Below are 57038 nucleotides of genomic sequence, written 5' to 3' on the forward strand. Positions count from 1 at the left end.
GCGGCTTGGCCGCGTGGGCGGCGACGCCGCTGACCGTGATGTCGAAGCTGTCGGCGGCGAGCGTGAACGGGCCCTCGCCGACCGCGACCTTGCCGGTCTCCATATAGGGATCGACATGGATGCCGATGGCGGCCTCGACGCCGTTCAGCCAGCCTTCCTCGACGATGCGCCGCCCGCCCAGCGGCTCGGCCTCCTCGGCCGGCTGGAACACGAACCGCACCGTGCCGGAGAAGCTGTCGCGCAGGCGATGGAGCGAGCGCATGGCGGCGAAGGCCATCGCCGTGTGGGCGTCGTGGCCGCAGGCATGCATGACGCCCGGCGTGCGCGAGGCGAAATCGAGCCCGGTATCCTCGTGGAGCGGCAGCGCGTCGATGTCGGCCCGCACCAGCACGCAGCGGTTGGACGGCCGCTGCCGTCCCTCGATGTCGACGACGACTCCGGTGCCGGCGGCGGGCTTCGCGCCCTCTATGCCGGCAAGGCCGATGCGCTCGAGGATATAGGCCTGCGTGGCGCGCTCCTCGTTGGAAAGTTCCGGGTTGGCGTGGAGGTGACGCCGCATCGCGACGAGGTCGGCGGCGACGTCGGGCGCGAGGGCCGTCGGGCGGTCGTTCGGCATGGTTCCTCCCCGCGCCGGCCTATTTGACGAAGATGGCGCGCGGGAAGTCGGTCAGCGTCTCCGAGCCCGTCCCTGTGACAAGGATGGTCTCGCTGACCTCGATGCCCCAGCCGTCCATCCACATGCCGAGGATGGAATGGACGACGTTGCCCGGTTGCAGCACCGTTTTGTCGCCGGCGCGCAGGCTGATCGTGTGCTCGCCCCAGTCGGGCGGATAGGCGACGCCGATCGAATAGCCGATGCGCGATTCCTTCTTCAGCCCGTAGCGGCCGATGACCGCGCGCCACGCCGCCTCGACCGCCTCGGCGGGGGCGCCCGGGCGGACGGCGTCGAGCACCGCCTCCATGCCTTCAAGGACCGCCTTGCTTGTGTCCTCGACCTTCTTCGGCATCGCGCCGAGCTGCATGGTGCGGGCGAGGCCCGCCGCATAGCGCCGGCACACGCCGGCGAGCTCCAGCGCGACGGTCTCGTCGGCGCCGAAGCGCCGCTCGCTCCACATCATATGCGGCGCCGAGGCGTTCTCGCCGCCGAGGATGGTCGGCGGCAGCGCGGTGATGTCGCCGGCGAAGTCGGGATGGCCGGCGACCTGCGCCGCCTGGATGCGGGCGATGGCGTCGCATTCGCGCACGCCGGGCGCGATGGCCTCGTAGGCCGCCTCGACGGCGCGGCCGGCGATCAGCGCCGCGTGGCGCAGATAGGCGATCTCGGCCGGCGACTTGACCGCCCGGACCCAGTTGACCAGCAGGTCGGCGTCGACGAAGGTCGCGTTCGGCATCCCCGCGGTCAGCCGCGCATGCGCCTTCGGCGAATAGTAGTAGGCTTCCAGCTCGATGCCGATGCGGCGCTTGCCCCAGCCCCTCGCGACCAGCCATTGCGCGATCCAGTCCATCGGATGGCGGTCAGTCTGCTGGACGTGGTCCTCGGGGAACCCGACCACGTTTTCCGGCTTCATCCATGCCGTCAGCCTGCCGCCGGCCGCATCCATCATCCGCCCGATCCAGACCGGCTCCTCCTCCGCCTCGACCGGCACGGCGACGATCTGCGGCGTATAGAACGACCAGCCGTCATAGGCGGTGAGGTAGTGCTGGTTGGCGACGTCGTTGACGATCAGCAGCTCGAGGCCGCGCCGCGCCATCTCCGCGCGCACGAGCGCAAGACGGCGGGCATATTCGGCGCGGTCGAAGGGCAGAGGGATCATGCTTTGCACTTTTCCTTGTATCGGGTCGAGGCGATCCTTGCAGATCGCCCGGCGATTGGCCAGCGACGGCCCTACCCCGCCTGGCGCGGCGGGGCGCGGTCCTCGTCGATGCGCGGCAGCAGCCAGGCCAGCAGGCCGGCGAGCGGCAGGAAGGAGCAGATGCGGTAGACCTCCTCGATGCCGATGCTGTCGGCGAGGCCGCCGAGGATGGCGGCGGCGATGCCGCCGAGGCCGAAATTCAGGCCGTAGAACAGCCCGCCGATCAGCCCGATGCGGTTGGGAACCAGCTCCATCGCGTAGATCATGATCGAGGCGAAGGCGCTCGCCATGATCAGGTTGATGAGGATCGTCAGCACGCCCGTCCAGAAGAAATCGGCATAGGGCAGGATGAGCGTCAGCGGCAGCGGGCCGAGAACGGAAATCCAGATGATGCGGTAGCGCCCGATCCTGTCGCCGACGATGCCGCCGATCAGCGCGCCTGCGGCCGCGGCGACCAGGAAGACGAACAGCATCACCTGCGAGGTCTGGATCGAGACGCCGAAGCGGTCGATCAGGTAGAAGGTGTAGAACGAGCGGAAGCTCTCGCCATAGGCGTTCTTGGAGAACATCAGCAGCGTGAGCACGGTCAGGCCGAGCGCGATGGTCGCGCCCGAATGGCGCGCATGCGTCTTCGCCGCGCCCGACAGCGCCGCGCGCGCCGCCTCGATCTCCCTGCGGATCTCAGTATGCTTGCCCGCGGTCCAGACCATCAGCGTCATCGCCAGCAGCGCGAGGACCGAGAACCAGGCGAGGCTTTCCTGCCCGCGCGGCACGATGATGATCGCCGCCAGCAGCGGGCCGATCGCGCCGCCGGCCTGGCCGCCGACCTGGAACAGCCCCTGCGCCAGACCCTGCCGGCCGCCCGAGGCGTAGCGCGCCATGCGCGTCGCTTCCGGATGGAAGATCGACGAGCCCACGCCGATGCACGCCACCGAGACGAGGATGAGCGTGTAGCTCGACGCGTAGGCGAGGCCGACGAGCCCGGCGAGCGTGAACATCATCCCCACCACGGTGGAATAGGGCATGGGATGCTTGTCGGTGACGTAGCCGACGACGGGCTGCAGCAGCGAGCCGGCGATCTGGAACGTCAGCGTGATCATGCCGATCTGCACGAAATCGAGCGCGTAGCTGTCCTTGATGATCGGATAGATCGCCGGGATCAGCGACTGCATCAGGTCGTTGAGCAGATGCGTCGCGCTCAGGATCAGGAGGACGGCGAGATGGGTCTTGGGGCGGGCGGCAGTGGAGGCGGGCGCGTTCATGTCTGGCTCTTCAGGGGATTACGACCCCCTATACAGCCAGACACGGCGCAGCGCGAGCTTCCAGAACGGGCGGCTGATTGTGTCAGCCGCCCGGCCGGCCCGGTTTACTGGAGCCGGCTCTCGCGCCGCAGCGCGACGAAGGCGGAGACCGTCATCAGAAGCAGCAGCAGCGCGAAGGGGAAGCCGGTGGCGATGGCCCCGGCCTGCAGCGCGGCCAGCCCGCCGCCGAGCAGCAGCACGATGGCCACCAGCCCCTCGAAGACCGCCCAGAACACGCGCTGCGCCACCGGCGCGTCGATCTTGCCGCCGGCGGTGATCGTGTCGATCACCAGCGAGCCGGAATCCGACGAGGTGACGAAGAACATCACCACCAGCACGATGCCGAGTGGGGCGAGCACGCTCGACAGAGGCAGCGGCTCCAGCATGCGGAACAGCGACATCTCCGGGACGTAGGCGACGACGGTTTCCTGCACGCCGGTATAGCCGTCGGCGAGGAACTGCTCGATGGCGCCGCCGCCGAAGGCCGACATCCAGATCACCGAGACGATGGTCGGGATGATCAGCACACAGGTCACGAACTCGCGCACCGTGCGGCCGCGCGAGATGCGGGCGATGAACATGCCGACGAAGGGCGACCAGGAGATCCACCACGCCCAGTAGAAAGTCGTCCAGCCGTGGATGAAGTCGGTGTCCTCGCGGCCGATCCAGTTCGACAGCGCCGGCAGGGCCGCGACATAGTCGACGGCGCTGGCGGCGGCGGTCGACAGGATCGCCAGCGTCGGCCCGAGCACGATCACCGCCAGCAGCAGCAGGACCGCGAGCAGCATGTTCAGCTCCGACAGCCGCCGCACGCCCTTGTCCATCCCCGAGACCACCGAGCCGAGCGCGACGGCGGTGATGCCGACGATCAGCAGCACGGCCATGTTGACCGTGTTGGGCACGCCGTAGAGATGGTTGAGACCCGCCAGCGCCTGCGACGCGCCAAAGCCCAGCGAGGTGGCCAGCCCGAACAGCGTCGCGAACACGGCGAGGATGTCGATGATGTGGCCGGTCCAGCCGCGGATGCGCTCGCCGAAGATCGGGTAGAAGGCCGAGCGGATCGACAGCGGCAGGCCGAGATTGTAGGCGGCCAGCGCCAGCGACAGCGACACGACCGCATAGATCGCCCACGGATGCAGGCCCCAATGGTAGATCGTCGCCGCCATGCCCATGGCGCGCGCGGCCTCGACCGCCTCCGGCACCAGCGCGCCGTCGACCACCGGCGGCGCGAGGCCGAGCGGCGGATGGTTGAAGTGGTACATCGGCTCCAGCACGCCGAAGAACATCAGGCCGATGCCCATGCCGGCGGCGAACAGCATGGCGAACCACGTCGCGTAGGAATAGTCGGGCCGGGCCGCCGCGCCGCCGATCCGCACCTTGCCGAGCGGGGTGACGATGAGCACGAGGCAGAACAGCACGAAGATATTGGCCGCGGCCATGAACACCCAGTCGAAGGTGGTGGTCAGCCACACGCGCAGACCGCCCAGCACCTCGCCCGCGCTCTCGCGGAAGATCAGCGTGACGACGACGAAGACCACCGCGCCGAGGCCGGAGATGGCGAAGACCGGATTGTGGATGTCGAGCCCATGAACAGGATGTTGTCCTGTCCAGGCTCGATTCCGTGCTCCTCCTGCTTCGGTGCCTGCACGTCGCTCATGGGTGTCCTCCTCGGTGTTCCTGCCTGCCCTCCAGCCGGGTCAGGTCGCCTCTCCTCATGCGTTCCCCCACGAAAAGGATACAGGCGGCCGGGACGGCGCGGGAGGCCTGATAGCGACGCGCAAGCGACGCAAAGGAAGCGAATGCCGGCTTGCGCCGCCGCATTCCGCCCTCGACGGGACTCGGGCATGGAAATCGGCGTCCCGCCTACGGCTGCCGCAAAACCGATGGAATCGCCCGGTTGAAATCGGCGAGGCGGTCGCGCACGATGCGATCGGGTTTGGACGACCGGGTTTCCGGGCGACCGGGTTTCGGGCGGGTTGGCGATGGCGGCACGGTTTTCTTTCACGGCGGGCGTGTTGCTCGCGCGTTCCCTCGGGGCGGCGATGCTGGCGGCCGGCGCGGCGATCCTGCCGGCGCAGGCGCAGGACGGCTTCCGCTGGGTGGCCGAGCCCCGCTTCGAGGACGCCGGCGCGGCCTTCGGCGGCGTGGTGCCGCTGCGCGAGGGCGAGCGCTGGGGCCTGATGGGCGCGGACGGCGCATGGGCGGCGCAGCCGATGTTCGAGGCGGTGGGCCGCAGCGGAGGCGAGCGCATCGCCGTGCGCCTCGCCGGCAAGTGGGGCGTCGCCGACGCCGCCGGCCGGCTGGTCGTGCCGCCGCTCTACGACGAGATCGGCACGCCCTCCGAGGTGACGCCCGTGCGGCTGGACGGGCGCTGGATCGCGCTCGACGGCGCCGGCGCGCAGCTTCAGGGCGACATCCCCATCGACACGCTCGCCGGCAATGACGGCACCTGCATCGCCGGCCTGAAGGACGGCGTGCCGGTGGTGGACGAGCGCGGCGGCACGCCGCGCGTCACCGTCGGCGACAGGCCGGCCGCCATCCGCCGCCCGTCCGAGGGGCGCGTCGCGGTCGAGCAGGGCGACGGCTGGGGTGACGTCTATTGCGGCGCGCCGAGCCTTCAGGCCCATCCGACCTTCGAGGAATTGCGGCCGTTCTCCAACGATTTCGCCGCCGCGCGGCGCGACGGCGTCTGGGGCTACATCTCGCGCTACAGCACCTCGTGGGAGTTCACGCCGCGCTTCACCGCCGCGCGGGAGTTCGCCGACGGCCTCGCCCCCGTCCAGATCGAGGGCGGCCTGTGGGGCTACGTCAACCCGTTCGGCGACATGGCGATCGAGGCGCGCTTCACCGAGGCCTACAGCTTCTCCGACGGGCTCGCCGGCATCCGCGACGGCGAGCTGCGCGGCTTCGTCGCTACCGACGGCACGGTCGCGGTCGCGCCGCAGTTCGAGGATTTCTGGCGTCACGCGCGGGGCCTCGCCCCGGTCAAGCTCGGCGGCCTGTGGGGCGTCATCGCGCCGGACGCCACCGCCGCGCCCGGCCATCTCGACCTGCCGCTGGCCGCCCTGCGCGCCGAGGGGCCGGCGCAGGCGGAATTCTCCGTCCTCCCCTCGGTGCCGCATCTTTACTTCACGCAGGACTACGCCTCGTTCCACAGCCTGTGGGCCGACCCGGCGGGCGAGTTGCTCGTCACCACGCTGAACGAGCCGCAGGGCGAGATCGAGGTTGGCGTCTGGGACCTGCGCAGCGGCCGGCTGGTGCGCAAGGTCGCCGCGCCCGAGGCGAGCCAGTCGCTGATGCTGCCCGGCAACGACCTCCTCGCCATCGGCCTGCGCACCGGGCATCTGGCGCTCACCGACCCGGTGAGCGGGCGCGAGCGCCACCGGCTGAAGCCGTTCGACGGCGCCGTCATCGCGCTCGCCTCGTCGGCCGACGGCAGGCTCCTTGCCGGCACGGACGGCGCCCGCATCGCGATCTGGTCGCAGGAAAGCGGCGCGCTCCTTCACCGCTTCGACGGCAAGGCCGTGGCGCTCAGTTTCTCCGCCGACGGCAGCCAGCTCTTCGGCGGCACCCGCTATGGCGGCATGACGATATGGCAGACCGATACCGGCGCGCCGTTCCTCGCCTTGCCCGACCAGCCGCTGGAGGGCGAGACCGTCTGGGATTCCGAGGGTCTCAGCGCGGCGGTCCCCACCGTCGCCGTCTCGCAGGACGGCGCGGTCGCCGCGCTGCGCACCGTCTCGCTTCAGGGCGCGGACGGCTTCTTCGCCACCTCCCACTCGGTCACGCTGACGCGGCCGACCGCGCGGCGGACGATCCCGATCGACCCGCCGCTGCGCGACATTCTCGGCCTTTCCCTCTCCGGCGACGGCGCGCTGCTCGCCTTGTCGGGCCTCACCCCCGACGGCGACGAGACCACGGTGCTCGATCTCTACGACGCGGCAAGCGGCGAGCGGATCGCCCGCCATTCGCTGTGGGAGGCGGCGGACGCCGAGGGCCGCGCCATCGACAGACTGATTGTCTCGGCCGACCGGCTGGGCTTCCTGCCCGACGGCGACCTGATGATCGTCGGCGAGGGCGGGCAGGACATCCTGCGCATCGAGCCGCGCTCCGGCCGCGTCGAGGCGGTGATCGGCGAGCCGCTCGCCTTCCTCGCCACGCCCCAGAACGGCGGCGGGCAGAAGCTCTTCCTGTTCGAGGGGGACGAAGGCACGGTCGCGCTGTTCGACCTCGCCACCGGTGAGCTGCGCCGTCTTGCGCAATTCGGCGGCTTTTCCACTGAGACCCTGTTCTACGAGATCGACGACATGCTGGTCATCCACGACGTCGTCTTCGACAGGCTGGTGGCGCTCGACGCCGCCACCTTCGCGGAGCGCGCCCTGACGCCCGAGGAGCATGCCGCGCTGCTGCCGCGGCTCGACGCGCTATGGAACGTAGAGATCACGCCCGAGCTCACCGCGCGCTTCCAGTCGCCTCCGGGCGTGCGCGAGGCCGGGCACGTCGTCGACGGCGGGCGCATCGGCGTGGTCCGCGACGAGGACAACAGCCTGCGCGTCTTCGACCTCGAGCGGCAGGAGCTGCTGGTGCGGCTGATGATGACCCGCGCCGGCGAATGGGTGGCGCTGACGCCCGAGGGCTTCTTCGCCGGCACGGCCGAGGGCGCGAAGATGGTGTCCGTCGCCCACGGGCTCGGCGCGTTCTCCATCGACCAGGTCTATCAGGCGCTCTACCGGCCCGACCTCGTGCGCGAGAAGCTGGCCGGCGACCCGGACGGCCTCGTCGCCGCGGCGGCGGGGCAGCTCAACCTTGCCGTGGTGCTCGATTCCGGCCCCGCGCCGCGCATCCGCTTCGACGGCCTGCCGCAGCGCGGCGAGGCGGCCGACGAGGTGATCGAGATGCGCGCCTCGCTGTTCGACGCCGGCGGCGGCATCGGCCGCGTCGAGTGGCGCGTCAACGGCCGCACGGTCGACGTGCGCGCCCGCGGGGCGGCGCCGATCGCGCCGTCCGGCGGCCATGAGGTCGCGGCACGGCTGGTGCTCGACCCCGGCGACAACCTGGTCGAGCTCGTCGCCTACAACGCCGCCGACCTGATCGCCTCGCCGCCGGCGACGGCGCTGGTGCGGTGGGACGGCGTCGCCAGCAGCGAGCCGCCGCGGCTGCACGTCCTCACCGTCGGCGTCAACGACTATGCGGACGGGCGGCTGAAGCTCAACTTCGCCGCCGCCGACGCCAGGGCCCTCGCCGCGGCGATGACGCAGACGGGCGAGGCCATCTACGCCTCGGTCGAGGTGACGACGCTGCTCGATAACGAGGTGACGGCGGCGGGGCTGGAGGCCGCGTTCGCGGGCCTGTCGCAGGCCGTGCAGCCGCAGGACGTGTTCGTCTTCTTCCTCGCCGGCCACGGCAAGACGCTGGAGGGCGAGTATTTCTACCTGCCGCAGGATTTCCGCTTCGCCGGCGGCGATCCGGTGCGCGAGTTCGGGCTGGGCCAGGACCGGCTCCAGGAATGGGTGGCGCGGATCGCGGCGCGCAAGTCGGTGCTGATCTTCGACACCTGCGAGAGCGGGTCGCTGACGCTCGCCGGCCTGCGCGGCGTCGACGCGGCGCTGGCGCAGTCGGCGGCGGTGGCGCGGCTGACCCGGGCGACCGGCCGCACCATCCTGTCGGCCGCCACCGACACCGAGCCGGCGCTGGAGGGCTATCGCGGCCACGGCGTGCTCACCTACGCGCTGCTCGACGGCTTCGACGCCGCCGACGCAAACGCCAACGGCACCATCGAGGTGACGGAGCTCGCCGCCTTCGTCGACGCGCAGGTGCCCGACATCAGCACCCGCGCCTTCGGCTTCCGGCAGGTGCCGCAGATGTCGATCCGCGGCAGCGACTTCCCCGTGGTGCGCCAGTCGAGGGTGCTGGCCGGCGGCGAGCCCGCCGCGCCGCGCTATCCCGAGACGATCACCCATGTCGCGACCGGCGGCACGGTCGTCCACGACGCACCGGGCGGCAACCCGGTGATGGAGGTGCCGGCCGGCGTCTTCTTCGGCGTCCACCTGATCGCCGAGGAAGGCGGCTGGGCGCATGTCGCCCGCGAGGGGCTGGCGCTCGGCTATGTCCGCTCCGAGGCGCTGATGCGCCTGCAATACGCGTCCGCCCCGGCGTGGCGGGCTACAGCCTGACGAGCGACTGGTGGGCGCAGCGGAACGAGCCGCCGACGCGATAGACCGCCTCGTAGGGCGTGCGGATCACCTCGATGCCGCGCCGCTTCAATTCGCCGGCCACGAAATCGTGCGGCTCCTCCGAGGGCATCATCACCGTGCGCTCGTCGAGGACGAGGTTGTTGCAGGCGAGATGGCGCTTGGCCGCCTCCTTGCCGACGACGATGCGGTCCCAGTCGCGGATATGCGCCGGCAGTCCCTCGACGAACGCCTCCTCGCAGGCCACGACCAACCCCTCGCGCGGCGTCATCAGCACGCAGTCGAGATGCGGGAACAGCCCGTCGAGCCGCACCATCTCGACGTCGTACTCGCCGCCGAGCGCGTGCTGGAGCCAGCGCGCGCCTTCCGGGTTGGAGCAGTTGCCCGAGTGGCCGACGAGGATCTTCCTGCCGAGGACGAAGATGTCACCGCCCTCGAGATAGCCCCAGCCGGGGCCCTCGGCGCTGTCGTCCGCCCCCGAATCCGGCTGGGCGAAATAGCGCGCCCCGCGCTCCATGGTCGAGGCGAGGATGTGGCGGACGGAAAAGCGCTGGCGGCGGTGGAACAGCGAGCGCGGCGCCAGCTCGATGACGTTGTTGCCGATGGTGACGAACGGGTCGCGCAGCCACGGGGTCATGCAGCCGTGATGCTCGCCGCGGGGGAAGGAAAGGTTCGCCTCGCTGACCATGGCCGGCTGCTGCACGACGACGCCGAGGCTCTTCAGAATATCGACCGCGCCGTCGACCTGCGCCTTGAAGGCGGCGAAGTAGTCGGCGTCGGCCTCGGCGACGTGACGCCCCTGGTTGGCGACCCAGAAGCGCTCGAAGTCGCCATAGGCGCGCGCCTTGGAGTCGGCGAGGAACTTCGGGATGATGAACTGCTCGGCCCAGCCGTAGACGCATTCCTTCAACGCGCCCCACTCGGCGCTGACGCCGACGGGAAGCTGGCCACTCGCGGTGTTGTGCATTCCATTCTCCTGCTTGGGCATCGCGCGCGGCTCACCGCATCTCGCGATCGTAGGGTTTTCCCGCCGCGGCGGGCGGGCGGGCCTGACCGATCAGCCCGACGAGGGCGAGGATGGCGATCAGATAGGGGAGCGCGGCGAAGATCTGGTACGGCACCTCGGGGTGCTGGAACTGCATGCGCAGCTGCAACGCGTCGAGAAGGCCGAACAGCAGGCAGGCGAGCAGCGCCAGCACAGGATTCCAGCGCCCGAGCACGATGGCGGCGAGGCCGATGAAGCCCTTGCCCGCGCTCATGTTGTCGGAGAACAGGAAGATCTGCGACAGGACGAGATAGGCCCCGCCCAGCGCGCAGATCGTCGACCCGGCGATGACGCACAGATAGCGCAGGGTGAAGACCGGCACGCCCGCCGCGTCGGCCGCGCCGGGGTTCTCGCCGATGGCGCGGATGTTCAGCCCGAGCTGGGTGCGGAACAGCACCACCTGCGTCACCACGACGACGGCGAGCATCAGGTAGAACAGGAGGTCCTGGTTGAACAGCACCCGCCCGACGACGGGGATGTCGGCAAGATAAGGAATCGCGACCGGCATGAAGCCTTCGAGCATCAGGCTGTTGCCGCCGCCCTCGAAGGCGATGCGCGACATGAACGAGGTGAAGCCGATCGAGAACAGGATGATGGCGATGCCGACGACGATCTGGTTGACGCGCAGGGTGATCGAGACATAGGCGAGCAGCACGCCCGACGCCGCGCCGACGAACAGGGTCGCGGCGAGGCCGCCGAAGGCGTTGCCGGTCAGGTGGGCGCCGAGCGCGGCGGCGAACGCGCCGAGCAGGAGCTGGCCTTCGAGCGCGATGTTGAAGACGCCGGCGCGCTCGCAGATCAGTCCGCCGATGGCGGCGAAGACGAGCGGCACCGACAGGCGCAGCCCCGTCGCCAGAAACTCGCCGAGCTGGAAGGCGTTGAAGAGGAAATCGAACATCATGCCTTCTCCGCTTGGGCCGCGACGGCGGGCGCCTTGGCCGCGCGCCGGCCGGGCCGGTAGCGGAAGGCGAGTCCGACGGCGACGAACAGGACGATCAGCCCCTGCAGCGCCTCGACCATGGTGGTGTCGACCCCGACCGCGCGCTGCATGATGCCGGCGCCGGATTGCAGGCCGGCGAGGAACAGCGCCGCCAGCACGGCAAAGAGCGGGCTGAGGCCGGCGAGGAAGGCGACGATGATGCCCTGCAGCCCGTAGCCGGGGCTGAAATGGTCGAACAGGCGGTATTTCAGGCCGATGACCTCGAACGTGCCGGCAAGGCCGGCCATCGCCCCGCCGATCAGGAACGAGGTGACGATCAGCCGGCGCACCCCGAGCCCGGAATAGGTGGCGACCGTTGGGTTGTGGCCGACGATCTCGATCGACTGGCCGAGCGTCGAGCGCTTCATGACGAGCGCGAGCACGAGCGCGGCGGCGACGGACAGGAGGATGCCGAGATGGGCCTGCGTCTGCGGCATGAACACCGGCAGCGCCCGCTCGGCCGCGATCTCGCGCGAGTAGGGATAGGGCGCGCCCGGCTCCATCAGCCACGAATGGATGATGACGCCGACGGCGTAGATGGCGACATGAGACATCAGCAGCGAGGTGATGATCTCGTTGACGCCGCGATAGGCGCGCAGCAGCGCCGGGATCAGCGCCCACAGCGCGCCGCCGAGCGCGCCGGCGAGGATGGTGAGGACGATGGCGAGCGGGGCCGGGATGAAGTCAGGCAGATAGAGTGCAGCGACGGTGCCGAACAGCGCGCCGATATAGATCTGGCCCTCGCCGCCGATGTTGAACAGGCCCGCGCGCAACGGCACGATGACCGCGAGTCCGGCGAGCAGAAGCGGCGACATGCGCACCAGCGTGCTGCCGAGGCCGTAATAGTCGAGGAAGGCGCCGGAGAAGAGCGCCGCATAGGTGTCGATCGGGTTGGCGCCCGCCAGCAGCACCAGCCCCGCGCCGACGACGAGCGCGGCGAGGATCGCCCAAACGCTCTTCAGCATGTAGGCCAGCCGCAGGACGGTCCCGGACACGGAATTCCCGGACATGGAGTTCCCGGACGTGGAATTCATTGGGCTACCCCCGCCATCATGAGGCCGAGCCGCTGCGAGGTGGCCTCGCCGCGCGCGATGTTGCCGACCACCTTGCCCTTGGAGATCACCGCGACCCGGTCGGCGACCTGGAGCAGGTCCTCCAGCTCCGTCGAGATGTAGAGGATGGCGCAGCCGCGCTCGCGCTGGGCGAGCAGCGTCTTCTGCACGAACTCTATCGCCCCGATGTCGAGGCCCTTGGTCGGCTGCGAGACGACGAGGACGTCGGGCTCGTCCTCGATCTCGCGCGCGAGGATGATCTTCTGCTGGTTGCCGCCGGAAAGGTCGCGCACGGCCTGCGCGATGCCGCGCATGCGCACGTCGTAGCGCCGGGCGAGGTCCTTCGCATGGCTGTCGATGGCGGCGAAGTTCATCCAGCCCGCGCGCGAGAACGGCCTGGAGCGGAAGCTCCGCAGCACCATGTTCAGCGCGACGCTACTGTCGAGGTCGAGGCCCATGCGCTGCCGGTCCTCCGGCACGAAGCCCATGCGCAGCCTGTTCTTGCGCGCGGCGGGGCCGAAGCCGCGCACGTCGGTGCCGTCGATCTCGATCGAGCCGCCGGCGATCGCGCACACGCCGCCGATGGCCTCGGCGAGCTCCTTCTGGCCGTTACCGTCGACGCCGGCGAGGCCGAGTATCTCACCCTGGCGCACCTCGAGCGAGAGGCCGTCGACGGCGGCAAGGCCGCGCTCGCCCATGACGGTGAGGTCGCTGATCCTCAGCATGGTCCTGCCGGGATTGGCCGGCGACTTGGTCAGCTCCGAGGTGATGTCGCGGCCGACCATCAGCCGCGCCAGCTCGCGCGCGTCGGTGTCGGCGGTCCGCATCGTCGCCACCACCTTGCCGGCGCGCATCACGGTGATGTCGTCCGACATGCTCAGCACCTCGTCGAACTTGTGGGTGATGAGGATGATGGTGCGGCCGCTCTCCTTCAGCCGGCGCAGGAGGGCGAAGAACGGGCCGACCTCGCTCGGCGTCAGCACGCTGGTCGGCTCGTCGAGGATGAGCAGGTCGGCGTTGCGGTAGAGCAGCTTCAGGATCTCGACCCGCTGCTGCATGCCGACCGGCAGCCGCCAGACCGGCTCGTCGGGATCGATCTCGAAGCCCAGCTCGGCGGCGAGCTCGACGATGCGGGCGCGGTGGCGCTGAAGGTCGAGAAAGCCGCTTCCCGGCAGGCCGATGACGATGTTCTCGACCACGGTCATGGTGTCGACCTGCTTGAAATGCTGGTGGACCATGCCGATGCCGAGGGCCAGCGCATGGCGCGGGCTGGCAATCCCGGCCTCCCGGCCGCGGACGAGGATCGTTCCCGCGTCGGGCTGGTAGAGGCCGTAGATGATGTTCATCAGCGTCGACTTGCCGGCGCCGTTCTCGCCGAGGATGGCATGCACCGACCCTTCGGCGACGGAGACGTCGACCGCGTCGTTGGCGCAGAACGTCCCGAAGCGCTTGACGACGCCGCGCAGCGCCAGGCGATAGTGCTTGTCGTTCGGCAGGGTCATGGTCCTTCCTTCACGCGAAGGGCGAGCGAAAGGGCGGCCGTCCTCGCGAAAGGCCGCCCCTTGCGTCTTCCGGCGGTGGCTACTGCGCCGCGCCGGGCTTGAGCGAGCCGTCCTTCATCGCGGCGATGGCCGCCTCGACCTGCGCCTTGACCTCGTCGGACACGCCGGCGTTGAAGCCGCCGAGCTTGCCGGCGTCGGTGCCGATGCCGAAGCGGTAGTCGTGCGCCTCGAGCTCGCCCTTCTTGGCGAGGTCGATCGCCATGTAGAGCGCGCCGCCGAAATCGAGGATGGTCGAGACGAGGTTCTCGTCCGGGTACGGGATCGACAGGTCGGAGACGACGCCGACGACATGGACGGAGCGCTGCTTGGCCGCCTGCACCACGCCGAGGAAGCCGCCGTCGAGATAGGGCAGCATCACGTCCGCGCCCTGCGAGACCATGTTGAGGCTCGCCTCCTTGGCCTTGGCGATGTCGGCCCAGTCGTTGGTGTAGGCGATCAGCACCTTGCCGTCGGGATTGGCCGCCTCGACGCCGGCGCGGTAGCCGGCGACGATCTGGTCGAAGGCCGGCACCTGCTGGGCCGACAGCGCGCCGACGATGCCGCTCTTGCTCATGTGGCCGGCGGTGAGGCCGAGGACGTAGCCGAACTGCTCGTTCTCGAAATTGATGGTCGCGACGCCCTCGGTCGGCGCGCCGTTCAGCACCAGCACCTTGGCGTCCGGGAACTGCGCGGCGACGCGCTTGGCGGCGTCGGTGTACTCGGCGCCGGCGCCGACGATGACGTTGTAGCCGCGCCGGGCGTAGTCGGACATCACCTCGACCTGCGAAGGCTGCGGCACCTTCTCGGTATAGGCGGTCTCGACGCCGAGCTCGCCCTTGATCCGCTCGATGCCCTCGAAGACGTTCTGGTTGAACGCCTTGTCGTTGACGAGGCCCGGCAGGATGACCGCGACCTTGAGGTCGTCGGCCTGGACGGCGGTGGCCATGACGGAGGCAGCGCCCAGGACGAGCCCTGCCAGCATTCCAGCTATCTTTCGAGACATTTCGTTCCTCATTGTTTTGCGTGTGACGCGTTCGATTGGGGCATGATCGTCATCTGAATTCCGCGCTCACCGCGGTGCTGACGAGATCGACGAACTCTTCGACCAGGAGCTTGCCGATCTCGGCGGTGGCCGGCTTGCCCGACGAGAGGCAGCCGGAGGCGGGAACCCAGTCCGGCCTGACCGGGAACAGGTCGTAGGGCGGGAAGTCGGGCAGCGCCTCGTCGGGGATCTTCGAGACGTCGACGAGGTCCGGGTAGCAGTAGAGCATCATCGCGGTCTCGAGGATGCCGCCATGCTCGAGGTCGAGGCCGGGGAAGCTGACGCCGGCATAGGCCTTTTCCATCGTCTCGGGACTGATGCGCTCGGCATAGAGCATCTTGAGGATGCGCAGGTCGCGAACGCCGCGCGCCTCGAGGTCGCGCTGGGCGCGGTAGCAGGCCTCGTCGAGGAAGAAGCGGTTCTCGAAATGCCCGTCGATGACGGCGATCTTGCGCGCGCCGTGGCGGCCGAGCTCGCACAGCACATCGTAGGTCATGGCGATCAGCGTCTCGGCGTTGAGGCTGGTGGTGCCGCAGCGGTGCGGGCCGCCGCCGGTGCGCACCTGCGAGCGCGCCGCATACATCACCGGCGGGGCGACGACGCCGCCGACGCGCTCGGCGGCGCGGCGCGCCATGTAGGTCGCCATCATCCAGTCGGTTCCCAGCGGCAGGTGATAGCCGTGCTGCTCGACCGCGCCGACCGGGACGAAGACGATGGCGTCCTCCTCGGCGATGCGGCGCTGGTACTCGTTCCACGGGATTTCCGACATCATGACGCTGGCGGACATTGCGCTCTCCTTCACGAACGGGCGGCGCGGGCGTCGAGCGCCGCCACCGCTTTCTGGTGATCCTCGATGGCGAGGTCGAAAATGCGCCCGTACCCGCCGACCCGGTCGGGAAGGCCGGCAAGGCGCAGGCAGTCCCATACCATCGCCTGGTTGCTGGCGATGACGGGCTTGCCCAGCTCGTCCTCTATTTCCTGGATCACGTCCACCGCGCGCAACGCGCCGCAGCAGATGACCACCGCGTCCGCGTCGGGCCTGTCGACGGAGCGGGCATAGGATTTGATGAAGGCCGGGTCGACGAGGTCGATGTCGGTGTTGGACCTCAAGTTCATGCCCTGGAACTCGACGATCTCGAAGCCGGCATTGCCGAGGAAGCGGTGAACGACCGTGTTGATCTCGTCGATATAGGGCGTGGCGACCGCGATCCTGCGCGCGCCGAGCGCCTCGACGGCCCGCACGACGCCGGTGATGACGGTGGTGGGCGCGGCCGCCGCGTGCGCATCGCGCAGCATGCGCATGCATTCCTTCTCGCCGATGACCATCGCCCCGCTGTTGCAGGTGTAGCAGAGCACGTCCGGCTTGTCGTAGGGCAGGAGAAGCCGCGCCGTGTCGCCGATGGCCGGCGCCATCGTCACCAGCGTCTCGAGCGTGGCGTCGTTCGACATGGCGATGCGGGCGAAATGGATGCCGACCCCGTCGGGCACCATGCGGAACACGTCGCCCTCGACGGTCTGCTCCATGGCGAGGACGACGAAGCCGAGCTTCGCGCGCCAGTGGCGGCCCCGGTCGAAGCTGACCTCGACAGGGCGTGACCGGACTTGCCCGGCTTGGTTCATCGTCTTCCTCCCAGACTGTCGCCCGTCGCGTCCTCGCGCGGCGGGCGGGAATGCGGCTTGCCCCGTTCGTCAGTTGCGGATCAGGGGCTGGTGAGCGCAGCGGAACGAGCCTCCCGCCATGCTCGGCACCCGGTACGGAATGCGGATCACCTCGAACGTGCGGGCGGTGAGCGCCTGCGCGATCGGGTCGAGCGCCTCCTCGGCCGCGACCACCACGGTCCTGTCGTCGAGGACGAGGTTGTTGCAGGCCATGTGCGCCTTGGCCAGCGCCTTCGGCACGGGGACGACGTCCCAGTCGCGCATGAAGCCGGGCAAGCCCTCGGGCAGCGCCTCGACGCAGGCCACGGCGACGCCCTCGCGCGGGGTCATCAGCACGCAGTCGAGATGCGGGAACATCGGGTCGATCTTGACCGTGCGGACGCGATAGTCGCCGCCGAGCGCATGCTGGAGCCAGCGCGCGCCCTCGGGATTGCTGCACCCGCCCGAATTGCCGACGAGGACGTCGCGGCCGAGCACGAAGACGTCGCCGCCCTCGAGATAGCCCCAGCCCGGCGCGTCGACGTAATCGTCGGCGCCGCTGTCCGGCTGGGCGAAATAGCGCGCGCCGCGCTCCATGGTCGCGGCGAGGATGTGGCGGACGGAAAAGCGCTGGCGGCGATGGAAGAGCGAGCGCGGCGCAAGCTCGATCACGTTGTTGCCGATGGTGGCGAAGGGGTCGCGCAGCCACGGGGTGACGACGCCGTGGTCCTCGCCGCGCGGGAATTTCCGGTTCTGCGCGCTGATCTTGCCGGCGACATGGACACGCACGCCGAGGCTTTCGAGCAGCGCGATCGCGCCGCGGATCTGGCCGCTCATCTCGGCGAACAGCTCCGGCCATGCGTCCTTGAGGTCGCGGCCCTGGTTCTTCGCCCAGAATTGGCCGAACTCGCCCTGCGCGCGCAGCTTGCTGTCGTCGAGGAACACCGGCAGGACGAAGGTGTCGGGCGAGCCGTAGACGCACTCCCTCAGGGTCGCCCATTCCGATTCGACGCAGATCGGCGCGTCATGCGCTGCGAGCGGCGGCCACGCGGCTTCGCCCATAAAGGTCTCCTTCCCGGCTTGACGGACCGGCGGGATGTTAGCCAGCGCCACGAAGGGCAACAGAACAAATCTTGCAATCACATTTGCGCAAACGGGAAAGCTAGGGCCGCCGGCCGGAACCGCCGGGCCGGAAGCCGGTCAGGTCTTGCGCAGCCGCGTCAGCAGGGCGCTGATCACCCGCTTGTCGGCGGCGTCGCGCCGGTAGACCAGGTGGAACTGGGCGATCACCGGCGTGTCGGGGGTGACGATCTCGATCAGGTCGCCCGAGCCGACGCGCTCGACGAAATGCGAGGGAAGCAGCGCGCAGCCCACCCCGGCCAGCACCGAGGCGAGCACCGATTCCAGCGTGCTGCCGCGCGCCGCGACATGCAGCGGGTACTTGTGCTCGAAGGAGCTGAACACGTCCGTCCGATAGGCGCGGGAGATGTAGGGCACCGTCGGCGTTTCCGAGCCCCAGCTGCTGCGCACCATGTCGTGCGCCGCCTCCAGATGCGGCGAGTGCCGCGACATGTAGAGCCGCTGCTCCTCGACGAAGGCGGGCTCGTAGATCAGCGGCTCCAGCTTCTCCGGCTGGCCGGTGATGGCGAAATCGAGCTTGCGCTCGCGCACCTGCACGTCGATCAGCGAGACGGTGTGGACGCTGACATTGATCAGCATGTCGGGAAAGAGCCGGTGCATCTCGGACAGCGCGTCGACGACGCCGGCCTGCGGATTGGTGATCACGTTGTCGATGACGCCGAGGCTGAACGTGCCGCCGAGCGTCTGGCGCGTACTCTGGATGCGCTGCTCGAAGGAATGCAGGTCCGACAGGAGCTGCGTCGCGGCGCTGTGGACGTCCTCGCCCTGCGGCGTCAGCGCAAAGCCCGAGCGGCCGCGCCGGCACAGCTCGATCCCCAGCCGCGTCTCCAGCGCGGAAAGATCGCGGCTGACGCTCGAAAGGCTCGACCCGGTGCGGTAGGCGGCGGCCGAGACGCCGCCATATTCGACCACGGCGAGGAACGTCCGCAATTGCTTGATGTCGAAATTCGAGACGGCGAAACGGCTCATGGCGGCGCTCACTTGCGGGAAATTGCAAGTGAGCTAAGCATCTTCATCCTTCTTCCGCAACCGGGCCGGCCCTATCGTCGCGCAGGACGCAGCGGGCGTCGACGCGGCGGGCCTTCTGGGCCATGAATGGCCGCGCCGGCACCGGAAAGGCGCTCCGGCGGGACGGGGCGGGAGGACGACACTTGCGATTTTCGGCATCTTTTCCACCGGCGACGGCCCTGCCCCGGAACCACTCTGCCCGCTCCATCCTCCCTCCGGCCGGCCGAGGATATGCCCGATGAAGAACGACCAGCGCAGGATCCCCATCCACACCGAACGCATGATGAACGACCTCGACACGATGCGCGGCTTCGGGGCCTGCGGCACCGGCGTCGTGCGCCCGGCCTTCAGCGAGGTCGACATCCGCTCGCGCGGCTGGCTGGTCGAGCGGATGGAGGCCGCCGGCCTCGAGGTCCATGTCGACGAGATCGGCAACGTCTTCGGCCTCCCGCCCGGCGACGGCCCGTGCTTCCTCGTCGGCTCGCATTCCGACACGCAGCCGGAAGGCGGCTGGCTCGACGGCGTCTACGGCGTCGTCGCCGGCCTCGAGATCGCGCGCGCCAGCCTTGAGGCCGGCGGGCCGCGCATCGCCTGCGTGTCGTTCCAGGACGAGGAAGGCCGCTTCACGCCGTTGACCGGCAGCCGGGTGTGGACCGGCCGGCTGGCGCCGGAGACCGCCGACGCCCTCGCCGACAGCGCCGGTGTCACCCTTGCCGAGGCGCGGCGAAACCGGGACGGGTTGCCGCCGGCCTCTGCGGTCTCGCCCGACCGGTTCAGCGGCTTTCTCGAGATCCATATCGAGCAGGGGCCGGTGCTCGACATCGCCGGCGAGCGCATCGGCGTGGTCGAGAGCATCGTCGGCATCCGCAGCCAGCGCATGAGCTTCGTCGGCGAGCAGAATCACGCCGGCACCACGCCGATGGCGATGCGCCGCGACGCCTTCCAGGCGCTGGTCGCGTTCACGGCCGAGATCGGGCGGCGCTTCGCCGGCATGATCGGGCCGGCGACGGTGTGGACTATCGGCCAGGTGGCGCTGCACCCCAACGCCACCTCGATCGTGCCCGGCCGCGCCGATTTCTGGCTGCAATGGCGCGACGGCGACGACGCGCTCCTCGACCGGATGCGCGACGTGATCGACGCGACCGCCGGGGAGGTCGCGCGCGACCGCGGCCTGTCGTGGAGCAAGTCCGACTACTCGCAGATCGCCGCCACGCGCAGCGATCCGGCGCTGGTCGAGGCCCTCGCCGGCGCGGCAGAGCAGCTGGCCCCCGGCGCATGGAGGCGCATGCCCTCGGGCGCGCTGCACGACGCGGCCAACGCCTCGACGCGCATGCCGATGGCGATGCTGTTCCTGCCCTCCATCGGCGGCCGCAGCCACTGCTTCGACGAGGACACGCGCCGCGAGGACCTCGTCCTCGGCGCCGAGGTCCTCGCCGCCGCCATCGGGACCTTCCTCGCCCCGCCGGCGCGGTGATGGAGGAACGGGAGATCGCCCGGCCGGCCGCCGGGCTGCCCGATCATGTGCCGCTGCATCTCGACGAGGCCTTCCTCAGTCGGCCATCGTTCTTTCCACGAGCTGTTCCTTGTAGTGCCGCAGGACCGTCGGCAGGCTCACCATGACATGCTCGTGCATCGTTTGAGCCGCCGCATCGATCTGTCCCGCTTCCAGCTCTTCCGTTATCTGCTCGTGAAACCGCAGGGTCAGATTGTTCGACACGCGGCCGCGAAGCGCGTTGTGCCTGAGCGGCATCGCTATGGTGTTCAGGTGCAGAAGCGTGGACTTGAGCGGCAGGTTGCCCGAGCAATCCAGGATCGCCATGTGGAACGCGATGTTCTGGTTGAGATGCGACCAGGCGTCGTTGTTCTCGATCGCCTCGCGCATGGCCTCGTTGGATTGCTTGAGGCGGGCCACCACGGCGGACAGGTCGCCGACCGAACGCAGGTGCCTCACCGACATGGCCTCGAGCTCGGCCCGCAGCTCGTAAAGGTCGTGAATCTCGCGCGGGGTCATCTCCCTCACGCGAAAGCCGCGCCGCGGAAGGTGGACGACCAGACCTTGCATTTCGAGCAGCCGGAGCGCCTCGCGGATAGGGCTGCGGGACGACGAGAACCGCGCCTCGAGCTCCTGCTCTCCCAGTCTTTCACCCGGCTTGTAGGTGCCGTCCACGATGAGTTCGCGTATCTGCTCCATCATGTGGTACGGAAGGGTCGTTGGCAGGGTCATCCATCAACCTTTTTGCCTGCACGGGGTCCAGTCTGCCGAAGCACTTATCGTATAGCACCGGAGTCGAGAACCCGGCAAAAGGCAGAAAAGGATGTCTTGCGGACGCGGCTCAACGTCCTTTTGCGAAGAACGGCGGCAGATCGCTGGTGAACAGCGCATAATCCGCGCAGAACATGTCCGCATAGTGCAGGATGAATTCTTCGGGATGGACGCCCCTGAAAGGCGCGTTCGCCGCATGCGTCGACACGGCGGCCACGATGGCCTCGTCCGCGCCGAGCTCGGCCAGGAGAAGCGCCCCGAGGACGCCGTGCTGGATCCGGCCATGAACCTCCGACGCGACGATCTCAGTGCCCGTGCGGGTGTAAAGCAGCAGCTTGTCGATGTCGTGGAGAAGCAGGATGGCCAGAAGCCGGTCCATGTCCACCTTCATGCCCCACATCGCCTCCGCCCGGGCGGCAAGGACGAGACCGGCCTCCGCGACCTCGCCGACATGCTTGACCAGCGGATAGGTCGATCCGAGACAGAACGGCGCCTCGGCGAGCCGCGTGTGCGTGGAGGATTTCCACATCGTCGTCCATGCGACGCATACCAGCTCCCCGAGCGCTTCGGAAAGGTCGGCGATGCGGGGAAGAGCTTCGAGAAGCTCTTCCCTTTCGGCCGCGTCCGGCCGGGCGATGGCGTAGCTCTTCATACCGGGTCCTTACAGTCCGGGGATCAGTCCGGGCGCGAACAGCGGCACGTAGGTGACGACGACCAGCACCACGAACATGGCCACCAGATACCAGATCATATAGGGCACGGTATCGCGCATCTTCGTCTTTGTGATGCTGCACACAGCCATCAGCACGGTCGCCACCGGCGGCGTCTGCTGGCCGATCGCCAGGTTGACGCAGGTGACGATGCCGAAATGCACCGGGTCGATCCCGAACGTGGTCACGATCGGCATCAGGATCGGGATGATGACGATGATCGCCGCAGGCGCCTGCAGGAACATGCCGCAGATCAGGAGCAGCACGTTTATGAGCAGGAGCAGCATGGCTTGCGAGCTGGCCGCTTCGCCCAGCAGGGCCGCCAGCTTCTGCGGGATCAGCTCGTTGGCGAGGACCTGTCCCAGTATCGCCGACGCGGCGACGATGAGCAGGACCGCCCCGGTCTGGTGCGTGGTGGCGACGAGCAGCGGATAGAGCTTCCTCAGCGTCATCTCGCGCATGAAGAAACCGAACAGCAGCGCGACGACCACGCCGATGGCGGCCGCCTCGGTCGGGGTGAATATGCCGCCGATCAGCCCGCCGATGACGACGACCGGGATCAGCAACGGCACGAACGCGCGCCGGAACGCGGTCTTGAGCAGGGCGCGCGAAAAGGCCAGATCCCGCGGATGATCCTCCTTCACCGCGAAATAATGGTTGGTGACGATGAACACGAGGCCGAGCGCGATGCCGGGCGCGAACCCCGCCAGGAACAGGTCCCGAATGGAAGTGTTGGTGACGGCGCCGAACAGGACCATGGGGATGGAAGGCGGAATGATGATGCCGATGATCGCCGCGGAGGCGGTGACCGAGGCGGAAAAGGGCAGCGGATAGCCCGCGCGCGTCATCTGCGGCACGAACACCTTGCTGGTGACGGCCGCATCCGCGACGGCCGAGCCGCTCATTTCCGCCATCAGCATGGACGAGACGACATTCACATGCGCCAGCCCGCCGCGCATCCAGCCGACTGTCGCGCGGGCGAGGTCGATCAGCCGTTCCGCGATCGAGGTCGTGCTCATCACCTCGCCCATGAGGATGAAGAGAGGAACGGCCAGGATGACGAAGCTGGCGGAACCGCCGAACATGGTGATCGGAAGCGTCGGCATCGCGATGCCGGTCATGGCCATGAAGCCGGCCGCCGAGACCATCATGGCAAAGGCCACGGGCATGCCGATCGCGATCAGCGCGAACATGGACAGGACGAGGAGAGTGGCTGTCATGAGGAGGTTCCGGGCTCTTTTCCACGCAGCGCATTGAGGGCCAGCGCAAGAGACATCAAGGCGAAGGAGATCGGCATTGAGGCCAGGAAGAGGCCGCGCGGAATGTCCAGCGAGCTGATGCGGGCGCCGCCGATCATGCTGGTCACCTTCCAGGACTGCCAGGCGACGAAGGCACAGAAAACCGCGAGGAGCGCGGCCACCGCGCGTCCCAGCCAGTGCTGGGCGGTCGGGTTCAGCATCCCCACAATCATCGGGAAGTCGAGATGCAGCCCCTTGCGGAAGCAGGGATACCCGCCGAGGAAGGTGATCCACACCAGCAGATAGCTTCCCACCTCGTCGGTCCAGCCGAGGGAGCTGTTCAGGACGTAGCGGTACCACACCGCGGCAGTCAGGATGACCACCGTGCCGGCCAGGATGGCGGCCAGCACGGCGTCAACGATGGTGTCGACGAAATGAATCGCCCGGTTCATTCCAGGCCGGCCCTGATCGTATCGATCCAGTCGGTGCCGAACTGGCCGATATATTTGTCGTAGGCCGGGGCTGCCGCTTCCTGGAACTTGGCGAAGTCGACCTCGTTCACCTGGGCCGAGACGCGCATTTCCTCAAGGGCCTTGTTCTCTTCCGCCTCGGCGGCCTCGAACGTCGCCTGCGTGATCGACTGCCCGACCTCGATGAAGACGCGCTGCTGCTCCTCGGTCAGCTGGCTCCAGAACGCGTTCGAGGCGACGAGGAAGCTAGGGGCGTAGTTGTGAGAGGTCAGCGAAAGCTTGTTCGCGACCTGATAGAGCTTGGCCTCGTAGAAGCCGTAGATCGCGGCCTCGGCCCCGTCGACGACGCCCGTCTCCAGCGCGGTGTAGACTTCCGTCCAGTTGATCGGGGTCGGGTTGGCGCCGAGCATGCGGAACACGTCCTGACGCAGCTGCCCGCCGGGCAGCCGGATCTTCAGCCCCTTCATATCCGCCGGCTCCCTGATCTCGACCGGAGACAGGACGTGGCGGAAGCCGTTCTCATAGACGCCCAGCACCTTGACCTGGGTGGCGGCCTCGGCGGTCTCGATGATCTCGTCGCGGAAATCCCCGTCGATCACCTTCTGGACGTGCGCGCGGTCGGAGAACAGCCAGGGCAGGTCGAACACGCCGAGCTTCGGATGCGCCTCGACGACCGGCGTGACGATGTTGGCGAGCTCGAGGGAGCCGAGCTGGAGCAGCTCCAGCGTCGTCTGCTCGTTCCCGAGCTGACCGAACGGAAAGAAGCGGAACTCGAACTGGCCCGGCAGCGCTTCCTCGATCGCCTTGACGAAGAGCTGCGACTGCTGCGCCTGCGGCGAGATTTCCGATGTGACGTAGGCGACGCGGACGACCTTCTGGGCCTGGGCCGGCGCCGCCCATGCGACGACGGCGAGGCCGGCAACCGCCAGCGCACCGGCGCGGATAACCTTCATCATGCGTATGTCTCCCATTGCAGTGTTTACGATTTAATCGACAAAATTTTGCCGAGTGAAGGACGCTTGTCAAGCGCCATTGATCGGATCGAACGGACGAACGCACAAGGGGCATATTGCGGATGCGATTAATTTCATATGCCTATATGATTGAAAAATATTGATAATTTTCCTTCTAAAAATCGCCGCCTTACGCATGTTGCCCGGCGATAAAGCACGGCGTACCGCTAAATTCAGCCCCTTGCGCTGTTGACACTCAGACGCTGTTTTGTATTTTGTATCGAAAAATTTGAGAGTGCCATGCGAAGCAAGCTTTTCGTTCCCGGCTCGCGCCCGGAACTGTTCTCGAAGGCGTTGGCGTCGGACGCCGATGCGGTATCGTTCGATCTTGAGGACTCCGTCGTCGAGGAGCGGAAAGAAGCGGCCCGGGCCAGCGTCGCCCGGCTCCTCGCACAGCAGCCGGGGGATGGCGGCAAGGCGCTTGTCGTGCGCATCAACGGCCTGGATAGCCCTCATTTCGCGGCGGACCTGCACGCCCTGGCCCCGCTGCCGAACATCATTCTCAACCTGCCGAAGATCGATTCGGCCGAACAGCTCAAGGCGGCGCTGGCCCGGGCGCCGCGCCGCGAGGACGGTCAGCCGCATCGGGTGCTCGCCAACATCGAGAGCCCCGCGGGCCTGCGCAATGCGGCGGCCATCGCCGCCGTCGACGGCGTCATGGGTCTCCAGATCGGTTTCGGCGACCTGTTCATAACGCTGGGCGCCAGGCACATGCCGGAGCTTGTCCGGCATGTGCGCATCGCCGTCCGGCTCGCCGCGGCCGAGGCCTCGATCCCCTGCTTCGACGGGGCGTTCGTGAACGTGGCCGACGAAGCCGGCTTCGTCGCCGAGGCCGAGGCGGCCCGCGCGCTGGGCTTTTCCGGCAAGAGCTGCATTCATCCCCGCCAGATAGCGGCGGCCAATCGGGCCTTCCTGCCCACCGACGAGGAGCTCGCCGCGGCGCGCGCGATTGTCGAGGCAGCCGAGGCAAGGGCCGGCATCGGCGCCTTCATGTTGGACGGGCGGATGATCGACTTCCCCTTTATCGAGCAGGCCCGCCGCCAATTGAGGATGGCCACGGCCTATGCGCATTCAGAAGGCATGTGATTGAATGAAGACGACCCGGACTGACCATGTATCCGCCCATGCGGACCCACTGCCGGACCCACTGCCGGGCCCGCTGTCGGGCCTGAAGGTCGTCGACTGCGCGACGTTGTTCGCCGGCCCCCTGTGCGCCTCGATGCTGGGAGATTTCGGCGCGGACGTCATCAAGATCGAGCACCCGACCGGAGACCCGCTTCGCCGGATGGGCTACGAGAAGGACGGCCACGGCCTGTGGTGGAAGGTCGTCTCGCGCAACAAGAGGACGATCGCGCTGAATCTGAAGGAGCCGGAAGACAAGGAAATCTTCAAGGCGCTGATCTCGGAGGCCGACGTCCTGGTCGAGAACTTCCGCACCGGAACGCTCGAAAGCTGGGGACTGGGCTGGGAGGACCTCCAGGCGATCAATCCGAAGCTGGTCATGCTGCGGGTCACGGGCTTCGGCCAGACCGGCCCCTATGCCCGCCGGGCCGGATTCGGCACGCTCGCCGAGGCCATGAGCGGTTTCGCGCATGTGACCGGAGAGCCGGACGGCGCCCCCACCCTGCCGCCGTTCGGCCTGGCCGACGGCGTCGCCGCCTACTGGGGCACGTTCGCCGTGATGTTCGCGCTCTACGAGCGGGACGCCAAAGGCTCGGGCCTCGGGCAGTATATCGACCTCGCGATCTACGAGCCGCTGTTCTCGCTACTGGGCGCTCAGGCCACCGTTTTCGACCAGCTCGGCATCATCCAGAACCGCACGGGCAACCGCTCCGTGAACAACGCGCCGCGCAACGCCTATCGCACGCGCGAGGGACGCTGGGTCGCTCTGTCGGCCGCGGCGCCTTCCATCGTCCAGCGTGTCCTGACATTGACCGGCGGCAGCGAATGGGCGGCCGACCCGCGCTTCGCGACGACCGAGGGGCGGCTGGCCGCGGTCGACGAGATCGACGAGGTGATCGGCGGATGGATCGGCGAACGCAGCCTCGCCGAGGTGATCAGCGCGTTCGAGAAGGCCAATGCCGCCATCGCCCCAATCTACGATATCGAGCAGGCGATGAGCGACCCGCAGTTCATCGCGAGGCAGACGGTCACGCATATCGATGACGAGGATCTGGGACTCATGGCGATGCAGAACGTGTTTCCCCGCATGTCGCGGACGCCGGGCAGGATTCGCTGGGGCGGGCCGCGGGTCGACCAGCACCGCGCCGAGATTCTCGACGAGCTGAAGGCCGGCAAGCGGCAGGGCGCGGAGTCCGGACGATGAGGCCCTGGGACCGGTATCTGGACGACGAGGTGCGCGGCGTCATTGCCAAGGCAAGGTTCTCGCGCCGCATCGGGCTCGGGAAGAAGCCGTGCATCGTCGCGATCGACTGCCAGAAATACATGGTCGGCGAAGAGGGCGCGGACGAATTGTGGCCTTCCAGCTGCGGCGCCTTCGGCCGCGCGAATCTGGAGCGCGGCGCCCATCTCGTCAGGTCGGCCCAGCAGATGGGCATTCCGGTGTTCTTCACGCTGTTCGAGGTCGATCCGAACGGCGCCGACATCGGGGTCTACGGCCGCAAGCGCGACCTGCTCCGCTCCGACAAATGGTGCCTGGCAGGCACGGAAGGCGCCGAGCTGGCCGAAAGCTTCCGGCCGTCCGCGCGCGACATCGTCTTCGTCAAGAAGAAGCCTTCCGGCTTCCACGGCACGCCTCTGCTCGGCTACCTGATCGATCGGGCCATCGACACGGTGATCATCATCGGCGGCGCGACGTCGAATTGCGTCAGGGCGACCGTGTTCGACAGCGCGTCCTACAATTTCAGGACCATCGTCGCCGAGGATGCGGTGTTCGACCGGATACCCATCTCCCACGCCATCAGCCTGTTCGACATGGACCGTCAGTTTGCCGACGTCCTGCCCGTCGACGACATTCTCGACGCCCTCCGCAAGGATCATGCGGAGAGCGGGACGGTCGCGCGGCAAGCCTGACGGCGCCTTGCGGCAAGGCGGGAAAGGCAGGCTCAGGCGGCCAGGATCGCGTCTATCGCGTCTTCGAGTTGCTTGTCTGCGGCGGCCAGCCTGGTCTCGATGGCCTTGAGCGTTTCCTCGTCGTCGTGGCGGCGAACTTGTGCCCTTGCAATGTCCTCCTCGACACGCTCGGGGGCCGGACCGAGGCTATACGCGCCTGCTGCTCGCCTCTGTGCCAAAGCTCGGCACCGGCTGGCTCGGCGGGCTGGAGAACGACCCCGCCTTCTCGCGCGTCGGCCGGGCATCGCTGCTCGGCAACGGCTGACGGCCGGCGGGCCCGGCTACGGCAGCAGGCACCAGCGGCGGGGGCGTCTTTATCCGCCCGCGCCCGGCGCTGGCGGCTCTTCCGGTGCGGGGGCCGGCGACGGAATGTACCTCGTCGGCGTGGCAAAGGCGGTCGCGGCCGCTCGCCTTGGCCCGGTAGAGCGCGTCGTCGGCGCGCTTGAGGACATCGTCCATCGCCATGCCCGGATGCGCGGCGGCGCTGCCTATGCTGACCGTCATCGGGGCGAGCGCCCGGCCGGTATCGAGCGGGTTGTCCCTGACCGCCTGCATGATCGTCTCCGCCACGGTGGCCGCGGCTGCGTTTGCGCTCGCCGGCAGCAGGACGGCGAACTCCTCGCCGCCGAGCCGGCCGAGGCTGGCCCGCGGCGGCAGGACTGTCGAGGCGACCTCGACGAAATGCCGGAGCGCCTTGTCGCCGACGGCGTGGCCGTGGCGGTCGTTGAGCTGCTTGAAATGGTCGAGGTCGAGGAACAGCAGCGTCCCCGCGCCGCCGTCGCGGCCCTGCGCGAAATGGCGCGAGCAGGCGTCGATGAACGCGCGCCGCGACAGCGCGCCGGTCAGGTCGTCATAGGCCAGCGCCCGCTCCAGCCTCGCGACGGTCCGTCCCTGAACGAGCAGGATCGCCGACAGGTAGACCAGCGGGAACACGAGGATGCGGATGGACGAGACGGCGAGGTTCCACGCCGTCGGGTCGGCGAAGTAGCTCGAGCCGTCGATGCCCGACGCGATCGTCACGAACCTCGCCAGGAAGAAGGCCGAGACCGTGGAGGCCGAGACGATCGCGAACACGACGAACGCGGCCGGCGCGTCGGCGTTTCCCCGGCCGCGCCAGATCGTGCGGGCGATGGCGGCGAAGATGACGGAGGCCGTCCCGGCGCCGATGACGCTGGTGACGCCGCCCTGGATAAGTGCGAAGGCGACGTGGAAAACGGTGAACGCCGCGACGACGGCCGCGATGGTGAGCGGGCGCAGCGCCGGCATCGACAGGAACTGCCGGAAGCTCGACAGCAAAAGCAGGCAGGCGAGAATGACCAGCGGCGATTCCGGCAGGCCGATCAGGTTGGGCGGCAGGACCAGCTTTCCGGCGGCGCCGAGCCCGATGGCGAACGAGCCCAGCATGGCCGAGGCGGCGAAGCTCGACAGGCCCGCCACCCGCGACGCGCGCAGGCAAAGGAAGATGATCGCCATGATGGCGATGGCGATGGCCGAGGCGATGAGGATGAAAGTCACGTGATATGCCGCCCTGCGCTCGCCCCCGATCCGCCGCACCGAAACCCATGCCCTAGGGATAGGCGATCTTCCTCAACGTCAGGTTAGGCGGTCGAGGAAAATCTTAGCGATCGGCGCGCGGCCCTGTGGATATTCACTCCAGCTCGACGGCGATGTCCTCGACAGCCGGCGCCTTGCCGATCAGCCCGCGCCCGGCCATGAAGGCGCCGAAGCGGGCGTAGCGGGCGCGGTCGAGGGCGAAGGGCCGCTTGGCGAAGCGCGGCAGCGTGTCGGTCCAGGCCTGACGGTTGAGCGCGTTGTCGAGGTCGGGATAGGCGCGCACGAACAGCGCCCAGCTCTCCTGCGGATGGTTGGTCAGGTGCACCGCGCCCTGCTCGACCGCCTCGAGGAAGCGCTTGAGGCGCGCGTCGCCGGCGAGGTCGGGCCGGGTGACGAAGATCAGCTCGTCATAGGCCGGAACGCCGTTCTCCTCGGGAAAGAAGGCGCGGCCTTCATGGCCTTCGAGCCGGATCTGGGTCAGCTCGAAATTGCGGAAGCCGCCGATGGTGGCGTCGACCTGCCCGGAGATCAGCGAGGCGGTCAGCGCGAAATTGACGTTGACCAGCTCGACGCTCTTCGGGTCGACGCCGGCCGTTTCCAGCATCTGCCCGAGCATCGCGTCCTCGAAGCCAGAGACGGAGAAGCCGATGCGCTTGCCGGCGAGGTCGCCGATCTCCTTGATCGGGCCGTCGGCGAGGACGGTCAGCGTGTTGAGCGGCGTCTCGACCAGCGTGCCGAACCGGACGAGCGGCACGCCGGCCGCGTGGTCGAGATAAAGGTTCGGCTGGTAGTGGATGCCGATATCGGCCTGGCCGGAGGCGACGGCGCGCGGCACGATCGACGGGTCGGACGGCGGCAGCAGCTCGACCTCGAGCCCGGCCTTCTCGAACAGGCCGAGCTCGCGCGCCACCACCAGCGGCGCGTGGTCGGGATTGACGAACCATTCGAGCAGGACGGTGAGCCTGTCGGCGGCTTGCGCCGCGCCGCCCATGGCGAGGCCGAGGAGAAGGGCGAGGGCCGTCTTGCGTATCATCTTCGGTTTCCTTTTGTCGGGTTGGTGAAGGGGGATCATCGTTCCTGCGCCCAGGGCGTGAGGCGCGGCGCCAGCGCGTCGACCGCCCGGCGCAGGGCGAGCGTCAGCACGGCGAGGATCGCCATCGCCGCGAACACCGTGTCGGTCTGCATGCGGGCATTGGCCTGGATCATGACGAAGCCGAGCCCCGCCGAGGCGCCGACCCATTCGCCGACCACCGCGCCGAGCGGCGCCAGCGGCGCGGCGACGCGCAGGCCGGAGATCAGCGCCGGCAGCGCCAGCGGCGCGCGCACGTGGACGAGCGCCTGCCAGCGGCTCGCCGATGTCAGCGCCGTCGCGTCGAGGATCTCGGGGTCGATGCGGCGCAGGCCGTCGGCGAAGGCCGAGGCGACCGGAAAGAAGATGATGAGCGTCGTCATCACCACCTTCGAGGCCATGCCGAAGCCGAACCACAGGACGAGGACGGGCGCGAGGACGAAGACGGGAAAGGCCTGCAATACCAGCACCAGCGGCCAGACCATGCGGCCGAACCGCGGCAGCGCCGCGACGGCGAGCGCGGTCGCGATGCCGAGCAGCGTCCCCGCCGCGAAGCCGGCGGCGATCTCGCCCGTCGTCACCAGCGTGTGGTCGAGGAGGTGGCGCCACTGGCGCGGGAAAACCGCGATGACGTCGAGGGGCGCGGGCAGGATGTAGCGCGGCGGCGCGACCAGCCACACGATGGCCTGCCACGCCGCGACCAGCGTCAGCATCGTCCGCACCGCCCCCGACAAGGCGCGCATCGCTTTTCTCCTACCGGCGGGAAGCGGGTGGCTCGGGCAGGGATAGAAGAAGCATGGGCGATCTCCCGACTTTCATCACGGAGATCCGGTTGAGCGAAGAAGAGGAAATCGGCCTTGGCCCTTGTTCCGTTCCTACGCCGGCATGATCCGGATCAGGTTCAAGGGTCCGGCTCACCGCCGTCTCAGCGCCGTTCGGCGCTCCCCTCGGAATGGATCATCTCTAGAGCGCCGGCCGCCGCGCCGTCAAGCCTTTCGATCGAAGGCGGTGCGGCGCGGAACGCTATTGCGCCGGATCGCCGGTGTCGCCCTGCAATCCGGCCGCCTCGATGCCGTGGAGGGCGCAGATCTCGTCGTTCGGCGAGGTGTCGCCGCTGATGCCCACCGCGCCGACGATGCCGCCCGCCGCGTCGCGCACGAGCACGCCGCCCGGCACGGGCACCATGCGGCCCTGCGACATGTCGGACAGCGCGTTGAAGAAGTGCGGCAGGGCCTCGGCGCGGCGGGCGAGCTCGCGTCCGCCGAAGCCCATGCCGAGCGTGCCCCACGCCTTGCCGGTCGCGATCTGCGGCCGCAGGAGCGAGGAGCCGTCCTCGCGCATCATGCAGACGGTGACGCCGCCGGCATCGAGGACGACGACGGTCAGCGGCGCCAGCCCGAGTTCGCGGCCTTTCGCCAGGGACTGCGTGCAGATCGTCTGCGCCTGCGCCAGTGTCACGGTCATCGTCTTGCCCTTCCCTGTCGTCGTGTTCACACGCCCTGCGGCGCGACCGGCTCCCCGGCGAGGCCGCGCGCGTCGAAGATGCGCCTTATCGCCGCCGCGGCTTTCGCGTTCTCCAGGAACTCCGCGACAAGCGCCGACGCCTGCGGCCTGTCCTTCGGGACGGCGATGGAGATGCTGGTCTCCTGGAACGCGTCCTCCATGACGACGGAGCCGGGGAACCGCGGCTGAACGGCGCGCAGATAGTCCTCCGAAAGCGCGATCGCGTCCACCGCGCCGTGACCGAACCGGGCGACGGCCTCGTCGACGTCGCGCGCCTCGCTGGCGCGTTCGCCGCCGAAGGTGCGGATCGCGGCGCGCAGCGTCGTGGTGCCGGCGATGCCGACGAAGGCCATTCCGCGCGCCCGGTACTCGGCGATGGTGCGGCTCGCCGCGCTGCCCGCGATCAGGAACGTGCTGCGCAGCAGGTAATAGGCCGGGCCGAACGCGACCTTGGCGCGGCGTATGTCGTCCACCGGCATGAAGGCGACGTCGATCTCGCCGCGCGCCAGCGCGTCGGTGCATTCCCCCGAATTGGGAAAGACGCCGAAGTCGACGGCGAGGCCGAGCGTCCCGCCCAGCGCAAGGAAGATATCGGCGGTGACGCCGTGCGGCGCGCCGTCCTCGCCGACGGCGACGAAGAAGACGCCGGCTTCCGGCGCGCGTCGCCGGGTCGACCGTCATGCCCGGCCTCATCGACACCCATATCCATTTCGCGATGTGGGGAATGGACCTGATCGGGCATCAGGGCAGCAGCCTCGCCTATCTCGCGTCCGAGACGGTCTTCAACATGGACTACGTGCTGCGCGGCGGGTGCACGGCCGCCCGCGATCTCGGCGGACTGGACGCCGGCTTTCGCGACGCGGTCGCCCAGGGCCTCGTTTCGGGGCCGGAGATACAGACGAGCATCACGTTCCTGACGCCGACCAGCAGCGTCCTGGACCGCACCACCAGGCACGGCATCAAGTCGCCGCCGTTTCCGGGCACGCCCTATCCGGTCTGCGACGGCCCCGACGAGGTCCGCCAGCGCGTGCGCGAATGCGCCCGGGCCGGCGCCGACGTGATCAAGATCGGCTCGACCGGCGCGGTGAGCTCCGCCAAGTGCCCGCCCTGGAAGCCGGCTTTCAACCGCGCGGAGGTGGAGGCGGCCGTCGACGAGGCGCACGCGCTCGACCTGCCGATCGCCTGCCACGCGGTCTCCGGGCCGGGCGTCGGCGTCGCCATCGAAGCCGGCGTCGACACGCTGGAGCACGGCGCGGAGCTGACGCCGCGCCTCGCCGACATGCTTGCGGAGAAGGGCATCTGGTATATCCCCACCCTCGCCGCCTACAGGCTGCATGCGGAAAACGGCCCCGACTGGAAAAAGGAACGCGCGCGGCAGGTGGAGGCCCAGCACCGCGAAAGCGTGAAGATGGTGCTGAAGGCCGGCGCGCCGATCGCGATGGGCTCGGACGCGGGCGGCTACGGCCTCGACTTCGCGCTCGAGCTGCAGATGCTGGTCGAGGCCGGCCTGACGCCGCATCAGGCGCTGGTCTCCGGAACCGGGGATGCGGCGCGCTGCATCAACATCGCCGACCGCACCGGCACGTTGAGGAAGGGCATGCAGGCCGACATTCTCGTCGTCGACGGCAACCCGTTCGACGATGTCGGCATCCTGCGCCGGCGCGAAAGGCTCGGGCTCGTCATGAAGGCGGGCAGGGCCGTCTGCGGCCGTCTGGCAGGGTCCATTTCTGAAAAGGGCGGCGCGGGCGGTGCGCGCACCGGCGACCTCGGCCGCCGCTTCTTCAGCTGACGAACGCATGAGGCATGACGCGATGGCTCTCTCGAAGGAAGAACTCAAGCAGCGGGTCTGCGCCGAGATAGACAGGCGGGCGGACGAGATCGTGGCGCTCAGTTCCGGCATCCTCGCAGACCCCGAAACCGGCTTCTTCGAGGAGCGCACGTCGAGGATCGTGCAGGAGAAGTTCCGCGACATGGGCCTCGCCTTCGAAAGCGGTCTGGCGCGCACCGGCGTCAAGGCCAGGATGCGCGGCGGCTCCGACGGGCCGACCGTCGGGATCCTCGGCGAGCTCGATGCGATCCTCACGCCCGACAGCCCGGTGGCAAACCCGGCGACGGGCGCCGCGCATGGCTGCGGCCACAACGCCCAGATCGCGTCGATGATCGGCGCGGGCATCGGCTTGCAGACGGTCATGGAGCATCTCGACGGCGACGTCGTGCTGTTCGCCGTGCCGGCGGAGGAATGCATCCAGATCGAGGAGCGCCTGGAACTGCGCAAGGCCGGCGCGCTGGAATTCGTCATCGGCAAGCCGGAACTCGTCCGCATCGGCGCGTTCGACGACATCGACATGGTCACCATCACGCACACGCCGCACGGGCTGGACGACAGCCATGCGAGCGTCGGCGACACGCACAACGGAGCGCTCGTCAAGCGCATCCGGTTCAGGGGCGTCGCCGCTCACGCGGGCAGCTTCGCCCACAAGGGCGTCAACGCCCTGAAAGCGGCGCTCCTGTCGATCTCGGCCATCGACGCCCAGCGCGAACGCTTCGCGGAGAGCGATCTCGTCCGCATCAGCCCCGTCATCACCAAGGGCGGCGACGGCACCAGCTCGGTGCCTTCGGATGTGCGGATCGAGACGATGGTGCGCGCGCGCACGGTCGAGGCGATGCGCGAGGCGAGCCAACTCGTCGATCGCTGCATGAGGGCGGGCGCGCTGGCGATCGGCGCAGCCGTCGAGATCGAGACCGTCTCCGGCTACATGCCCAACAACCCCGACAAGCGCCTGATCGAGCTGCAATATCAGAACTGCGCGCAGGTCGTCGGCAGCGCGCGCATGGGCGTGGCCCGCCACCAGACGGGTTCCACCGATGTCGGGGACCTGAGCATGCTGATGCCGGTCGTGCATCCGCGCAGCGGCGGCACGGTGGGCGCGCCGCACAGCCGCGACTATTACGTGCGCGACCATGTGCTCGCCGCGGTCAACCCCGCGAAATCGATGGCGATGCTTGCGATCGACCTTTTGTATGACGGCGCCGCCGAGGGCCGGTCCGTCCTGCGCGGCGCGCAGCCGAAGCTGACGAAGGAGGAATACCTCGCGCTTCGTCGCGGGTTCGACGCCGGCGAGGTCTTCGACGGAACGGCGAATCTTGGCTGACGGGGGCACCGGCATGATCGCGGAACAGTTCGCGGGGTCGGCCTTCATCGTCACGGGCGCGGCGTCCGGCATCGGCAAGGCGGTCGCGACCGCGCTTGTCGATCGCGGCGCGGCCGTGCTCGCCGTGGACGCGTCCGGGGACGGGCTGGAGCGCTTGTGCCGATCGTCCCTCGCCCGGGAACGCATCGTGCCTGTCGAGCTCGATCTCGCGGACCCGGATACGTACCGGAAGCTCGGATCGGCCGTCGACGATTTCCACGCGGCCAGGCTCGCCGGCGCGGTCAACTGCGCCGCCATCGTCGGCGTTTCAGGCGTCATGGCACAGGACATCCCGTCCTGGGACCGGCTTTTCGCGATCAACCTCCGCGCGCCCATGCTGATCACGCAGCTCGTCGCGCAGCGATCGTCGCCACGCGCGCCGGCCAGCATCGTCCACATCTCCTCCACCGCCGCCAGGATCGCGCGCGCCGGCCTCGCCGCCTACGCGTCGTCCAAGGCCGCCCTCGAGCAACTCACGAGGGTTCAGGCGATCGAGCTCGCGGCGCAGGGCGTCAGGGTGAACGCGATCCGCGTCGGGCTGGTCGACACCGAAGGCGTGCGCGCCGCCCTGAAGGACGACGAGAGCGAAAGAGCGCATCGACGCAAGATCGGGCGCATCCCGATGAAGCGGACCGGCCTGCCCGCGGAGGTGGCGGAGCTGGCATGTTTTCTGCTGGGGCCCGCAAGCAGCTTCTGCACGGGATCGGTATATCCGATAGACGGCGGCTATTCCGCCGGGATAGCGGAACAGGAGTGCGGCTGAAGCCCGTTCTTCAGCGGCATATCGCTCCGACGCAGGAGAGGATGTACTGCCGTGATCTGGCGAGCTGCTCCACGGTGACGAACTCGTCCGGCTTGTGAGCCTGCGCGATATCGCCGGGGCCGCAGACGATCACGGGTATGTTCATCGCCTGGGTGAAACAGCCCGCTTCCGTCCCGAACGAGAGCTTCACGTCGGCGTTCTTGCCGCCGCAGCGCTTCGCCAGCAGAACGGCCGGGTCGTCCGCCGGCATGCGGAAGGCCGGATAGGAATAGACGTCGGCCACCGTCACGCCGCACCCGGCGCCGCGCGCCGCCATCTCCTCGTTCAGCCTGCTTGCCGGCCCGAAGACGAACCGCTCGGCCAGCGCGTCCGCATCCTCTCCCGGAAGGTAGCGGATCTCCATGTCGACGACGCAAAGGTCGGGCACGATATTGACCTGCGTGCCGCCGTTCATCACCCCGACATGCACGGTCGTGTGGGGCACGTCGAACCCGTCCTGAAACGGCCCCGCCGTCGCGAAGCCCGCCGCTTCCTCCGTCACGGCGGACACGAACCGGGCGGCATAGGCCACGGCGTTGACGACGGTCGGCGCGCGGCTCGAATGGGCGGCCTCGCCGGTGAAGGCGAGGCGATAGGTGCGGTTGCCCTTGTGCGCCAGGCCGACCTCCATGCCGGTCGGCTCGCCAACGATGCACAGGTCGGGGTCGATGCCGCGTTCCTTCAGGTGGTCGATGAGGCCGTGAACGCCGAGGCACCCCAGCTCCTCGTCGTAGGAAAGGCAGAAATAGACCGGCTTCGCGAGCGGGAGCCGGACGAGCTCGGGCACGCATGCCAGCGCGCCGGCGATGAACCCCTTCATGTCGGCGGCGCCGCGCCCGTAGAGCCTGTCGCCGACGCGCGTCAGGCTGAAGGGGTCCGTATCCCACGTCTGGCCCTCGACCGGAACGACATCCGTATGCCCCGACAGGATCAGTCCGCCCGGCGCGTCCGGGCCGATCCGCGCGACGAGGTTGGCCTTGTCGCCGTCCGGGGAGGCAAGGCGCCGGGTCTCGGCCCCGTGGCCGGCCAGATATGCCTCGATGTAATCGATGATATCGAGATTGGATCGGTCGCTCACGGACGGGCAGGCGACGAGATCCGAGAGGATCCGGATGTCGTTTTCCAGATTCATGGACTGTTTTCCGATGCTTGTTGCGGTCAGAACGCGATGTGGGCCCTGCCGTCCTCGATGCGGATCGCGGTGCCGTAGCGTGCCGAGAGCCGGGCCACGCGCTCCAGGATGGCCTTCGAGACCGCCGGGTCCCTGGCGATGACGGGAAGGCCGTCCGGTTGGCATTCCGTGGGAACCAGCGTAATGCGGCGGACGCCGTCGCGGCCGATGTCGAACTCCGCGACGACGGACCACGGGTCGATGTCCTCGAAGATTTCGAGCTGCCGCGGCGTCGCGTTGATCCTGTCCTGCTGGGCGATGTTGTTGCCGAGGCTGTAGATGACGGGCTTGCCGTCGATCGTCTCGATGGCCGTCGGGCTGTGCCCGTGATTGCCGAGGATCATGTCCGCGCCGGCGCGGACGATCTGCTGCGCCAGGGGACGCTGATAGGTCGCGAGTGGCGTCCCGCGGCCGTAGCCCCAATGCATGCTGACGATGGCCACATCCGTCTCCGCCTTCAGCCGGTACACGGCCTCGACCAGCCGCTCCACGTCCTCCGGCTCGGCGAAGCTCTCCATCTTGATGGGCGCGCCGGGCTCGATCATCATGCCGATCGGGTCCAGCGCCGCGAGCTGGCGGACGCGCACGGCGGCGATGCCCGGCCGGTCGTCGAGCACCGCGTAATAGGGCGGCACGAGGCACGACGCGGCGAGGATGCCGACGCGGACGCCGCCGACGTCGCGGATCATCGGCCGCCACGCCTCCTCGGGCGTGCGCCCGCCGCCGACCGGCGTGACGCCCCCGGCCGACAGGTTGTCGAGCGTGTCGAGGAACGCGTCCGGGCCGTAGTCCCACGTATGGTTGGTGGCGACCGTCATCACGTTGAACCCCGCCTTGCCGAGGTCCTGCCCCACCCTCGGCGGCACGAGATAGGCTATGGTGGAATCGGTGCGGAACCCGCGCGTCGAGAACTGCACCTCGCAGGAGCCCCAGACGAGATCGCCGCCGCGCAGGAAGGCCATCAGCTCGTCGAAGCCGGGCGAACTGACCGCGCCCTCGCCGAAGAGCGGGTGCCTGATGACGATGTCGCCGGCGGCCGTGAGAAGAAATCTGTCTGACATGATCGGTCGATCCTGCGGGGCTATCTAGAGAAACACGCGCGTCATCCCGGGGAACAGGATAAGCAGGGCAAGCATGGCGAACATCGCCAGCACGAAGGGCAGCGCGCCGACGATGACGTCGCCGATGCCGCCGCTCGTGCGGATGCCCTGGACCACGTAGAGGTTGATGCCGATGGGCGGCGTGATCATCGCCAGCTCGACGAGGATCATCATCATCACGCCGAACCAGACCGGGTCGAAGCCGGCCATGAAGACGATCGGCGCGACGATCGGGATGGTCGCGATCATCATGGACAGGGTTTCCATGAAGCAGCCGAGGACCACGTAGAACGCGATCACCGCCAGCAGGGTCCATAGCGGCGACAGGCCGAGATTGGACATGAGCGCGTTGATCGAGCCCGACAGGCCGACGCCCGACAGCACGAAGTTGAGGAAATAGGCGAAGACGATGATCAGCATGATCATGCCGGTCGTGCGCATCGTGTTCTCGAACGCGCTGAGCATCACCTGCACGCCGAGCTTCCGGCGGAAGGCGGCGAGGGCCAGCACCGCGAGCACCCCGAGCGCGGCCGATTCGGTCGGCGTGGCGATGCCCGCATAGATCGAGCCGATGATGACGACGCAGATGATCAGCGGCGGCACGAGATTCTTCAGCGAGGCCATGCGCTCGCCCCAGGTCGCGGTGATCCTTACCTCGGTGTCGTTGAACACGCTGCTCTGGACGAGGATCGTCAGCGCGAAGATGGCGGCCATCACCAGCCCCGGCACGATCGCCGCGAGATAGAGCTGCGGGATCGACGAATTGGTCAGCACCCCGTAGATGATCATGTTGATCGACGGGGGCAGCAGGATTCCGAGCGTGCCGCCCGCGGCGATCGAGCCGAGGAAGAGCCGCTCGTTGTAGCCGTATTTCTTCTGCTGCGGGATCGCCAGCGTGCCGATGGTGGCGGCCGTCGCGACGCTCGATCCCGATGTCGCGGAAAACAGCGTGCACGAGGCGATGTTCGCGTGCATCAGGCCGCCCGGCAGCCATGAGACCCATTTGCTGAGCGCCGTGTACATCTCCTCCGCGATGCCGGTGCGCAGGAATATCTCGCCCAGAAGGATGTAGAGCGGAATCGCCAGCAGCGTGTATTCGGTGAACGCGCCCCAGCTCACCTCGCCGAGCGCGCGCCAAAGCGGCATGTCGGTGAAGACGAAGTTCAGCGTAAGGGCGAGAACGCCCATGACGGCCGCGACCGGGATGGCCAGGAAAACGAGGACCATCAGCGCGACGAATGTAAAGGCGATCATCTTCCCCTCTTGGATTGTTGTCGGCTTCTCAAGTCTTTGCTTCGTCTATTTCGTCCTCGATCTCTTCATCCATGCTCTTGACGCCCGAGAGGGCGGTTATCTGCCTGACATTGTTCGCGATGAAGAGGCGGACGATGCTGACCAGCAGGTAGAGCTGGACGAGGGCGAAGAAGCCCAGCCCCGCTGTCCACAGCGTCTGCGGCACCCACAGGGTCACGCCGAGCGGGGTGTTCGAGCGCGCCCCGATCTCATACGAGGTGAGCGTGGTCTCGAGCGCCTGCTGGAAAAGCAGGCCCGTGACCGCCAGCAGGCAGGCGAGCGACAGGATGTCGAGCGCCGCGCGCCAGCGCGGGCCGAGTTTCCCGTAGATCAGGTCGATGCGGATATGCGCCCTGCTCAGCAGGGTGAACGCGAGCGACCACGCGACGCCGATGGCGAATATGTAGGACGAGATCTCGTCCACCCCGCCGAAGGAGTAGTGGAAGAAGTTGCGCATCAGGACTTCGCTGCCCACGAGAACCGCGGAAAGAAGCAGCAGCGCGCCGGTGATCCAGACGGAGCCGCGCGAAATGGCGTGAATGAGCGACAGCATGTTCAACCCTCGACGGGAGCGGGTGGAGGCAGGCGGCGGGAGCGCCGCCCGCCCTCGCGGCATCCTGCTTGGCTTCCTACTTGGCTTCGATGCCGATCAGCGAGCCGACCGTCTGGTTCCAGTCGGCGATGCAGGCCTCGCCGCAACGCTCGGCGAAGCGCGGCAGCACCACCTCGGCGACATATTGCGCCCGCAGCGCGCTGTCGGCTTCGGCCAGCGGCACGAGGGTCATCGAGCCCGGCTTTCCGAAGGTGCACGCGCCGCCGGTGGCGCAGTTGAGCCCTTCCGTCGTGCGGGCGTCGCCGGCCGACCAGATATCGTCCTCGAGCTTGGCGAATTCCTCGGTCAGCAACGTCTGGAGCGAAGGATCGAGCTTCTCCCAGCGCTTGGCGTTGACCGCGTACATGAACGGGCTCCAGCCGACGGTGAGCGGATAAAGATGGGTCGTGACCTCATGCCAGCCGGCGCTGTTGCCGGAGAAGGTTCCGGTGACGGCGCAGTCGATCACGCCGAGCTGAAGCGAGGTCACGACCTCGCCGAACGGCATGGTGACGGTGACGCCGCCCGCGGCCTCGACGAAGTCGGCGACGGTGCGGTTGCCGGTCCGGACCTTCTTGCCGCGCAGGTCCGCGAGGCTGGCGATCGGGCTGTTGCACCAGAACACCTGGGCCTCGGCCGGATACAGCATCAGCAGCCTGATGCCGTATTTCTCCATGTACAGCTTGGAAAGGGTGGCCTTGTAGGCGTCGGACACCTTCCGCGCGGTCTCGATGTCGAGCGCGATGCCGGCAAGGTCCGGGCCTTCGTTCTGCGGGTCGTCGCCCGCGACATAGCCGAGGGCGGACGTGCCGAAATCGATCACGCCCGTGCGCATCAGGCGAAACACCTCGGGACCTTTCAGGCCCTTTTCGTTGAGGCTGGCGATGGTGGCCGTGACGTTGCCTCCGGTGATCGACGGCAGGCGCTCCGTCCAGAACGGAACCTCGATCTCCTGATAAATGCCGGCGGTGGCCCAGCCGCCCTGAACGTTGAGGTTGGTCTTGGGATAGTCCTGCGCGGATGCCGTTCCGCTGGCCAGGAGCGCGACCGAGATCGCGGCGAGGCAGGCTTTGGTCGTTTTCAGCATGATGTTCCCCTTTTTTCGGTTTTTCGATGCGTCGTTTCGGGAGGCGATTAACGGGAAGGCGGCGCGAAACGCTCGCGCCAATGGTTGGCGATCGACAGCCGCGTCGCCAGCCACACGCCCGAACGGGCCCGGACGTGGTCGAGAAAGCGCCGCAGGGCGATGGCCCGGCCCGGGCGGCCCGCGAGGCGGCAGTGAAGCCCGACCGACATCATCTTCGGCGCGCCGCGAAGGCCTTCCTCGTAGAGCTGGTCGAACGTGTCGCGCAGATAGGAGAAGAACTGGTCGCCGGCGTTGAAGCCCTGCGCGGTCGCGAAGCGCATGTCGTTCGCGTCGAGCGTATAGGGGACGATGAGGTGGTCGCGGTCGCGATGCCGGACCCAGTAGGGAAGATCGTCGGCATAGGAATCGGACGAATAGACGAAGCCCCCGTCGGCGATCACGAGGTCCAGCGTCTGCTCGGACACGCGCCCCGTATACCAGCCGAGCGGCCGCGCCCCGGTCATCTGCGTCTGGATGCGGATCGCCTCGCGCATGTGGTGAAGCTCGTCCTCGCGGGTGAAATCGCGATAGTCGAGCCACCGCAGCCCGTGGCTCGCGATCTCCCAGCCCGCGGCCTGCACGGCGGCGACGGCCTTGGGATTGCGCTGCATCGCCTCGGCGACGCCATAGACCTTGACCGGCACCTCATAGGCGGTGAGAATGTCGCGCAGGCGCCAGAACCCCGCGCGCGAGCCGTACTCGTAGATGGATTCGCTATTGAGGTTGCGCTTGCCCGGCCAGCTTTCCGCGCCGATGACCTCGGACAGGAAAGCCTCGGAGCCGTCGTCGCCGGACAGGATCGAGCGCTCCCCGCCCTCCTCGTAGTTCATGACGAAGGAAACGCATATCCTGGCGTCCGCGGGCCATGCGGGGTCGACGGGAGCGCCGGCATATCCTGCGAAATCTCGTTGCAACGGCGCTCTCCGTGACGACAATGGTGACTGGATTAAAAAATCATTTTCATAATGGGATTATATTGTAAAGTGATTTTTATCGCACGATGGAGGGAACGATGACGGATACCGCGAGAAAACCCCTGTCGCTGCTCATCCAGGATCATGCCGCGAGCCTGTCGCCGACGGACCGCCAGCTCGCGGACCTGATCCTCGGCTTTCCGGGCGAGATCGCCAGCTACTCGGCCGTCGAGCTGGCGAAGATGGCCGGCACGTCGAATGCGGCGGTCAGCCGTTTCGTGCAGCGGCTGGGTTTTCGCAGCTACGAGGACATGAAGCGGCATGCCCGCGACATGCGCAGCGAAGGGTTTCCGACCTACCTGCTCGAGAAGAACCAGACGGATACGGCAGGGCAGATCGCGCGTCATGTCCATGTCAGCCACCAGAACATCGCCGAGACGTTCGGGGCCCTGGACCCCGCCGAGCTAGGCGCGGCGACGGCGGCCATCTCGACTGCGGGAAAGGTCGTCTTCGCCGGCATGCGGAACGGCCACTTTCTGGCGAAGTATCTGCGTTGGCAGGTCAGCGAGGTGTGCCCCAACACCGTGCTCCTGCCGAGCGACGGCGAAACGATCGCCGAGACGCTGGCCGGCCTGACGAAGGACGACGTGATCGTCGTCTTCGCGATACGGCGTCTCGTGCCGATCGTGCGCGCCATGATCGGCCTGCTGCCGTCGCTGCCGGCGAAAACACTGTTCATCACCGATCAGCACTACCGCGAGCGGTACAAGCCGACCTGGATGCTGCGCTGCATCACCCAGAGCCCCGCGCCGCTGGACAACCACACCGCCGTGCTGCTGCTCTGCCACATCCTGGCCGACGAGGTCTTCCGCTACCGCGGGGATATGGGACGCAACCGTCTCAGGGACATCGAGGACATGCACCACGTTCTCGGCGAAATGTAGTCCCGGCCCCATGAGCGGCCGGCCGCTTCGTCTTGTCGGCGCGCTTGCAGGCAGGGCCGCGATCCCCGAGCGTCAGAACTCCCGGTCGGGACCGGGACCGGCCTCGTCCGGCCCGTCCTCGCCGTCCTCCTGCCCCGCAACCGGAATGCCCGTCCGGGCGGCGCCTTTCCGGTCGAGGAGACCGGCATCCTCCAGCGCCTCGAGGTCGGGCAGGTCCCTGAGCGTATCGAGCCCGAAATGCTCGAGGAACCGCCGGGTCGTCACATAGGTAAAGGGCGCGCCGGGCTGGGGAGACCGCGGACCCGACGCGATGAAGTCGAGCTCGCGCAGCCGGGCGATCACCTCGCGGCCGACCTCGCGGCCAACGATGTCCGCGAGGCCCCGGCGGGTGACCGGCTGGTGATAGGCGACCGAAGCCAGAACCAGCATTTCGCCCTCGGTGATATGCGGAGCGCTGGGCGTCCCGCCGAGCGCGGCCTGCAGGACCTCGCCGTGACGAAGCCGGGTCCGGAACTGCCAGCCGCCGGCGACCGCGACGATCTCGTAGGGGCGGCCGGCAAGCTCGTTGCCGATGTCCTCGACGAGAAGGTCGATGCTGCAATCCTTGCCCACGACGCGCACCAGCAGCTCGCGCGTCACCGGCTCGGGCGAGGCGAAGACCACGGCCTCGACGCGCGCCATCCATTCCCGCCAGCGCAGCTCGGGCGGCAGGCCGTCAAGCTCGGTGTCCACCAGGCCGTGCCGGTCGCGCGAGGGCCGGGTCACGGTCACAACCCGAAGATCCTGAAGCTGTCGCGGCCCGAGAGCTCGCGGACGGCCCCGAGCTGCACGAGCCGATCGAACAGCCGGCGGCTCGCCCAGCGCGACAGCGATCCGGTCGTCAGCGTTCCGGGCACCGCGTCGTCCTCGAGCAGCAGGCGCACCACCTCCCCGGCCCCCTTCGCGCGCAGCTTCGGCGCCGCCGCCTCCAGCCGCCGCGCCTGAAGCGCCATCCCGGCCGCCAGCGTGCAGGCTTCCGCCGCGCCGGCCGCCGCCGCGATCAGGCAGGCGCGCTCGAACCCCTTCCCTCCCGGCCGCGCCCGCAAGCGCTCGTATCCGAAGCGCAGCAGCGGCGAGTGGATCTGGGTCGCCAGCACCGGCGCCGGGAACGGCCAGCGCATGCGCCGGGCGAGCGCGAGATCGGCCATCCACCAGGCCAGCGGTTCCGCGCGCGGCTCGACCCGGACCACGGCATCCGCAATCCGCGCCGCCGCCAGCGGGGGCGGTGCCGCAGCGCCGTCTTCGACAAGAGCGACGACCGCATCGCCGTCGACGGCCGTGCCGAGACCGGACAGACGCGCCACGGCGGCGATCGTTTCGGCGTCCGGAACGCTCGATCGCCCGGCGAGGCGCCGCCAGGCGGCAAGCACATTTCCGGCGGGTCCCGGATCGTCGCCCGGCTGGCGCAGCAACCAGGCGTCGCGCAGGTCGGATTCGGCTTCGCGCCGCCCGATCAGCTGGACGACGGCCGCCGCCGCCTTCAACGCCAGCCGGTGTCGCCATGCGCCGAGCCAGGGCGCATCCGAACGCATGAGATTGTCGAGCGAATTCAAGGCGCCGCCCGCCATCCAGGCCGCCTCGACATCGCTGTCGGCAGGCGCCCGTGGCATCGCCCAGATGGGCACCGCAGGCACCGCGCTCGGGTGGACGGCGGGAGAATCGAAGCGCTCGTTCATGCCGCCAGCATAACCGTGCTGTGCGCTTTTCACCAATAATTTCGTGATTATCCGCACATCTTGTAGAGAGATAATAATGAACGATAATCTTGCATTATCGTTCATTATGCTCTTTATAGAGGAAATGGCCTCTCTCGTCGATCAGAACGCCGGATCTGGCCTTCGCCACGGCCCTGCTCGACCACAGAGGCCATGCGTTCGGGTGGTGCATTTGGCCGCCGGACGGGATATATAGGTAGAAAGCGGATTTTCAGGAACCAGGGCAGATGGCGCTGAGCATCAAGGATCGGGAAACGGAGCTGCTGGCGCGCAGGCTCGCTGAGCGGACCGGCGAGACCATCACCATGGCGACGAAGCGGGCGCTCGAGGAGCGGTTGCGGCGGACGGGCTCCGACGCACGCAAGGCCGCCTTGCTGGAGGACATGGAGGCGATGCGGCGGCGTTTGGGCGCCCTGCCCGTCCTCGACGACCGCACGCCCGACGAGATCGTCGGCTACAACCAGAACGGCGTGCCCGGCTGATGGTGATCGACACCTCCGCGATCGTCGCGATCTTCCTCGACGAGCCGGATGCTCCGGCCTATGGCGAGCGCATCGTCGACGATCCCGTCCGGCTCGTCTCGGCCGCGACGCTCGTCGAGGCTGCCATGGTCATCGAGAGCCGCTTCGGCGATGCGGGAGGAGCCGAGCTCGATCTGTGGCTGCACCGGACCGGCGCCGAGATCGTGGCCGTCAGCGCCGAGCACGCGGACCAGGCCCGCCGTGCCTGGCGCCGCTACGGAAAAGGCCGTCACCCGGCCGGCCTCAACTATGGAGACTGCTTCTCCTATGCGTTGGCGAAGCTGACCGGCGAGCCGCTCCTTTTCAAGGGCGACGACTTCTCGAAAACCGACATCAGCCCGGCATGGGCTCGCGATGAGCGGTAACCGGCTTCCCACCCCGGACGGCGCGCATGCGCCCCTCCCGGACATGCCCGACATCGTCGACGTGGTGATGGAGATGGGCCGCGCGCCGCGGGAGCCGCCGGCAGATGAAGCCGGGGCCCTGCGCCATGGCTCCCCGCCCGCCGGGCGTTCCGTCGAAAGGTCCGCCGGGCCCTCCGATACGCCCGAAGGCGGACCGGATGCTCACCCTTCGTCGTTCGGAAAGCCGGATCGCTCTCTTTCCGCCGGCGATGGCGACCTCTCCCCTCCCCCGCCGGCCGTCACCGGCGCGCCTGCGCCCGCCCACCTCGCCGATCTGGCCGAGCGCGCGCGCTTCTATGTCGAGGCGGCGAGCTCGGCCAACACGCGCCGCGCCTATGGCGCCGACTGGAAGCACTTTTCCGGCTGGTGCCGCAGGCAGGGCCTCGCCCCGATGCCGCCCTCGGCGCAGACGGTCGGGCTCTACATAACCGCCTGCGCCGCCGGCACGGTCTCGGGCGACGGCAAGCCGAACTCGGTCTCCACCATCGAGCGCAGGCTCTCCTCTCTGTCGTGGAACTATGCCCAGCGCGGCCTCGTCCTCGACCGCAAGGACCGCCACATCGCCACCGTCATGGCCGGCATCCGCAACCGTCACGCCGCGCCGCCGCGGCAGAAGGAGGCGATCCTGCCGGAAGACCTGATCGCGATGCTGGAAACGCTCGATCGCGGAACCTTACGCGGCCTGCGCGACCGCGCCATGCTGCTCCTCGGTTTCGCCGGGGCCCTGCGCCGCTCCGAGATCGTCGGCCTCGACGTCGGCCGCGACCAGACCGAGGACGGGCGCGGCTGGGTCGAGATCCTCGACAAGGGCGCCCTCGTCACCCTGCGCGGCAAGACCGGCTGGCGCGAGGTCGAGATCGGGCGCGGCTCGTCGGACATGACCTGCCCCGTCGTCGCGCTCGAGACCTGGCTGCATTTCGCCCGCCTCGGCCACGGCCCGCTGTTCCGCCGCGTCACCGGGCAAGGCAGGAAGGTCGGCGCCGAGCGGCTCAACGCCCAGGAGGTCGCCCGCCTCGTCAAGCGCGCGGCGCTCGCCGCCGGCGTGCGCGGCGACGTGGCCGAGGGCCGGCGGGCCGGCCTGTTCGCCGGGCACTCGCTGCGCGCCGGCCTTGCCTCCTCGGCCGAGGTCGAGGAGCGCTACGTCCAGAAGCAGCTCGGCCACGCCTCGGCCGAGATGACCCGCAAATACCAGCGCCGCCGCGACCGCTTCCGCGTCAACCTCACAAAGGCGGCCGGGCTCTGACGAGCCCCCTGCCCGCCGCGGCCCTCTCCGGCGCTGCCGAAGGGCGAAACGACCCATCGACGCCGTGAATCGGTGGATGCCGACCGATTCAGGAAATGCGTTGGACGGTGGCCCGAGACGCCGGCACCCTGCGCCGATGGATCGTCCGTCCCTCCTGCTTCACCGCATCGACCCGGCGCGCAACATGGCGCGCTATTTTGCGCTCGCCATCGAGCCGACGCTGTTCGGCGACCACGCCGTCATCCGCAGCTGGGGCCGGCTCGGCACGCAGGGCCGCCAGATGATCGAGCTCCACGCAGAAGCGGCCTCGGCGCGCGCCGCCTTCGCCCGCCATGCCGGGTCGAAGCGACGGCGCGGCTACGTCCCGGCCGGATGAGACGTCCACCGCAATCCCTCCGCGCCGAGAAGGACTGTTCACCGTCCGCACGGTGCGGAGCGGCCGATTGTGCCCTATCTAGGGGAAAACCCATCGACGGATCTTTCCCATGAAGAACATCGGCTTCCTGTCCTTCGGCCACTGGACCCCTTCGCCGCATTCGCAGACACGTTCGGCCGCCGACGCGCTCATCCAGTCCATCGAGCTGTCGGTCGCCGCCGAGGAGCTGGGCGCGGACGGCGCTTACTTCCGCGTCCATCACTTCGCCCGCCAGCTCGCCTCGCCCTTCCCGCTGCTGGCGGCTGTCGGCGCGCGCACGAAAAGGATCGAGATCGGCACCGCCGTCATCGACATGCGCTACGAGAACCCGCTCTACATGGCCGAGGACGCGGGCGCGGCCGACCTGATCGCCGGCGGCCGGCTCCAGCTCGGCATCAGCCGCGGCTCGCCCGAGCAGGTGGTCGACGGCTGGCGCTATTTCGGCTACGCGCCCGAGGAGGGCAGAAACGACGCCGACATGGCGCGCAGCCATGCCGAGGTCTTCCTCGACGTGCTGCGCGGCGAAGGCTTCGCCGAGCCGAACCCGCAGCCGATGTTCCCGAATCCGCCCGGCCTGCTGCGGGTCGAGCCGCATTCGCCCGGCCTTCGCGAGCGCATCTGGTGGGGCGCGGCGACCAACGCCACCGCGGTCTGGGCCGCGCAGCTCGGCATGAACCTGCAAAGCTCGACCCTGAAATTCGACGAGACGGGCGAGCCGTTCCACGTCCAGCAGGCGCAGCAGATCCGCGCCTATCGCGAAGCATGGAAGGAGGCCGGGCACGAACGGGAGCCGCGCGTCTCGGTCAGCCGCTCGATCTTCGCCCTGATGGACGACCGCGACCGGATGTATTTCGGCCAGGGCCGGCCCGACCAGGACAAGATCGGCTTCATCGAGGCCGGCACGCGGGCGATCTTCGGCCGCAATTATGCCGGCGAGCCGGACGCGCTGATCCGGGAGCTGGCGCACGACGAGGCGATCGCCGAGGCCGACACGCTGCTGCTGACCGTGCCGAACCAGCTCGGCGTCGACTACAACGCCCACGTCATCGAGGCGATCCTGAAGCACGTCGCTCCCGCCCTCGGCTGGCGCTGACACCAAGCCTTCGGCCGCATCCGTCTGCCATCGCGCGGATGCGGCCGGAGTTCCGGCGTCGGGACGCCCGCGCATCGCCCGCCCCGGCCTCTCATCCCCCATCCCGGTCGCGCTCCAGCGCCGCCAGCATCGGCCGCAGCGAGAACTGGCCGTTTTCGGCCCGCGCCGTCAGCGCCCGCAGATACCCGCCCGGCGCGCGGATGACATCGGCCCGTTCGAGAATGGCGGCGACCACTGCCGCCGCGACATGATCGCCCATCGCCTCGCGCGCCTTCGCCCAGGCATCGGGCGAGATGCCGAGCATCGAGCGCACCAGTCCGGCGGTGATGAGGACATCCTTCCAGCTCGAAATGCCGTCGCGGGCATAAGGTTCGAGCGCCGGGCAGACCGAAAGCAGGTAGTTGAGCGCCACCGGCTCGCCCTTCGTTTCCGGCGCACGGCCGTCCGGCCTCGCGCTTTCGCCGTCCGCCTGCCCCCTTTCGTCTTCTCCTGCCGTCCGCTTCCCGGGTTCGCGCGCCGGCTTCAGCTCTTTTTCTGAGCTATTTTCAAAGTGGTGGTCTGGATTTGAATTCTGATACTGCCGCTCAGAACCGGCGTCATTGCCGCTCATTTCCTGTTCCGAGAGAGAGTTGAGATAGGCATCCTCGACCTCGGCGCGCAGCCGCACCAGCGCGCCGCGACGCTCGATGAGAAGCTCCCTCGCCGCCTGGCGCGGCAGACGCCGGGCAAGCGGCATCAGGCGCAGCGAAAAACCCTCCCAGTCGCCGGCGCGCTTCTCGGCAAGGCCGGCCTCGACGATCTTCATCGTGTCGCGCAGATGGACGGTGATCTCGCCGCGCAGGCGCTGGCAGGCCCGGGCCTCGGCCCGCGCCGCCTCGGCCGCCTGGTGGATGCCGGCGGCGGCCAGCGCCAGCGGCGACAGGTCGAAGCCGAAGGCGCTCTCGATGCCGCCACGGGCATCGCGCCGGCAGTAGCGCTTGCCGTTGGGGCTGTCGCAGCGCAGGATCAGCCCGGCCTCGACCAGCGCCGCGATGTGCCGGCGCAGCGTGGCGTCGGCCATGCCGCGGCTGCGCAGCGAAAGCTCGGCATTGGAGGGGAACACCACCACCGGCTCCGTCCCGTCGAGCTCGCGCTCGGGGTGGAAGCTCAGCAGCGCCTCCAGCACCGTGATCGTGCGGTCCGACAGGTTGAAGGCCGCCCGCGCCTCGCACAGCGCGCGGATGAGCTGCCACTTGTCGGCCCGGCCCGTGTCGTTGCCGCCTTCGCCGAGCTCCGTGCGCCGCCTGTCGATGGCCTCGCGTTGCAGGAATGAGGACGCACGAACCCGTGCGCCGCCGAATGGCGTCGTCGCAAAACGCTCCGTCATTGTCGTCACCTCGTTGCGAGGCACAGAAATCCGTGGCCGGGACGCGCCGACGCCTTGACAGGACGACTCGGAAGTGATTCTTTCAAATTGCTACATCGAAAGGGGCTTCCGGAATGGCGACGTTCTGGGGGCCTTTTTTCTTGCCTGCTTCTCCGTTTCTGGTTTCTTCCCTACGCAGAACGCTTCACTCGAACCGGCCGGACGGGTGAACGCCCCGCCGGCAAACCCTTATTCCTTCGTATTCTTGACAGTCCCCTGCCCGCCCCCCTGGCCACCGGTGAAGGCGGCATGGAGATCGGGCAGCCGCGCCGCGACATAGTCGGCGAACCCTTCGCCCGCGCTTTCGGGGATCGTCAGCTTCGCCGCACGCCCGGCCCGGGCGAGCTCGGCGATCGCCTGCCCGTCCGCGCCGGCGATCCGCCGTGCCTTGCCGGCAGCCTGCGGCGCGCGCCCGCGCGCGGAAGCGCTCAGCCGATCGAACAGGCGCTGGAAGCGCGTGTCGCTGTCGGCGGCGCGGAAATCGGCCGCGGCCATCTCGTCATTGGCGAGGCCCGACCTGTCCGCGGCCAGCAGCGCACCGAGCGCCATCCAGCGCGGCCGGCCGGCCCGCGGCGCCGGGCCGATGGCGCGCGCGACATGGCGCGGCACCGCCTCGGCCACCTGCAGCAGCCGCGTCATCTCCGACTTGTGGACGGCGAGCGCCGCCTGCACCGTCGCCCGGTCGAAGCCGTGACCGAGCAGCGTGCGGGCGAACAGCGCCCGCTCGATGAAGCTCAGCGCCCGGCGCTCGGCGTTCTCCTTGCCCTGGGCGAGGACGAGCGCGGCATCGTCGAGCGCCTTGACCACCGCCCGCACCGGCCGCCCCAGCGCCCGCGCCGCCTCGACGCGGCGATGGCCGTAGGCGATCTGGTAGAGGCCGCGCGCGGCCTTCCCGGCGTCGGCATGCGGGCGCAGCAGCACCGGCACCTGCTGGCCGTGCGCGGCGATGCTTGCCTTCAGCGCCTCGAAATCGGGATCGTCGGCCTCAGCCTTGCTCAGCCGGTCGGCGAAGGGCGACGGCTCGACCAGCGCCGGGTCGATCTCGACCACCCGTTCGCCGGCGGCGAGCGTCTCGCGCAGGCGCCGCGCCTCGTCGGCCTCCTGCGACAGCGTGCCGAGCGACAGGCCCATCGCCTTGACCGCGGCCGAGGACGCCCGCTTCGGCGGTTCGGCCGCGCCCGAAGAAGACGCCGGGGCGGTCGCCGGCGGCGCGGCCTCTGCGCCCTGTCCGCCGAGCAGCGACCGCAGCCTGTCCTTGCGCGTGTTCATGGCCCTCTCCCCGTCGATTCGTCCTGCGACGAGGATGACCCGGAAACCGGGGGACGTGGATAGACCGGCCGCGACGAATGCGCCGGCGAAGGCCGGTTGACAACTGTCAACGGGGAAGGGGAACGGACGCTCATGCCCTGCGCCCCCACGACTGGGCCATCAGCGCCTCGATCTCGGCGTTGACGGCGTTCAGCGCCTCATAGGCGCGGTCATAGGTGGCGCGGTTGAAGTTCTCGCGCCCGACCTCGTAGAGCGTCTGCTTGCTCAGGCCGGCATCGGAGATCGCCGTCGACTTCAGCATCGGCGCAGTCAGCACCCGCTCGCCGAACTGGGTGCGCAGGAAGCCGGCGATCTGCGTCTGCGGCCCGTCATTCGGCTCGTAGCGGGTGATGAGATAGCGCAGGAAATCGAAGTTCAGCGCCCCGCCCGCCTCGCGCACCACCGAGAGCAGATCGGCGGTCATGAAGAGGAACTGGCTCATCGAGGCGACGTCGAGCATCTGCGGATGCACGGTGACGACGACCGAGGTGGCGGCACACAGCGCCGACAGCGTCAGATAGCCGAGCTGCGGCGGGCAGTCGATGACGACGACGTCGTAGTTCGCCTCGACCGACAGGATCGCCTGCTGGACGCGGGCGAAGAACAGGTCGCCCCCAGTCTCGGCCCGCCGCACCAGATGCTGCGGCGTCGTGTGCTCGAACTCCTGCAATTCGAGATTGCCGGGAACGATGTCGAGCCCGTCGAAATAGGTCGGCCGGATCACGGAGGCGAGCGCCACCCGCTCCTCGTCGTAGCGGATCGCGCCGTAGAGCGTGTCGTTGCCGGAAAGATCGAGCTCCGGCTGGTAGCCGAACAACGCCGACAGCGACGCCTGCGGGTCGAGGTCGACCGCGAGCGTGCGATAGCCCTGCAAGGCGAGATATTGCGCCAGATGCGCGGCGGTCGTGGTCTTGCCCGAGCCGCCCTTGAAATTGGTGATGGCGATGACCTGGAGGTGCTCGCCCGGCTGGCGGTGCCTGATGTAGTGCCGCGCCTTGGCCCCGCCCTGGGCGGCGAGATGCCGGCGCAGCGCGTTGACGTCGGCGAGGCTGTAGAGCCGGCGCCCGCCGGCGCCGATCTCGGGGGAGGGGCCTTCGCCGGAAATCGACAGCTGGCGCAGATAGCCGTCGCTGACGCCGATCAGCTTCGCCGCCTCGCCGCTGGTGAAGGGGCGCAGCGTCTTCTGGGCGCTCGGCGGGAACAGCCGCCCGCGCAGCGCCGCGAGCTGCGCCGACAGGACCTGCGCATCGCTGGCGATCTGCCGGTCTGCCGGCTCCGCAACGGTCTCTTTCGCTTTCACCAGCATTCCCGTCCCATCATTCCGCATGCGCGGCCCGCATAACCACCGTGGGCCACGGCCGAACGGCCGCACCCGACTCAGTGCATGGCATCAATTCTACGCAACTTCACCGAAACTGACAGTACCGGCCGCGAGTAACGGAAAAAGCCGCGTGTTCCGGTCTTCAGCGTAGATACGCTGGGCGAGAAGGCGATTCCTGTCAAGCAAAAGAGGGTTAACGCAAATTAACCTTTCTGCAACTTCTTACACCGCGGAAGGGCGCGGTTGACACCTGTCAACGGCCGCGGCGAGGGGGAGCGATCGGCCTCTAAATGCAATCGCTCCTTTCGCGGCCGCTGCCCCGCGGCAACGGTTGCCACGCGATACGGGCTTGTATGGAGCCGGGCATCCGCGACCGGCGGCGGAGGGAAGGGGAGGGGCAGCGATTCGACAGCTTGTCCGCAAACCGCGCCGGGCACACCGCCGTCGTCCTCGGCCTTGTGCCGGGAATCAGATCGCCGATTTGCAGATTGCAGATGCTCAGGGGAGGGGGCTTTGGATCATCGCCGTCAGTCCGGGGCTTTTTTCCGCAGGAGCTTCGCCCAGGCGCTCAGCCCGCCTCGGCGAGCAGGCGCGCGCGGCGCTCCAGCGCCACGGCGACGCTCTCGACGGGCGCCGGCGGGAAATCCGCCGGCAGCGCGTCCGTCACCGCCTTCATCGCCGCCCCGGCGCCGGCGGCGATGTCGTCGAACAGCGCGGCCATCATCGGCCTGCCGATGCCGGCTCGCCCGGCCGTCTGCATGAAATGGCGCGGCACGATGTCGTCGACGGCGTAATGCCGGTTGCGGCCGACCGACATGGCCAGCTTGAATGTCCGCCGCGGGATCTCGCCGGAGTCGAAGCTCGGCTGTGCGGAGACGACGTCATAGAGCGGCGTCAGCCGGTAGCGCCCGCCGGGCGCGAGGAAGATCGAGAAGTTCTTGGCGTGGCCGTCGGTGGCGCCGAGCAGCCAGAACAGGATGTTGGCCCGCATGACGGTGGCGATGTCCGCGTCGGGCGTGTCGCTGCCCTTCATCAGTTCGAGGATCGCGTCGAGGCCGGGGCCGCCCTCGGCCTGGTACTTGCGCGTCGGCGGCACGGACAGGGCCTGGCAGCAATCCTCCTGCGGCAGGCGCAGCAGGCGACCGTCGCGCGCCCACAGTCGGTCGAAGCGCTCGACGACCAGCGTGCGCCGGCCGCCGAAATCGGCGATCCCGGCCTTCGCCGCCGGGACGCCGAACGCTCTGAGCAGGGCAAGGCACAGATACTCGTTCTCGACGCTGTGCGACAGGTCGATGCCGTTGGGCAGCCGGCCGATCTGCGGCTTCAGGATATGCGTGGTCGCGGCCGTGCCGCGCGGCCTGAACCAGCGGCCGTCCTTGCGCAGCAGCGCCGTCTTCTCCTGCGCGCCGGCGATGGAGATGCGGAAATCCGCGTCCTCGCCGAGGCCGAGCGGCGCGCTCGCGAGGTTGCGCAGCATCCGCCCCACCTCGTCCTCGCCGATCGGCGTGCCGTCGCTGGCGCCCGCCGGGCCGGGCTCGACGCCGTCGGGCAGGAATTGCAGCGCGCCGACGCAGTCGTGGCCGAGGGCCGACAGCATGTTGTAGGCGTCGATGCCGTGCGCGCCGACGCGTTCGGCAATGCGCCGGCGGATGGCTTCGTTGTCGGGCAACAGATTGTCGAAGACGGCGATCACCGGCGCGCCGGCATAGCGGTCCTCGCGCAGCGGCAGCGACAGCGAGACGGGGAAGGTACCGGGCCAGTCCAGCCACGCGCGGGCATAGCGGAAGTCGACCGCGCCGGTCGGCTCCCGGCGCAGCACGCCGACGAGGCGGCCGTTCATGAAGACGTTGAGCGGCGGATGCGCCGCCTTGCGCGCCATCAGAACAGGTCCTCGATGTCGCTGTCGCTGCCCTTGCTGCGCGGCCGCACCACGAGCTCGAGCCCGAGCGCGGACAGCGCCGCCATCAGCGTGCGCAGCTGCATCGCCGGCTCGCCGGCCTCCAGTCGCGAGACCGTGCCCTGCCGCAGGTGGATATGGCCGCCCAGCGCCGCCTGCGTCAGGCCGGCCTGCTTGCGGGCGCGGCGCAGGATGGCGCCGAGCTGCTTCTCGTTGCGAGCGATCTGGTCGGTCATGAGCGTGCCTCCGCTGACCGATATACGCGAACGCGCATGGATTTTCAATATACGCGGGTACGTATATATCAATTTTATACGTGAAACCGTATATTACTATAATATACGTGGACGCGTATGATACCGCAGGATTTCATGACGAAGCCGGAATCGGCCACGGGCTGCGATCGCCTCCTTCGGCTGGCCGCGGGCCTTCCCGGTCAGGCGCCGTCCGCCAGCCGCGCCAGCGTCGAGCGCGAGGGGGCGAAGAAAGTCGTGCCGGTGCGGGCCGTGGAAAAGTCGAGCAACTGGTCGTATGCGCCCGCCGGTTCGCCGACGAACATGCGCTCCAGCATCTTCTCGATCACCCACAGCCGGCGCGAATAGCCGATGAAGTAGGTGCCGAACTCACGCCGCCCCGGGCTGCCGAACGGCATGTTGTCGCGCAGGATGTCGTGCTCGGCGCCCTGCGCGTCGACGATGGTGGCGAGGCTCTTGTGCGACTTGCGCGCGGCCGCGTCGTCGTCGAGCTCGATATTGTCCACCTTGGTGCGGCCGATGATCTTCTCCTGCCGGTCGGCGCCGATCACCTTCCAGGCAGCGAGGTCGTGGAGGTATTTCTGGGTCACGACATAGCTGCCGCCGGCGAATGCGCGGTCCTCGTCGCCGACCAGAGCCGCCTGCGGGATGTCCTGGCCGGCCGGGTTCGCGGTTCCGTCGACGAAGCCGAGAAGGTCGCGCGCGTCGAAGTAGCGGAAGCCGGACGTCTCGTCGATGACCCGCACCGCCTCGCCGAGCGTGTCGAGCAGCAGCCTTTCCAGCTCGAAGCACAGGTCGACCCGCTCGGCCCGGATGTGGAACAGGAGGTCGCCCGGCGTCGAGGGCGCGTCGTGCGCGGTGCCCTGGATCGGAGAGAACGGCCTGAGCTCGGCCGGCCGGGCAGGGAAGCCGAGCCGGTCCCACAGGGCCGAGCCGATCGCCACGATGCAGGACAGCCTGGCGTCGAGATCGCGAAAGCCGACGGTCTTGATCAGGTCGTCGATGCCGCCGAGCGCGGCGCGGACGCTGCCGAGCGCGGCGTCGCCGTCCACGACCTCGACGACGAGAAAGACGGCGGCGCGCGAAAGCGGGGCCTCGATGCTCTGGGCGTCGATCGGCACCCGGTCCCAGCTATGTCCTGCCATGTCCCCTCCGGCGCGATGCGGGGTCCCCGTCGGCGACGGGCCGTCCGCTCCGCTCGGTTCTATACCGGGAAGCGGGCGATCTCCAGTCGCCGTGCCGCGCGGGCGTCGTCGCCGTCAGGCGGAGGGGGCAGGGTTGCGCTACAGTCCCCGCGCGGTGCGAACCCACTGCTCGATATCGGGAAGGTTCGCCGGAACGGGCAGGCTGCACTGGTTGAGCTCGCGGCCGAGCAGCAGCGTGATGCCCTCCTTGCCCGCGGCGAAGGCGTCGGCGACGGGGCCGCTCGAAACCGTCGTCGTGGCGTTCTGGATATCGGACGCGCCCTGGCACAGGTGAACCACCTTGCCGCCGGCCGTCCACCAGACGAGGTCCTGCCCGACGAGCTGCGTCACCACCTGCGATTCCACGGCCGCCTGTTCCTGCGACAGCGGCTTGAAGTCGATTCCCGCCACGGCGGCCACCAGCGCGACGATGACGCCGGCAGCGCCCGCGATGTTCTTCTGCTTGGCGTCCATGTCCTTGTTCATGAAGATCATGACAATCAGCGGCAGGAAGGCCAGAAGCGCGATGAAGGCGCCGAGCTGGTTCTGGATGAAGAAGCGCACCGGCTCCTTGCGCGACGCCGGGTCGAGATGATTGGCCTTCTTCCACAGCACCGAACCGACCATCGCCAGCACGCCGATGACGCCGATGAAGGCGAGCAGCGTATACCAGCGCCACTGCGGGAAGCCGTGATTGGCGGCCAGCTCGTCGAAGGACGGCCGCATCACCCAGAAGATCGCGACGAGCTCGAGGACGATCGCCGCCGCCCAGAGCACCAGCGCGATGATGCGCGAGCGGGTCGCCTGCGCCTTGGCTTCCGGCGTGGGCGTGAATATCGGTGTATCGGCCGCTGCAGCCGTCTTGGTGGAAGCTTTCGCCATCTGTCTGAACCCCTCTTTGGTGCCGCCCGCGCATCGCGCGAGTCGATGCCCGGTAAAAACCTGCCGATATTAGCAGGTTTCGTGTGTCAGGAAGACTGTCGGCGGAACATAATCCCCAGTCGCGATCAGGCGTCGTCGTTGCCGCCCGGCGGCGGGCAGGCCTGCGCGCCGGCCCAGCGGCCGGTGCGGGCGAGGTCGCGCAGCACCTCGCAGGCCAGCGCCTGGATCGCGGTGACGGCGTTGGTCATCGGCCGCTCGACCGAATAGGCGAGGTGGACGGCGCGGCGCACCGCCGGGCTGGCGATCGGCCAGCGGCGCAGCTCGCCCGCCTGCACCTCGCGGGCGATGGCGTTGGCCGGCAGGATCGAATAGCCGAAGCCGTCGCGCACCAGTTCCTTGATGTTGCCGTAGGAATCGATGTCGATCACCGTGTTGAGCTTGATGTCGACGGTCAGCGCCTGCCGGGCCAGGAGCTCGCGCAGGCCGTGGCTCGGCCCGGGCAGGATCAGCGGCAGGCGCGCGGCCTGGGCGAAGGCGAGCGC

General features: G+C 68.6%; 51 protein-coding genes, 2 pseudogenes and 1 riboswitch (2 of these 54 running past the window's edge). Of the genes and pseudogenes, 14 read left to right on the plus strand and 39 right to left on the minus strand.

Annotated features, from left to right (window positions below):
* The 4 genes and pseudogenes from M9945_RS20835 to M9945_RS20850 all read right to left on the minus strand — a co-directional run.
* Nucleotides 1-616, minus strand: partial view of a M20 family metallopeptidase gene (locus M9945_RS20835; RefSeq protein ID WP_367946070.1) — the 5' portion only. It extends 581 nt beyond the left edge of the window; only the first 616 of its 1197 coding nucleotides appear in the window; it begins with the start codon at nucleotides 614-616; its stop codon lies off the left edge, out of view.
* 19 nt (nucleotides 617-635) lie between these two features.
* Nucleotides 636-1814 (minus strand): M24 family metallopeptidase, encoded by a 1179-nt coding sequence (locus tag M9945_RS20840; protein WP_367946071.1) that lies wholly within the window; start codon nucleotides 1812-1814, stop codon nucleotides 636-638.
* 71 nt (nucleotides 1815-1885) lie between these two features.
* Entirely contained in the window at nucleotides 1886-3115 is a 1230-nt protein-coding gene (locus M9945_RS20845) for an MFS transporter (RefSeq protein ID WP_367946072.1), read from the minus strand.
* Nucleotides 3116-3219: 104 nt separating this feature from the next.
* Nucleotides 3220-4811, minus strand: a pseudogene (locus M9945_RS20850) (BCCT family transporter).
* A gap of 358 nt (nucleotides 4812-5169) precedes the next feature.
* Between M9945_RS20850 and M9945_RS20855 the strand changes: the two are divergent.
* Nucleotides 5170-9327, plus strand: coding sequence for a WG repeat-containing protein (locus M9945_RS20855; RefSeq protein WP_367946073.1), 4158 nt, complete (start codon nucleotides 5170-5172; stop codon nucleotides 9325-9327).
* On the opposite strand, the gene M9945_RS20860 is transcribed toward M9945_RS20855, so the two are convergent.
* From M9945_RS20860 to M9945_RS20900, 9 genes are all read right to left on the minus strand, one after another.
* Nucleotides 9317-10312 (minus strand): hypothetical protein, encoded by a 996-nt coding sequence (locus M9945_RS20860; RefSeq protein ID WP_367946074.1) that lies wholly within the window; start codon nucleotides 10310-10312, stop codon nucleotides 9317-9319. The two genes, M9945_RS20855 and M9945_RS20860, sit on opposite strands and share 11 nt — an antisense overlap.
* Before the next feature lie 31 nt (nucleotides 10313-10343).
* A complete protein-coding gene (locus tag M9945_RS20865; RefSeq protein WP_367946075.1) occupies nucleotides 10344-11291 on the minus strand; it encodes an ABC transporter permease in 948 nt (315 codons plus the stop codon).
* A complete protein-coding gene (locus tag M9945_RS20870; protein WP_367946076.1) occupies nucleotides 11288-12364 on the minus strand; it encodes an ABC transporter permease in 1077 nt (358 codons plus the stop codon). Before M9945_RS20870 ends, M9945_RS20865 begins: the two co-directional genes overlap by 4 nt.
* A gap of 35 nt (nucleotides 12365-12399) precedes the next feature.
* The gene (locus M9945_RS20875) at nucleotides 12400-13923 is read right to left on the minus strand and encodes an ABC transporter ATP-binding protein (protein ID WP_367946077.1); all 1524 of its coding nucleotides are present in this window, start codon (nucleotides 13921-13923) and stop codon (nucleotides 12400-12402) included.
* A gap of 79 nt (nucleotides 13924-14002) precedes the next feature.
* Nucleotides 14003-14944, minus strand: a complete 942-nt coding sequence (locus tag M9945_RS20880) for a BMP family protein (protein WP_367946078.1) — start codon at nucleotides 14942-14944, stop codon at nucleotides 14003-14005.
* Between the two features lie 70 nt (nucleotides 14945-15014).
* Complete coding sequence (locus M9945_RS20885; protein WP_367928365.1) at nucleotides 15015-15791, minus strand: creatininase; 777 nt, start codon at nucleotides 15789-15791, stop codon at nucleotides 15015-15017.
* An 11-nt stretch (nucleotides 15792-15802) separates the two neighbouring features.
* Nucleotides 15803-16624: an arylmalonate decarboxylase gene (locus M9945_RS20890; protein WP_367946079.1), complete on the minus strand. Its 822-nt coding sequence runs from the start codon at nucleotides 16622-16624 to the stop codon at nucleotides 15803-15805.
* Nucleotides 16625-16693: 69 nt separating this feature from the next.
* Entirely contained in the window at nucleotides 16694-17704 is a 1011-nt protein-coding gene (locus M9945_RS20895) for a hypothetical protein (protein WP_367946080.1), read from the minus strand.
* Between the two features lie 138 nt (nucleotides 17705-17842).
* Nucleotides 17843-18751 (minus strand): LysR family transcriptional regulator, encoded by a 909-nt coding sequence (locus tag M9945_RS20900; protein WP_367946081.1) that lies wholly within the window; start codon nucleotides 18749-18751, stop codon nucleotides 17843-17845.
* A 277-nt stretch (nucleotides 18752-19028) separates the two neighbouring features.
* Here M9945_RS20900 and M9945_RS20905 point away from each other — a divergent pair, with 277 nt between their 5' ends.
* Nucleotides 19029-20264, plus strand: coding sequence for a M20 family metallo-hydrolase (locus tag M9945_RS20905; protein ID WP_367946082.1), 1236 nt, complete (start codon nucleotides 19029-19031; stop codon nucleotides 20262-20264).
* A 75-nt stretch (nucleotides 20265-20339) separates the two neighbouring features.
* On the opposite strand, the gene M9945_RS20910 is transcribed toward M9945_RS20905, so the two are convergent.
* The 5 genes from M9945_RS20910 to M9945_RS20930 form a co-directional block, all read right to left on the minus strand.
* A complete protein-coding gene (locus tag M9945_RS20910) occupies nucleotides 20340-21014 on the minus strand; it encodes a GntR family transcriptional regulator (RefSeq protein WP_367946083.1) in 675 nt (224 codons plus the stop codon).
* A 109-nt stretch (nucleotides 21015-21123) separates the two neighbouring features.
* Nucleotides 21124-21705 (minus strand): HD domain-containing protein, encoded by a 582-nt coding sequence (locus M9945_RS20915; RefSeq protein ID WP_367946084.1) that lies wholly within the window; start codon nucleotides 21703-21705, stop codon nucleotides 21124-21126.
* Between the two features lie 9 nt (nucleotides 21706-21714).
* A complete protein-coding gene (locus M9945_RS20920) occupies nucleotides 21715-22983 on the minus strand; it encodes a TRAP transporter large permease (RefSeq protein ID WP_367928372.1) in 1269 nt (422 codons plus the stop codon).
* Nucleotides 22980-23453 carry a TRAP transporter small permease gene (locus M9945_RS20925; protein ID WP_367946085.1) on the minus strand — a complete coding sequence of 158 codons (474 nt, stop codon included), beginning with the start codon at nucleotides 23451-23453 and terminating at the stop codon, nucleotides 22980-22982. The genes M9945_RS20920 and M9945_RS20925 overlap by 4 nt, the downstream gene beginning before the upstream one ends.
* Nucleotides 23450-24427, minus strand: coding sequence for a TRAP transporter substrate-binding protein (locus M9945_RS20930; RefSeq protein WP_367928374.1), 978 nt, complete (start codon nucleotides 24425-24427; stop codon nucleotides 23450-23452). Before M9945_RS20930 ends, M9945_RS20925 begins: the two co-directional genes overlap by 4 nt.
* 297 nt (nucleotides 24428-24724) lie before the next feature.
* On the opposite strand from M9945_RS20930, the gene M9945_RS20935 reads away from it, so the two are divergent.
* The 3 genes from M9945_RS20935 to M9945_RS20945 are packed head-to-tail and all read left to right on the plus strand — an operon-like array spanning nucleotide 24725 to nucleotide 27517.
* Nucleotides 24725-25570 carry a CoA ester lyase gene (locus M9945_RS20935; RefSeq protein ID WP_367946086.1) on the plus strand — a complete coding sequence of 282 codons (846 nt, stop codon included), beginning with the start codon at nucleotides 24725-24727 and terminating at the stop codon, nucleotides 25568-25570.
* Nucleotides 25571-25574: 4 nt separating this feature from the next.
* Nucleotides 25575-26810: a CaiB/BaiF CoA transferase family protein gene (locus M9945_RS20940; protein WP_367928376.1), complete on the plus strand. Its 1236-nt coding sequence runs from the start codon at nucleotides 25575-25577 to the stop codon at nucleotides 26808-26810.
* Nucleotides 26807-27517: a cysteine hydrolase family protein gene (locus M9945_RS20945; RefSeq protein ID WP_367946087.1), complete on the plus strand. Its 711-nt coding sequence runs from the start codon at nucleotides 26807-26809 to the stop codon at nucleotides 27515-27517. The genes M9945_RS20940 and M9945_RS20945 overlap by 4 nt, the downstream gene beginning before the upstream one ends.
* Nucleotides 27518-27703: 186 nt before the next feature.
* Here the strand turns inward: M9945_RS20945 and M9945_RS20950 are convergent, their stop codons facing one another.
* The 5 genes and pseudogenes from M9945_RS20950 to M9945_RS20970 form a co-directional block, all read right to left on the minus strand.
* Nucleotides 27704-29071 carry a GGDEF domain-containing protein gene (locus M9945_RS20950; RefSeq protein WP_367946088.1) on the minus strand — a complete coding sequence of 456 codons (1368 nt, stop codon included), beginning with the start codon at nucleotides 29069-29071 and terminating at the stop codon, nucleotides 27704-27706.
* Nucleotides 29072-29204: 133 nt separating this feature from the next.
* On the minus strand, nucleotides 29205-30140 hold the full coding sequence (locus tag M9945_RS20955) for an ABC transporter substrate-binding protein (RefSeq protein WP_367946141.1): 936 nt from the start codon (nucleotides 30138-30140) through the stop codon (nucleotides 29205-29207).
* Between the two features lie 38 nt (nucleotides 30141-30178).
* Entirely contained in the window at nucleotides 30179-30922 is a 744-nt protein-coding gene (locus M9945_RS20960) for an ABC transporter permease (protein ID WP_367946089.1), read from the minus strand.
* Nucleotides 30923-31034: 112 nt separating this feature from the next.
* Nucleotides 31035-31137: riboswitch (TPP riboswitch) on the minus strand.
* A gap of 65 nt (nucleotides 31138-31202) precedes the next feature.
* Nucleotides 31203-31643 (minus strand): heme-binding protein, encoded by a 441-nt coding sequence (locus M9945_RS20965; protein WP_367946090.1) that lies wholly within the window; start codon nucleotides 31641-31643, stop codon nucleotides 31203-31205.
* A gap of 26 nt (nucleotides 31644-31669) precedes the next feature.
* Nucleotides 31670-32302, minus strand: a pseudogene (locus M9945_RS20970) (transporter substrate-binding domain-containing protein); the annotation flags it as partial.
* 59 nt (nucleotides 32303-32361) lie between these two features.
* Between M9945_RS20970 and M9945_RS20975 the strand changes: the two are divergent.
* From M9945_RS20975 to M9945_RS20985, 3 genes are read left to right on the plus strand one after another with little or no spacing between them, the layout of a single operon-like run.
* Nucleotides 32362-33471 (plus strand): amidohydrolase family protein, encoded by a 1110-nt coding sequence (locus M9945_RS20975; RefSeq protein WP_367946091.1) that lies wholly within the window; start codon nucleotides 32362-32364, stop codon nucleotides 33469-33471.
* Nucleotides 33472-33493: 22 nt separating this feature from the next.
* The gene (locus M9945_RS20980; RefSeq protein WP_367946092.1) at nucleotides 33494-34834 is read left to right on the plus strand and encodes an amidohydrolase; all 1341 of its coding nucleotides are present in this window, start codon (nucleotides 33494-33496) and stop codon (nucleotides 34832-34834) included.
* On the plus strand, nucleotides 34827-35636 hold the full coding sequence (locus M9945_RS20985) for an SDR family NAD(P)-dependent oxidoreductase (RefSeq protein WP_367946093.1): 810 nt from the start codon (nucleotides 34827-34829) through the stop codon (nucleotides 35634-35636). Before M9945_RS20980 ends, M9945_RS20985 begins: the two co-directional genes overlap by 8 nt.
* A gap of 10 nt (nucleotides 35637-35646) precedes the next feature.
* Here the strand turns inward: M9945_RS20985 and argE are convergent, their stop codons facing one another.
* The 6 genes from argE to puuE form a co-directional block, all read right to left on the minus strand.
* Nucleotides 35647-36807, minus strand: coding sequence for an acetylornithine deacetylase (gene argE / locus M9945_RS20990; protein WP_367946094.1), 1161 nt, complete (start codon nucleotides 36805-36807; stop codon nucleotides 35647-35649).
* 26 nt (nucleotides 36808-36833) lie between these two features.
* Complete coding sequence (locus tag M9945_RS20995; protein WP_367946095.1) at nucleotides 36834-37907, minus strand: CapA family protein; 1074 nt, start codon at nucleotides 37905-37907, stop codon at nucleotides 36834-36836.
* A 24-nt stretch (nucleotides 37908-37931) separates the two neighbouring features.
* Nucleotides 37932-39200, minus strand: coding sequence for a TRAP transporter large permease (locus M9945_RS21000; RefSeq protein ID WP_367946096.1), 1269 nt, complete (start codon nucleotides 39198-39200; stop codon nucleotides 37932-37934).
* Between the two features lie 28 nt (nucleotides 39201-39228).
* Complete coding sequence (locus M9945_RS21005) at nucleotides 39229-39792, minus strand: TRAP transporter small permease subunit (protein WP_367946097.1); 564 nt, start codon at nucleotides 39790-39792, stop codon at nucleotides 39229-39231.
* A 76-nt stretch (nucleotides 39793-39868) separates the two neighbouring features.
* Nucleotides 39869-40918 carry a TRAP transporter substrate-binding protein gene (locus M9945_RS21010; protein ID WP_367946098.1) on the minus strand — a complete coding sequence of 350 codons (1050 nt, stop codon included), beginning with the start codon at nucleotides 40916-40918 and terminating at the stop codon, nucleotides 39869-39871.
* Nucleotides 40919-40965: 47 nt separating this feature from the next.
* Complete coding sequence (gene puuE, locus M9945_RS21015) at nucleotides 40966-41892, minus strand: allantoinase PuuE (RefSeq protein WP_367928398.1); 927 nt, start codon at nucleotides 41890-41892, stop codon at nucleotides 40966-40968.
* Between the two features lie 77 nt (nucleotides 41893-41969).
* Between puuE and M9945_RS21020 the strand changes: the two genes are divergently transcribed.
* On the plus strand, nucleotides 41970-42815 hold the full coding sequence (locus tag M9945_RS21020; protein ID WP_367946099.1) for a MurR/RpiR family transcriptional regulator: 846 nt from the start codon (nucleotides 41970-41972) through the stop codon (nucleotides 42813-42815).
* A gap of 72 nt (nucleotides 42816-42887) precedes the next feature.
* Here the strand turns inward: M9945_RS21020 and M9945_RS21025 are convergent, their stop codons facing one another.
* On the minus strand, nucleotides 42888-43496 hold the full coding sequence (locus M9945_RS21025) for an SMC-Scp complex subunit ScpB (RefSeq protein ID WP_367946142.1): 609 nt from the start codon (nucleotides 43494-43496) through the stop codon (nucleotides 42888-42890).
* 86 nt (nucleotides 43497-43582) lie between these two features.
* Nucleotides 43583-44635 (minus strand): DUF1403 family protein, encoded by a 1053-nt coding sequence (locus M9945_RS21030; protein WP_367946100.1) that lies wholly within the window; start codon nucleotides 44633-44635, stop codon nucleotides 43583-43585.
* A 161-nt stretch (nucleotides 44636-44796) separates the two neighbouring features.
* Here M9945_RS21030 and M9945_RS21035 point away from each other — a divergent pair, with 161 nt between their 5' ends.
* The 5 genes from M9945_RS21035 (at nucleotide 44797) to M9945_RS21055 (ending at nucleotide 48245) form a co-directional block, all read left to right on the plus strand.
* Complete coding sequence (locus tag M9945_RS21035; protein WP_367946101.1) at nucleotides 44797-45051, plus strand: type II toxin-antitoxin system VapB family antitoxin; 255 nt, start codon at nucleotides 44797-44799, stop codon at nucleotides 45049-45051.
* Nucleotides 45051-45455, plus strand: a complete 405-nt coding sequence (locus M9945_RS21040) for a type II toxin-antitoxin system VapC family toxin (RefSeq protein ID WP_367946102.1) — start codon at nucleotides 45051-45053, stop codon at nucleotides 45453-45455. The genes M9945_RS21035 and M9945_RS21040 overlap by 1 nt, the downstream gene beginning before the upstream one ends.
* Nucleotides 45445-46737 (plus strand): site-specific integrase, encoded by a 1293-nt coding sequence (locus M9945_RS21045; RefSeq protein WP_367946103.1) that lies wholly within the window; start codon nucleotides 45445-45447, stop codon nucleotides 46735-46737. Before M9945_RS21040 ends, M9945_RS21045 begins: the two co-directional genes overlap by 11 nt.
* A gap of 136 nt (nucleotides 46738-46873) precedes the next feature.
* Nucleotides 46874-47113, plus strand: a complete 240-nt coding sequence (locus tag M9945_RS21050; RefSeq protein WP_367946104.1) for a WGR domain-containing protein — start codon at nucleotides 46874-46876, stop codon at nucleotides 47111-47113.
* Between the two features lie 109 nt (nucleotides 47114-47222).
* Nucleotides 47223-48245 (plus strand): LLM class flavin-dependent oxidoreductase, encoded by a 1023-nt coding sequence (locus M9945_RS21055; RefSeq protein WP_367946105.1) that lies wholly within the window; start codon nucleotides 47223-47225, stop codon nucleotides 48243-48245.
* A gap of 91 nt (nucleotides 48246-48336) precedes the next feature.
* Here the strand turns inward: M9945_RS21055 and repC are convergent, their stop codons facing one another.
* The 8 genes from repC to M9945_RS21095 form a co-directional block, all read right to left on the minus strand.
* Complete coding sequence (gene repC, locus M9945_RS21060) at nucleotides 48337-49611, minus strand: plasmid replication protein RepC (protein WP_367946106.1); 1275 nt, start codon at nucleotides 49609-49611, stop codon at nucleotides 48337-48339.
* 228 nt (nucleotides 49612-49839) lie between these two features.
* Nucleotides 49840-50919 (minus strand): plasmid partitioning protein RepB, encoded by a 1080-nt coding sequence (repB, locus tag M9945_RS21065; RefSeq protein ID WP_367928406.1) that lies wholly within the window; start codon nucleotides 50917-50919, stop codon nucleotides 49840-49842.
* Nucleotides 50920-51049: 130 nt separating this feature from the next.
* Nucleotides 51050-52258 carry a plasmid partitioning protein RepA gene (gene repA, locus M9945_RS21070; RefSeq protein WP_367946107.1) on the minus strand — a complete coding sequence of 403 codons (1209 nt, stop codon included), beginning with the start codon at nucleotides 52256-52258 and terminating at the stop codon, nucleotides 51050-51052.
* Nucleotides 52259-52847: 589 nt separating this feature from the next.
* Nucleotides 52848-54158 (minus strand): type II toxin-antitoxin system HipA family toxin, encoded by a 1311-nt coding sequence (locus M9945_RS21075; RefSeq protein WP_367946108.1) that lies wholly within the window; start codon nucleotides 54156-54158, stop codon nucleotides 52848-52850.
* The gene (locus M9945_RS21080) at nucleotides 54158-54412 is read right to left on the minus strand and encodes a helix-turn-helix domain-containing protein (RefSeq protein ID WP_367928409.1); all 255 of its coding nucleotides are present in this window, start codon (nucleotides 54410-54412) and stop codon (nucleotides 54158-54160) included. Before M9945_RS21080 ends, M9945_RS21075 begins: the two co-directional genes overlap by 1 nt.
* A 200-nt stretch (nucleotides 54413-54612) precedes the next feature.
* Nucleotides 54613-55575, minus strand: a complete 963-nt coding sequence (locus M9945_RS21085) for a Dyp-type peroxidase (RefSeq protein ID WP_367946109.1) — start codon at nucleotides 55573-55575, stop codon at nucleotides 54613-54615.
* Nucleotides 55576-55713: 138 nt separating this feature from the next.
* Entirely contained in the window at nucleotides 55714-56496 is a 783-nt protein-coding gene (locus M9945_RS21090; protein ID WP_367946110.1) for a hypothetical protein, read from the minus strand.
* Nucleotides 56497-56621: 125 nt separating this feature from the next.
* Nucleotides 56622-57038 carry the 3' portion of a LysR substrate-binding domain-containing protein gene (locus tag M9945_RS21095; protein ID WP_367946111.1) on the minus strand. 552 nt of this gene lie beyond the right edge of the window, so 417 of the gene's 969 nt are visible here — the last part of the coding sequence; the start codon falls outside the window, past its right edge — the gene reads right to left on this strand; its stop codon occupies nucleotides 56622-56624.

It is taken from the genome of Aquamicrobium sp., assembly GCF_023954335.1.
Taxonomy (GTDB): Bacteria; Pseudomonadota; Alphaproteobacteria; order Rhizobiales; family Rhizobiaceae; genus Aerobium.

Coding starts and splice junctions, on each gene's coding strand:
- M9945_RS20840 (WP_367946071.1), bottom strand. CDS start 1,814: ATGATCCCTCTGCCCTTCGACCGCGCCGAATATGCCCGCCGTCTTGCG.
- M9945_RS20845 (WP_367946072.1), bottom strand. CDS start 3,115: ATGAACGCGCCCGCCTCCACTGCCGCCCGCCCCAAGACCCATCTCGCC.
- M9945_RS20860 (WP_367946074.1), bottom strand. CDS start 10,312: ATGCACAACACCGCGAGTGGCCAGCTTCCCGTCGGCGTCAGCGCCGAG.
- M9945_RS20865 (WP_367946075.1), bottom strand. CDS start 11,291: ATGATGTTCGATTTCCTCTTCAACGCCTTCCAGCTCGGCGAGTTTCTG.
- M9945_RS20875 (WP_367946077.1), bottom strand. CDS start 13,923: ATGACCCTGCCGAACGACAAGCACTATCGCCTGGCGCTGCGCGGCGTC.
- M9945_RS20880 (WP_367946078.1), bottom strand. CDS start 14,944: ATGCTGGCAGGGCTCGTCCTGGGCGCTGCCTCCGTCATGGCCACCGCC.
- M9945_RS20885 (WP_367928365.1), bottom strand. CDS start 15,791: ATGTCCGCCAGCGTCATGATGTCGGAAATCCCGTGGAACGAGTACCAG.
- M9945_RS20890 (WP_367946079.1), bottom strand. CDS start 16,624: ATGAACCAAGCCGGGCAAGTCCGGTCACGCCCTGTCGAGGTCAGCTTC.
- M9945_RS20895 (WP_367946080.1), bottom strand. CDS start 17,704: ATGGGCGAAGCCGCGTGGCCGCCGCTCGCAGCGCATGACGCGCCGATC.
- M9945_RS20900 (WP_367946081.1), bottom strand. CDS start 18,751: ATGAGCCGTTTCGCCGTCTCGAATTTCGACATCAAGCAATTGCGGACG.
- M9945_RS20905 (WP_367946082.1), top strand. CDS start 19,029: ATGAAGAACGACCAGCGCAGGATCCCCATCCACACCGAACGCATGATG.
- M9945_RS20910 (WP_367946083.1), bottom strand. CDS start 21,014: ATGACCCTGCCAACGACCCTTCCGTACCACATGATGGAGCAGATACGC.
- M9945_RS20915 (WP_367946084.1), bottom strand. CDS start 21,705: ATGAAGAGCTACGCCATCGCCCGGCCGGACGCGGCCGAAAGGGAAGAG.
- M9945_RS20920 (WP_367928372.1), bottom strand. CDS start 22,983: ATGACAGCCACTCTCCTCGTCCTGTCCATGTTCGCGCTGATCGCGATC.
- M9945_RS20925 (WP_367946085.1), bottom strand. CDS start 23,453: ATGAACCGGGCGATTCATTTCGTCGACACCATCGTTGACGCCGTGCTG.
- M9945_RS20930 (WP_367928374.1), bottom strand. CDS start 24,427: ATGATGAAGGTTATCCGCGCCGGTGCGCTGGCGGTTGCCGGCCTCGCC.
- M9945_RS20935 (WP_367946086.1), top strand. CDS start 24,725: ATGCGAAGCAAGCTTTTCGTTCCCGGCTCGCGCCCGGAACTGTTCTCG.
- M9945_RS20940 (WP_367928376.1), top strand. CDS start 25,575: ATGAAGACGACCCGGACTGACCATGTATCCGCCCATGCGGACCCACTG.
- M9945_RS20945 (WP_367946087.1), top strand. CDS start 26,807: ATGAGGCCCTGGGACCGGTATCTGGACGACGAGGTGCGCGGCGTCATT.
- M9945_RS20960 (WP_367946089.1), bottom strand. CDS start 30,922: ATGCGCGCCTTGTCGGGGGCGGTGCGGACGATGCTGACGCTGGTCGCG.
- M9945_RS20965 (WP_367946090.1), bottom strand. CDS start 31,643: ATGACCGTGACACTGGCGCAGGCGCAGACGATCTGCACGCAGTCCCTG.
- M9945_RS20975 (WP_367946091.1), top strand. CDS start 32,362: ATGCCCGGCCTCATCGACACCCATATCCATTTCGCGATGTGGGGAATG.
- M9945_RS20980 (WP_367946092.1), top strand. CDS start 33,494: ATGGCTCTCTCGAAGGAAGAACTCAAGCAGCGGGTCTGCGCCGAGATA.
- argE (WP_367946094.1), bottom strand. CDS start 36,807: ATGAATCTGGAAAACGACATCCGGATCCTCTCGGATCTCGTCGCCTGC.
- M9945_RS20995 (WP_367946095.1), bottom strand. CDS start 37,907: ATGTCAGACAGATTTCTTCTCACGGCCGCCGGCGACATCGTCATCAGG.
- M9945_RS21000 (WP_367946096.1), bottom strand. CDS start 39,200: ATGATCGCCTTTACATTCGTCGCGCTGATGGTCCTCGTTTTCCTGGCC.
- M9945_RS21005 (WP_367946097.1), bottom strand. CDS start 39,792: ATGCTGTCGCTCATTCACGCCATTTCGCGCGGCTCCGTCTGGATCACC.
- M9945_RS21010 (WP_367946098.1), bottom strand. CDS start 40,918: ATGCTGAAAACGACCAAAGCCTGCCTCGCCGCGATCTCGGTCGCGCTC.
- M9945_RS21020 (WP_367946099.1), top strand. CDS start 41,970: ATGACGGATACCGCGAGAAAACCCCTGTCGCTGCTCATCCAGGATCAT.
- M9945_RS21025 (WP_367946142.1), bottom strand. CDS start 43,496: ATGGCGCGCGTCGAGGCCGTGGTCTTCGCCTCGCCCGAGCCGGTGACG.
- M9945_RS21030 (WP_367946100.1), bottom strand. CDS start 44,635: ATGAACGATAATGCAAGATTATCGTTCATTATTATCTCTCTACAAGAT.
- M9945_RS21035 (WP_367946101.1), top strand. CDS start 44,797: ATGGCGCTGAGCATCAAGGATCGGGAAACGGAGCTGCTGGCGCGCAGG.
- M9945_RS21040 (WP_367946102.1), top strand. CDS start 45,051: ATGGTGATCGACACCTCCGCGATCGTCGCGATCTTCCTCGACGAGCCG.
- M9945_RS21045 (WP_367946103.1), top strand. CDS start 45,445: ATGAGCGGTAACCGGCTTCCCACCCCGGACGGCGCGCATGCGCCCCTC.
- M9945_RS21050 (WP_367946104.1), top strand. CDS start 46,874: ATGGATCGTCCGTCCCTCCTGCTTCACCGCATCGACCCGGCGCGCAAC.
- M9945_RS21055 (WP_367946105.1), top strand. CDS start 47,223: ATGAAGAACATCGGCTTCCTGTCCTTCGGCCACTGGACCCCTTCGCCG.
- repC (WP_367946106.1), bottom strand. CDS start 49,611: ATGACGGAGCGTTTTGCGACGACGCCATTCGGCGGCGCACGGGTTCGT.
- repB (WP_367928406.1), bottom strand. CDS start 50,919: ATGAACACGCGCAAGGACAGGCTGCGGTCGCTGCTCGGCGGACAGGGC.
- M9945_RS21075 (WP_367946108.1), bottom strand. CDS start 54,158: ATGGCGCGCAAGGCGGCGCATCCGCCGCTCAACGTCTTCATGAACGGC.
- M9945_RS21080 (WP_367928409.1), bottom strand. CDS start 54,412: ATGACCGACCAGATCGCTCGCAACGAGAAGCAGCTCGGCGCCATCCTG.
- M9945_RS21085 (WP_367946109.1), bottom strand. CDS start 55,575: ATGGCAGGACATAGCTGGGACCGGGTGCCGATCGACGCCCAGAGCATC.
- M9945_RS21090 (WP_367946110.1), bottom strand. CDS start 56,496: ATGGCGAAAGCTTCCACCAAGACGGCTGCAGCGGCCGATACACCGATA.